The organism is Bradyrhizobium sp. 1 (assembly GCF_023073315.1).
Lineage (GTDB): Bacteria > Pseudomonadota > Alphaproteobacteria > Rhizobiales > Xanthobacteraceae > Bradyrhizobium.
Genome location: NZ_JADPJH010000028.1, coordinates 305,296 through 360,039, shown reverse-complemented (window position 1 = coordinate 360,039; position 54,744 = coordinate 305,296). Strand labels below are relative to the sequence as shown.

The following is a 54,744-nucleotide window of genomic DNA, read 5'->3' as shown; positions in this document are numbered from 1 at the left end:
TGCCCTCGGCACCGAAGAATACGGCAATGGACTCATACCAAGCGAGCCGCTGCACGGCGGCTGGCGGTGTGGTCGCGCCGCGCTGTTGCACGACATGGGCGAGCTCGTGTGCGAGAATGTGCCGGCCGCGTGGCGTTTCCGGAGTGTAGGCACCGTGGCCGAACACGATATGCGCGCCGGCTGTGTAGGCGGTCGCCTGGATCGCTCGGGCCGAGGCCGCCGCCGGCGCGTCGGGATGGATACGGACGTGGCTGAAGTCGGATCGAAACTGCCGCTCCATCGTCCGTCGGGTCGCGCCGCCAAGCGGCAGGCCGGACGATCCGACGGCCTCCGACACTTCGGCCGGCGCAGCTCGGCCCTCCCGGTGGGAGGTGCGTGACAATGGCGACAGCGTAGGGGGCCGATCGCCGGATCTCAGCACGTCCCCGGCCGCGTGCTCGGCTTCGGTCTCGAAGCGGTCGCGGTTCGGGCGAAGCTCGAGTGAAGGCGCGCGCGGGGGCGCGAACTGTTTCGGGAGCGCCTTAGGTGCAGCATGCATGGTCATGGTCGGCCTCGCGAATTATCCGCGCGAGGGGTTGCAGTCAGCTCTGTCGCGATCCGATTGGCGACCACGCGCGGCGCATCGGCATATGCAGGTGCGGCCTCGTTGGCGGGCCCGGAGAGCCTGTGTTGCAGGGCATCGCTGATTGCGTCAGCTAGCCCTGCAGCTTCCGAGCGCCGTGACGCATCGACGACGAGACGTCCGATCCGGACCTCGATGCCGGCATGTTTCATGGCGCGGCTCCAGGCAGTGGCCGTTCGAGCTTGGAGAATTCGGCGCGTACCGCGGCATTGATCGCATCCTGCCCGATCGGTCCGCCCCCGGCCGCGGCGTGGAAGGCGGCGTTGAGCGCAATGGCGCGGATGTTGCCCCCGGTCAGTTGCAGCCTGGCGAGGCCCGAGAAATCGACCTCGCCGAGCGGCGCATCGGCGGGGAATTGCATCCGCCACAGTTTTTCGCGCGCTGCGACGTCGGGGTAGGGGAACTGGATCACGTAGCGGATGCGGCGCAGGAAGGCGCGGTCGAGCGCGCTCTTCATGTTGGTGGTGAGGATGACGAGCCCGCGATAGGTCTCGATCCGCTGCAACAGATAGGCGATCTCGATATTGGCGAAGCGGTCATGGCTGTCGCGCACCTCGCTGCGCTTGCCGAACAGCGCGTCGGCCTCGTCGAACAGCAGGATCGCGCCGCTGGTCTCGGCGGCCTCGAACAACCGGCTCAGATTCTTCTCGGTCTCGCCGATATATTTGCTGACGACGCTGGCAAGATCGACGCGGTAGAGATCGAGCGCTGCGGCGCCGGCGATCGCCTCGGCGGCGTAGGTCTTGCCGGTGCCGGATTCGCCCGCGAACAGCGCGGCCGTTCCGAGCCCGCGGCCGTTATGCGCGGCAAAGCCCCAGTCGCCATGGACGCGCGACCGGTGCTGCAATTCGCCCGCGATGGCGCGGAGCTGCGCGATCACGACGGGCGGTGCGACCAGATCGTCGAAGGCGACGCGACTGTCGATCCGCTGCGCGAGAGCGTCCAGCCCGCCGCGGACCGCTGCGCGGCAGAGCTGCCATACCGCGGGTTCCAGCAGGGTCGGCTCACCTCGTGTCTCGGCCAGCGCCTCGGTGACCACCAGGCGCAACTCGGCGGCGGGGACGTTGAACTGCCGCAGTGCCGGACGCAACGCGGCTGTGAGCGTGGCGGCTTGCTCGCGCGGAAGCCCGCGCAAGGCTGCGACCTGACGCGCGGCCGCAGGGGCATCAGCGACCTGGAGCCGCAGCATGCGCCGCTGCCGCAGTCGCGACAGGCGAGCCGGCTCCGGCGCGTTGAGCACGATCGCGGGTCCCATCAGGTGGGCGAGCATCGTCACGGCATGCGTTTCGGCATCGGTGGCGTCAGAAGAACGGTCGAGCTCAAGTACGATGACGGCGTCAGACAGCGCGGCCTCGCGGTCGAGCAGGCAGGCCATCTCGGCGATCTCGCGCGGATCGTGCGGCAGGTCGCAGGCGTGCAGCCACAGGCCGTTCGCACCGAAGCCGACGAGCGCGGCGCGCGCGAGGTCGCGCTGCGGCTCGATCTCGCCGCGGGCATGATTCAGCGCGACCAGTGCCGCCGCGCCGGAGCCGAGAGCGTGTGCGATGGTGATTGCGAGTGGCGCATCGAGATCGCACGGTCCGGCGGCCTCGCAGCGGGCGAGCCGGATCAGGCGGGCATCCATGGCGGCGACGCCGGTCAGATAATGTAGTACGCGCTCGTCGATCTGGATCGACCGGCGCGGCGGTGCGTCGCGGCCATCGCACGCGATCAGGCACCAGCGCCGCAAAGGTCGCAGCGGCGACAGCGCATCCCAATGCGGCCCGACCAGGACCTGCATGGCGAAATTGAGTGTCGGCCGCATGCTCGGGACAGCGTCGGGCGTTTGTGCCATCGCCTCACTGACGAGGCGGCGCAGTGCGCTGTCGAGCTCGACACCGGCCGCAAGCAGAACGACCTCGCGTTCGAATGGCGACAGGCCGAACAGCTTTGTCAGTGTATCGAGCGCGGGCTCGAAATCATCGTCGCAGTCCGGCAGAGCCGGATCGGCGTTTGCTGACGTCTCACCCAATTGCCGCGCGAGGCGCAGGCGCAGCATCGAAAGCTGTGCCGCCAGCCATTGCTGGTTGCGGCTCGCCCAATCGAGCTCGGTTCGCGCTTGCGGTCTGTCGTGCATGTTCATGGCGGCACGACCAGGGTCTGCGAGGCGTCGAAGGCCGGTGCGTCGCCGCTGAGATCGAGCAGCAGGCTGTCGACGCCGTCGACACGCAGCCGCGCCGGATAGGCGCCGGCGGGGAGGGTCGGGGCGAAGTCGAATACCAGCGGATCCGTGGCAGCAGTGCGCGGATTGGCGGCGGCTTCGACCGTGCCGAGCACAAGTCTGGCGCGCTGCCGCGGCTGCACTCGCGGACGCGAGAACAGGGTGGCCGTGACGCGCAGCGGCGCAGTCTTGCGCAGCACGGTCGCCGCAGGCAGCGAAAGCGGAGCATCGGCGGCAATGACCAGGGCGGGCGCGATGATCAGCGCCACCGCATTGGTCTCGCGTTCGTTGGCTTCGCCCGCCGGCAGCAAGCGCAGCGTGAGGCTCCATTGTCCCGGTGTGAGCGTGGCCTGCGCGGCGGCATCGTTCGGCAGCGTCACGGTGAGCTCGGTGCCGTCGTCATTGGGTAGGCCCGGCACCAGCTCAAAAGGAACCGGAAACAGCGGGTGTGCGAGCCGCACATGAAAATTGCCGCCGCTGAGGCGGATGCCGGTGAGAACCACGGGCTCGCCGAGCCGTGCGCCCGCCTGGTTCTTCTGCGGGGTTGCCGCAAACAGCGTCGGCAGCGGCGGCAGCAGATCCGGATTGACGACGACGCCGCGGTCGCGCTTGGTCACGGGATCGACGATCCCGCGCGACAGCACCGGCAGCGGCGAGACCGCGGGCCTGGTGGCCTCGATCAGCACCACCGACACGACATAGGCAGCTGACGGTCGATAATGCGACTGGATCGCCGCCCACAGTTTTGACATCTCCTCCGGCCCCATCACGGCCGGCGTGATCTTGATCAGCTCGGCCTGGTCGGCGAGGTCGGCGGCGGCGAGCGCCTGGAACGCCGGCGGCAGCATCGCGATGTCGAGCGGATTTGGATTGAGCGCGCGCTGCACGGCAGCGCGGTCGAGCACCGGGCGCTCGTGCAACAGATGCATGCCGTAGCCGAGCAGGATCTCGGCCTGGCAATCGACCCGGGCATAGGCCGTGAGCAGATAGTGCAAGTCGAGTGCGAGCGGTGCATTGGTCAGGCGCTCGCCGCTGCTCGAGGATCGCGACGGCAAGGCTTGGTTGCGCCAGCCCGCGTTGGGCGTCACCTGATGCAGGAACAGATTGAGCCGTGGCAGTTCCTCGGCGCTGGTGAGGTCGATCGTGTCGGGCGCAACGGCGCTGACATTGACCGTACCGCCGACTGCGGGCCCGGCCTCGATCAGCCCGTTGTCGAGCAGGTTGCGCAGTACCGCGCTGACCGCGCCGATCGCAAGCGGTGAGCTCATGCGCGGCCTCCCGGTCCCGGGCGGCGGAGATAGTCGGACAGCGATACCGACGGCTTTGGAGCAGGTCTTGTGGTGCGGGCGGCACGCGGCGGCTCCGATGAGCGAATGTCGATGCGGTCGATCGTCACCTTGATCACGGGTGGCATCTCGTGCCGACGCTGCGCCTGGCTGGCGAGCACGGCCTGGCTGAGCGGGGGCGCGGGCGATATTGCGGCCCCGTTTCTCGACTGCGGTGCATCTTGCACGGCCATATTGAGCGGATTCGTCATGCGCTGCGGATCGCGCGAAGCGACGGGCGGAGCGGCATCGCCAAGCGATATCGACGACGTGTCGTTCGGTTGACGGGGCAGAGCAGCGGCAATTTTCGCCGTAAGGCGTAGGGGAGCCTTCTCTTGACCAGGCTCGGCCCGTTTGGGCTGCGGCGCTTGTGCCTCCGTGACGGGATCATCGGCATTGGTCGCGTCCGGCATCGCCGCTTGCGGTGACGCCGCCGGCTGCCCTTCATCCGGCCATGTCTCGCGCGCCGGCGCATCGTCCGTCCGGGGCGGACCAGCAAAACGCGGCGGCAGCGCAACGCGTGCCGCGCCTGCGATCGCTTCGCCGCGACCGAGGCGCGCGAGCTTTTGCAGGAGGCCCGTCATGACGCGCCCGCGAGTTGCAGATAGGCGGCGCGGCGGACATGCGGCAGCGCCAGCACCTCGGCTTCGCTCCAGCCATATTCGCGCGCGAGCGCGTCGACTTCGAGCAGGCTGCGCTCGGCCGCCGCCTGCACTTCGGCCCAGAGCGCCGGCGCGATATCGATCACGGCCTGCCAGGCGTGACCGCAATCGGGGCAGTCTAGCGTGAAGGCGAGGACCGCGCCGGGATCACAACGTTCGAGCTCGGACTCGATCTTGTTGAGTGTGTCCTGATCAAGCGGTATCGCCGACGAATCGCCGAGGCAGCGCGCGAGCAATAACCGGGCCGCAGCCGCGGAGTCGGAAGCCGCGGCGAGGCCGGCGAGATCGGACAGAACCGGCAGACGCAGCATCAGCTCGCGGCCACCGATCGCGATGCGGCACGGTGCGCCATCAGTCGGTGGTGCAAGTCCGTCCGCGAGCACTGCGCTGTCGGCCATGAACTCGCAGTCGGTGTGGCAGATGGGACAGGCGGCGCGCAGCCGCCAGGGCGCGCCGAACAAACGCGTGCGCAAGGAAAGGAGCGCTGCATTGCCGGCGCCGATCGAGTCCGTCGCCGCCGCGCCGGCCGCCGCAAGCAAGGCATCGTCGCGCTGGCGCCGCGCGCGACCGGCGGCCCGGTCCCACAGCGCCAAAATATCCTGTTCGCGTCGTGCTGCGGCGGAGTGCATGCGCTGCCTCAGGCCGGATCGCTGAAGGCAGGCTCCGACGGCTCGGCGACGGCCTCGTCGCGCTCCCAGCCCTCGTTCTCCAGCTTGATGTGCTGGATCGCCACCGCATTGGCGTTGGCGTCGAGATCGGGCAGCGACTGGTACTCCGAGACCCAGCAGCGGAAGATCTTATAGGCGAGCGCGACTTGCCCGGCTTCGTTGTAGACCTCGAGAATGATGTCCTTGCGGAAATCCTTCAGTGAGACCTCGACGCCGAGGCCCGCACCGAAATGCCAGACCTTATTGGCCCATTTCTCGAATTCGGTGTCGTGAGTGACGCCGCGGTCCAGCGTGATTGCCTCGAACTTGCTGCGGCCGGGTGATTTGCGCCCCGTGGAGGGATCGCCGCCCTCGCGGTGCTCGACCACTTCGGTGGTGCGCTTCAATGCCGACACCTTGCTGATGCCGGCGACGTAGCGGCCGTCCCATTTCACCCGGAACTTGAAGTTCTTGTAGGGATCGAAGCGCTGCGGATTGACCGAGAATTGTGCCATTTGCTTGCCTCAAGTGTTCTTTGCCTCAGGTTGGGATGTCGCCGGCGATCTGCTGGATCTTGATGACGACGAACTCGGCGGGCTTCAGCGGCGCGAAGCCGACGATGATGTTGACGATGCCGAGATTGATGTCGGCCTGTGTCGTGCTCTCGCGGTCGCACTTGACGAAATAGGCCTCGCGCGGCGAACGGCCCTGGAACGCGCCCTGCCGGAATAACCCCTGCATGAAGGCGCCGATGTTGAGCCTGATCTGCGCCCAGAGCGGCTCGTCATTGGGCTCGAACACCACCCATTGCGTACCGCGGTAGAGGCTCTCCTCCAGGAACAGCGCCATACGCCGCACCGGCACGTATTTCCATTCCGAGCCGCGGTCGTTCTGGCCGTGCAGCGTGCGCGCGCCCCAGACCACGTTGCCGTAGACCGGCAGTGTGCGCAGGCAATTGACGCCGATCGGATTGAGCTGGCCGTTCTCGGCATCGCTCAGGGTTAGCGCGAAGGCGACACCGCCATTGACGCCGGCATCGGTGCCGGCCGGCGCTTTCCAGACCCCGCGCGTGGCGTCGGTCCGGGCGTAGACGCCGGCGACGAAGCCGCAAGGTGGAAAGTCGCGCACGACGCCGGATTGCAGCGGGTCGGGTTGCATCACCCAGGGGTAGTACAGGGCGGAGAAATTGCCGTCTGGGCCGGTCAGGCCGGCCTCGCCCGCGCTGCCGCTCATGTTGGCGACTGTCTCGTTCTGGAGGCTGTCGACGATCAGGAAGGCGCGCCGGGCGTGGCAACGCTTTTGCAACTGGGCCAGCGCGGCTTGGTTTGCCGCGATGTTGGTGAGACCGGGGACGCAGACGAGGTTGAACAGGTCGATGCGATCGACGGTTCCGCCGGTCGCAAACAGCGGATCGATCGCGTTGACGAAGGAGCCGTCATTGGCGAGAAGGACCGTGCCGTCGAGGCCGCCCGTAAACGGCTTCGTCGCTGGGCCCGGTACGTTGGTCGATGCCGTGGTCAGCTTGTCCATGAAGGCGGAGCGGCCGTTGACGACATTCGGCGCCCAGCGTGGATCGGCCTTGTTCATCGACAGATCCTGGAACGTCTCCACGATGTTGGTGCTGGGCGACGGGCCGATCACGTCGAGCCGGAAGCGGGTGTTGTCGTCGGCGCGCAGCGTCAGCGTGACGCTGTAGGAATTGGCCCACAGGCCCGGCGAATTGGCCTGGATGCCGAGATCGTTGATCGCGCAGCTCGCGACCTTCGCGTCGTTGGCGGGCGTTCCCGAATTGAACAGCGCAATCCGCACGATGTAGGCGTCGCTGCCGCCATTGTCGAAGAACTGGCGCACGGCGTAACCGAGATGGGCACGGCGGTCGAGCCCGCCATAGGCGCGCTCATAGTCGGCGAAGCTCGATATGCGTACGGCGCGGTCGGTGGGGCCGCGCGGCGCCCAGCCGATGAACAGCGCGATCGACGTTGCCACGCCCGAGATCGAACGCACGCCGCTGGGGGTCTCCTCGATATAGACGCCGGGTTGCAGAAGGGCTGAGGGCATGTCGGCTCCTGTGATTTGGCGGTCTGTCTCGCTCGGTCAGATCGCAACGTTGGTCTTGCCTGGCCTTCGCGCGCGCCGTTGGCGCGGCTTGCGCCTGGGTCCGGGCGGATCGCGGATCGCCTCCGACAGCGATTGCGTCGTGATCTCGGTGATGGCAGTGCGATGCGGGCGTAGTTCGTAGAGCGTACCGCTGTCGCCGCTCGCGACGATGGTCACGACCTTCATCCGCGGCCGGCTGCGCAAAAGACTTGCCAGGCTGTCGCGCTCGTCCGGGGCCTTCTGTGCCACCACGATGACGTCGGCGCGGGTGCGACGGGCTTCCGTTGTCAAATTGGCGCCGTCGCTCATGCCGACCACGGACAATGCCGGATCTTTCGCGACAACATGCTCCAGAATATCGGTCATCAGCCTCGGAAATCCTGCAATGAGGATGCGTCTCTGTCGCAATGGCCACCTTTGTGACGAGCCTTGCACAGGACGCGGCGGCGCGATTGAGCCAAAGGGTTCAGCGAGGATGCAGGTGATGGTCCGGACCAGGTGCGCGGCGCGGCAATGAGAATGTCGCGAACGGCGACGCGGCGTGTCGCAGCGATCCGCAGTGGTGCGGGATGCCGGCCCGCGCCGGACCAGAGGATCTAGGCCGAAGGGTCTAGCGAGGCTGGGCCCGCGACGATGCGGGCGCCGGCGCGCCGGCCGCGTGCAGATGCTTGCTGATCTCGCCGCGGCGGCGGATCTGCAATTTGCTGAGCACGTTGTGCATGTGGTTCTTGACGGTCGAATTGCGGATCCGCAGGGCTCGCGCAATCTCCTTGTTCGACAGGCCCTCACCGACGAAGCGGATGATTTCGTGCTCGCGCGGCGTCAGCGTGTCGACGCCGGCGGCGGGTTCTCGCGCGACCGTCTGGGCGGAGAGCAATGCGAGCCGGCCGAACAGGGCGGCAGCGACCTTGGGCGAGCATACCAGCTCGTCGCGCATCGCATTGTGGATGGCGGCGACGACATCATTGATCGAGCCGTCGCGCAGCACGAAGCCGGATACCCCGGCCTCTGCGCAGGCGAGGATGTCCTGCTCGACCTCGGCGACCGCGATGGCGACGACCTTCAGAGCCGGCGACAGCGCGCGGCAGGCTACCGATTGCTGCAAGCCGCGCGACGTCGCGATATCGACCAGCAGCACCTTTGCACCGCTGTCAACGATCTGCTCCGGCGGGGTCGCGAGATCGCCGTGGCCGGTGATGCGTAAGCATTCCTGCCGTGCCAGACACGAGTTCAGGCCTTCGCAGAGCAGCCGCACGTCGCTGAGGATAAACAGGTGGATCGGCACGACACCACCGCTATCCGGCACCGTGGGCGTTCGTGCTTCATGTGCAATGGCAAGGTGGAAACGCGGCGGAGCGAGCTGCCCTGCCGGGAACGACGTATTGGACGACATGCCTGCCTCCGATTGCCAACTTACAACCGTGTTTGCCGCCGCGCCCAGTTGAAAGTCACCAAGATCAAAAAGTTGTATCTTTAGTATCTTTCCCCTTGAAATTGAGTATCGCGCTTTTTGATGCCCCTGACAAGCATCCACATCACAGGCGGTGTTGTCGGGGCATTTCGACGCATGTGAAGCGGTCGAGTTGACAGAGATGAGTACAACTGTCCGGCGATATGCTCAGGGCTGCTCGCCTCAGGCGACCACCTTGGCGGCAGGCGTCGCGGCGCCGCCGAGGCGCAGGCGTTCTTTTGCGAGATAGCCCCCAATCGCGTCGCCCGGCATGGGCTTTGCGAAATAATAGCCCTGGATGTAGTCGCAACCGAGCCGGCGAAGGCTGTCGAGCTGGGCGCGGGTCTCGACGCCCTCGACGACGCAGGCGATCTCCATGTCGTCGCACAGGCCGGTGAGCGATTTGATGATCTTGTGGCTGACCGGATTGTCGTTGATGTCCGCGACGAAGCTGCGGTCGATCTTGAGCTTGTCGAGCGGCAGCCGGTGCACGTGGCTCAGCGAGGAATAGCCGGTACCGAAATCGTCCAGCGAGATGCCGCAGCCCATCGCCTTCAACGCGGCGATCGACTGCTGTGCGCGCACGAAATCGAACGTGACGGCGGTCTCGGTGATCTCGAAATCGATCCGGTGCGGCGGCAGCCCGCTCTTCTCGACGATGGTGATCAGCGGCAGGATGCCCTCCGCCGAGCAGACGTCGTGTGCGGAGAGGTTGAACGACAGGCGGATGTGGTCGGGCCAGGTCTTCGCCGTCGCGAGCGCGCGAACCAGCAGCGCCTGCGTCAGCGGCCGGATCAGGCCGATGCGCTCGGCGGCCGGGATGAAGTCCGCCGGGGACACCAGGCCGAGTCGGGAGCTGTGCCAGCGCGCCAGAACCTCGAAGCCGGCGGTATGCTCGCTCATGGCGTCCACGATCGGCTGGAACACCAGGTCCATCTCGGTGCTGAAATCGGCGATGCGCAGCAGGTTCTCGATGACGCCGCGGCTGCGGATCTCGGCCTCGAGTTCGGTCGAGAAGATCACGGTGCGGCCGCGCAGATGGCGCTTGGCGTGGTAGAGCGAATAGTCGGCGCATTCATAGAGTGCTTCCGCCGTCGTTGCCGATTGCGGGAATAATGCGAAGCCGGTCGAGCAGGACAGCCCGGTGTGAGCCGTGTCGACCTGGTAGGAAAGCTTGACCTGGTCGCCGATGCGCTCGCCGAGCCGGAGCAGATCCGTGTCGTCGGGATCGCCGCAGACGACGAGGCCGAACTCGTCGCCGCCGAGCCGAGCGAACTCGACCCGCTGCGGGCCAAAGCCCTCGCAGACTTCGCGGATGCGCCGGCCCGCCTCGATCAGGACACGGTCGCCGACCGAGTGACCGTAATTGTCGTTGATCGGCTTGAAGCCGTCGAGGTCGATGATGCCGACCGCGACGCGAACGCTCCTGCGCTCGGCATCGGCGAAGGCGCTCGACAGTTCGGCGAAGAAGCGGCGGCGGTTCGGCAGCTCGGTGAGGGAATCGAGATTGGCGAGGCGGAAGTTCTCGTCCGAAAGCGCCTGGGTAGCCGCCTGCTGCGCCAGCAGCGATTTGCGACTGGCGACGAGGTCGGCGAAGTCGCGATAATAGATGAACAGCACCGTCACCATCGCGCCCGAGACCAGCAGATTGTTGACCGCGATCGCCTTCAACGTCGGCTCGCCGGTGGCCCAGAAGAACAGCACATAGGGCACATCGACGACCAGCGTCACGATCAGCGCCGCCGAGCGCAGATGCATCAGCGAGAAGATGCATCCGATCACGGTCACGGCCATGTAGAAAGCGACCTGGCTCTTGGCGAAGGGATCGCCGTAAGGGTAGAGCGCGAACGACCAGGCGGTGAAGCCTGCGCCGATCGGCAACGTCATCCAGTTGGTGGCGCGCAGATTGCGCAGGATATCGGCGTCGCTACGCACGAGATGACGCTGGCGCAGCCACCAGAAGGTCCGAAGCGCTGCAGCCACGGTCAGCACGCTCGGCACGATCATCGTCAGCCAGTCCGGCGCCACGTTCACATAGGTATAGGCGACGGCGATCGTGTTGCTCATCAGAATGAAGTAGAGCAGCGGGATCTGCTTGGAGAAGGCGTCGAACTGCGCGCGCGTCAGATCCGGATCTGTCGGCACGCGGAACAGCCGCATCGCGGTGGCGAGGTGAGACTTCAAATTCGCGACAGGCATTGCAATACGCGCCCCGGATCCCTTCAAGAACGGGGGCGATCTTGCACGGCGGGGGTAAAGGGCGCGTTAGACGCGTTCCGCGCGGAAAGGCCAGCGCAGGTTGCACGCTACCGCGCGATTTTCCGGCCGCGTGCATTGGTGAGGTCCCGTTAAGGATGTCCGGCGGCAGCAGCGTGCACCTCAGGCACGAACGGCCCGTAATCACCGCAGCTACGTTCTGCTAACCATGCGCATTGGCGCAGCCGATTGCCGCACCACCGCTCCCTGCCGGGGAGCGGTGGTGCGCAGCATCTGATCGCCGCTATTTCTTCTCGAGTGCGGCGGTCTGCTTGGCGAGCTGCTTGTCGAAATCCTCCGACAGGCTGGCTGCGTAGGTCGCGAGTTCGCCCGGCTTGACGAACGGGTTCGGCGCGCCGTCCTTCATCTCTGCGCGCTTGGCCTGCATGCCATAGACTTCGGGGTGCGGTCCGAGCAGCACGTCGATCTTCATGGCCTTCACCTTGGCATAGGTCGCGCGATAGTCGTCGACGATGCCGGCATGCGTCGGCTGGCCGACGAGCCGGTTCAGGGCCACCGTGCCGCTACAGAAAAACAGCACCTCGCGATCCTGGCTACCGTCCTTGACGGTCATTTCCCAACTGGTGCAGCCCGGCGAGTGGCCGGGCGTGGCGTGCGCCGTCAGCGTGGTGTCGCCGAGCGTGACCTTGTCGCCTTCCTTCACGGCGCGATCGACCTTCACTGCGGGGAAGGCAAGATCCTCGTTCTTTTCGTCGCCGGGATAGTAGCCGCCTTCCAACAGTGGCTTGTCGCGCTCGCCCGCTATGAGCTGCGCGCCGGTCTCCTTCTTGATCTCGGCGAAGCCGCCGGTGTGGTCGAAATGCGCATGCGTGTTGAGGATGTATTTGATATCGGCGACCTTGAATCCGAGCTTTGTGATGTTGTCCTTGATCATGCCGGTCGACTCTGGAAGCGCCGTATCCATCAGGATCAGGCCCTGCGAGGTCTTGATGATGTAGACGGCGATGCCGTCCGTGCCGACATAATAGATGTTGCCGATGAGCTGGAACGGTTCGAACGGCGTGGTCCATTTCTTGGTGACCGCCGCCAGGAAGTCCTTGACGGTCTGCGCCTGCGCAGCCGTTCCGAACAGCATCAACGCGCACAGCGCGGCCGTGAATTTTCTCATTGTTTGCCTCCCCAATTGTTCTTGTCGTTTTGACCGGGCGCGACTTTCGCGCGGCGCAAGCTACGTCGTGCAAGGTCCGGCAGCAACGGCCTGATGCGCTCAAAGTTTTGCGGCATGCGCGGAATAACGGCCCCTGTCCGGTTTGAGCATGGCGGCTATCGCAGCAAAGCAGCCGGTGGGCGTTTGACCGCGCGCAGGCGGCCCGCCATACTTTGCGTCAAGGCGGGCCGGAAAGACTCGCCAGCACCGGGAGCTGAAATGACCAATTCATTGTCCGTCCTTGCGGGGACGCTGATTTCCGTCGTCTCCTTCACTTCAGTCGCGCTGTCGCAGCCGGCCTGCGTGACCCAGAACATGGCCGTTCCGCCCGGCGCCAACACGGCCGACAAGGCCGCGCCGTTCTTCATCGACACGACGGGCCTCGACTTCAAGACGGCGCCGCCGACGCGTGATCCCTCCAATCCGAACTATCCGCGCGCGACTGAGCTGCCTGATGGAACGTTGCCGCCGCTGGGTGCGGAAGGCAATTTCATCATCGGTCCCACCCACAATCCGGCGCCGGAGACCATTGCGAAGGAAGGCGTGCCGCGCGGGACGACGAAGTCCTTCACGCTATCGTCGAAGGACAGCACGATCTACAATCCCGGCCTGATCCGCGACGACGTCGCCGGCTGCACCAACTCCTCGATCATGACGACCGTGACTGCGCCGGACGACAAGTCGAACATGATCGTCACCACCAGCCATCCCGGCATCTGGTCCCGCACCATCGACGTCTACGTGCCTGCGCAATATGTAGCCGGCACCGAGGCGCCGTTCATCGTGGTCGGTGACGGCGGTTCGGCCGCCTACAAGGATCTCCCAGCCACGCTCGACAATCTGATCGCGCAGCGCCGCGTGCCGCCGATGATTGCGATCCAGATCGGCAATGGCGGTCAGGATGCGCAGGGCGCTCAGCGCGGGCGCGAATATGATGCCGTGTCAGGTATCTACGCGCAGTTCGTCGAGCGCGAGGTACTGCCGCTGGTCGAGCAGAATGCGGGCGTCAGGCTCACAAAAAATCCCGACGGGCGCGCGACCATGGGGCTGAGCTCGAGCGGCGCGGCAGCTTTCACCATGGCGTGGTTCTATCCCGATCTCTATCACCGCGTGCTGGCGTTCTCACCGACCATGGTCAACCAGCAATGGCCGCACGATCCGTCACTGCGCGGTGGCGCGTGGGAATATCACAGTGCCTGGACGGGGCCGGCCACGCCCAATCTCATTTCGAAGGCAGGCGTGCTGACACCGGCCGAGCCGCCCGGCGTGCCGCTGATCGTCGCCGCGCCGGTGAAGCCGATCCGCTTCTGGTTCTTCGGTGGCGACCAGGATCTGTTCTATCCGAACCCCACCATTCCCGACGGCATGCACGACTGGACCTTGTCGAATGCGCTAATGGCAAAGGTGCTGGCGGAGAAGGGCTACCACTACCAGTTCCTGTTCGTGCGCAACGCCAAGCATGTCGACCGTCCGACGATCGCGCAGACGCTGCCGTCGGCGCTGGAGTGGGTCTGGAAGGGGTATCCAATTCCGTGAGCGCAAGTGCAGGAGGCAACTAGCGCCCGATCGTCACACCGGCGGTTGAGCGCATGGCGTCCCGCAGGCTGGTCGCGTTCATGTCGTCGAGGACTTGCCGCGTCAGCACGGTGGTCTGGCCGGGTGTGTTGAGGATCGTCTCGCCGCGCGAGGATGAGAGCCGATCAGCCTTGTAGGGCGCGGCCGGATCGGTGGCGGGCGCCGTCGCGGGCGTATGGTGCGGCCGCTTCTTGGACGCCGCAATGGCGCCTTGCGAGACGCAGAGGGCGGCGATCACGACCAGTCGCAATGATATTGCGGACATGCGGTCTCCCACATCCAGGACATCAGCCTAGCATATGGGACGCGTTGCCGCAGACAAAAGGGTCAGGCGAGCGCGGCCTGGCGTTCCCGCACCGGTTCGCGCACCCGGTCGGGGTTGCGCGGCTCGGCGAGCCGGGTGAAGCTGCGTTGGCCCGCAGACGCGGGCGCCTCGACGATGACGCCTTCGCAGACGATCTGCCCGCCGAGCATCTTGAATTCGAGCTTGTCGTAACGCGGCATCGTCTCGCCGGGCTCGGGCGGCAGCAGCTCGATGCGTCCCTGGATGTTCAGCGTGGCATCGCCGGTGCCGTGAAGCCGCGGATTCCACATCCGGATCCCGGTCTCCGTCCAGCGCTGCCGGATCAGCGTGGCGCGATCGGCAGGTTCCACGATTTTTGCACGAACCTTGGGCGCGCTGGGGACCTTCGGAGCGGGAGATTCGATGACCGGCTCCGGCGCGATAGCCGCGACGACGCTCGGTGCGTCGGCGGAGGAATCCTCCACGGCGATCCCCGCGGCCGGGGCGGGATCGTTGGCGGGGACCGGCTCGATTTCTATCGCGACGCAGGAATCGTCCACAACGGCTGCTTCAACATCCAGGACGATGATGGAGGAGGGATCGTCGTCGACGACGAGAACGGGGGCATCAACCGGAGCGATTTCGATATCGACCGGTGCGGCCGGCATCTCCTCCGCGACGGCGGGCTCTTCGCTCGTCGAGAGTTCCGCAGACGGATCGTTGCTGACGGACTCCGTGGTATCGACAGGCTCGTTCTCGACCTCGACCGGCGCGACAGCAATCTCTTCCGCGACGACCGGCTCGATCTCTACCGGCGTCTCCCGGCATGGAGCTTCGCTGAAGCTGATATCGGTTGGCGCGGCCGATGGGCTCTCCGCGACGACAGAGATCGTGGCGTCATCCTCGGCGAGGGGAGTTGCGATCGCGGTGTCAGCGACGATTGCATCTGAATCGTCTGCCGCGCGCACAGCGTCGTCGATGCCGCCGCCGTGCGGCAGGGGCCGAAGCCGGGTGAACGCCCATTTCACCGCAGGAATGCGGCGCAGCAACGATATCAGTCTCGAAAGCACTGGGAGTTGTCCAAGAGGTACTCGGCGTGGGGCTATCGCTGATTCGCCAGCAATATGAAAAACTGCCCCGGCCGTCACACCGCTGTCAATCTAGGTGGGACCAATTGCAGAACATCCGCACACCATCGTGCGCGCGCCCAACGTCGGGCTTCCCAGCGTCGTCCTTCCTGGACTAATTTGAATCATTCGGGGAGTGAGGACAATACATGAAGAAGATCGCGGCCATTGCAGCGGTTCTGTTCTGGTCGACATGCGCATACGCGCAAGACCGCACCATCACCGTGGCCTCGACGACGTCGACGGAGCAGTCGGGCCTGTTCGGTTACCTCTTGCCGCTGTTCTCGAAGGCGGAAGGCATCGAGGTGAAGGTCGTTGCCGTCGGCACCGGCCAGGCGCTCGACATCGGACGGCGCGGCGATGCCGATGTGGTGTTCGTGCATGACAGGCCGGCCGAAGACAAGTTCATGTCCGAGGGGCAGGGCGTGAAACGCTTCGACGTCATGTACAACGACTTCATCATCGTTGGTCCCAAAGGCGATCCCGCCAAGATCGCCGGCGGCAAGGACGTCGCGGAGGCGCTGCGCAAGATCGCGGCGGCAAAAGCGCCGTTCATCTCGCGCGGCGACAAGTCCGGCACGCACGCGGCCGAGCTGAGATTGTGGAAGGAGGCGGGCATCGATATCGCTGCCGGCAAGGAGGGCTGGTATCGCGAGATCGGCCAGGGTATGGGACCTGCACTGAACATGGCCTCGTCGTCGAACGCCTACCTTCTGTCCGACCGCGGCACCTGGCTGTCGTTCAGGAACCGCGGTGAGCTCGCCATCCTGACCGAGGGCGACAAAAGGCTGTTCAACCAGTACGGCGTGATGCTGGTGAACCCGGCCACGCATCCAAATATAAAGGCGAAGGACGGGCAGGCCTTCATCGACTGGCTGGTCTCGCCGAAGGGTCAGGATGCGATCGCCGGCTACAAGGTCGGCGGCGAGCAGCTATTTTTCCCCAACGCGTCCCACTAGCAGGAAGGCGACGGTCGACACCGCGACGCTGAGCGCGAGCAGGATCAGCCCGAGCCCGAGCGCCAGCGGCAGGTCGCCCTTGCTGGTTTCAAGCGCGATTGCCGTCGTCATCGTGCGCGTAAAGCCGCGGATGTTGCCGCCGACGATGATGATGGCGCCGACCTCGGCGATGGCGCGCCCGAACGCGGCCAGAAAGGCCGTCAGCAGCGAGGTTCGTCCCAGCGCGAACAGCAGCGCCATGCTGCGCAGGGCCGACAATCCGTCGATCCGCGCGAGGTCGCCATACTCCGCCCACAGCAGGCTCGCCGGCCGGTGCACCAAAGCGACCACGATGGGCGTGGCGAGCAGCGTCTGAGCGATCACCATGGCCGTCGGCGTGAACAACAGGCCGGCCGCGCCGAGCGGACCAGATCGCGACAGCAGCAGATAAAGCGCAAGCCCGACCACGACCGGCGGAAGGCCGAGCAGCGCATTGGTCAGCACGATGACGACCTGCCGCCCCCGGAAGCGGGTGATCGCGAGCAGCACCCCGATTGGCGCACCGATCAGCAGCGCGACGATGCTTGCGGTCAGGCTGACACCAACCGACAGTGCCACGATGCCGAGCAGCTCGGCATCGGCCCCGCCGATCAGCGTGAAAGCGGCGCCGAAGGAGCGCGCAAAATCGTTCATCCAGGACGCTGCTGTGTCGGGCAGAACGCCTCGGGATAGTCGAGGTCGAGGCTATGCAATCGCTTCACGGACCGGTCTCTGGGGGCTCGTTTGACACGTACAGAATACCCGGAGCAACCGATTTGGAAATGCGTTTCATCCTTAAAAATGAGCGCCAATGCCGTGTTATACAGGCTCCCCGGACGTGATCTGCGCGGCCATTTGCTTTTCCATGGTCTCACCCCAAAGCCAGCGCGCCAGCAGAACTGCAAGAATGGCTCCGATGAATTGGGCGGCAATGAAGGCCGGGATGTCGCGCGGAGCGATGCCCGAGAACGTATTGGACAGAGAGCGGGCGAGGGTGACCGCGGGATTGGCGAACGATGTGGACGACGTGAACCAGTAAGCTGACGTAATGTAGAGGCCGACGGCGTAAGGAACGGCGGCAGGCGTCTGATGCCGGACACCAAGGATCGTCGACAGCAAGCCGAAGGTGGCGACGATCTCGGCGAGCCATTGTCCAGCTCCGGTACGTTCCGTGAGCGAAAGCTGGAGGACTGGAAGCTCGAACATCAAATGCGCGATCCCTGCACCTGCGATCGCGCCGGCGATCTGAGCAACAAGGTAGATCGCGGCATCCGTCCACGCGGTTTCGCCGCGCAGGGCGAATGCCAGCGTCACGGCCGGATTGAAATGCGCCCCCGATATCGGGGCAAGCATCAGGATCAGCACGACGAGAATAGCGCCGGTGGCGATCGTGTTGCACAGCAGCGCCAGCGCGATGTTTCCGCCGGAGAGCCTCTGCGCCATGATCCCCGACCCGACGACGGCAGCAAGCAGGAATGCTGTCCCCAGCCACTCCGCGAAGGCGCGCTGCGCAAGGCGCGGCATCAGGCGCCCCGACCCAGCCGCACGCGCTCGCCGTCCTCCTTGACGAATTCGCCCTGCTGCATCGGCAGCAGATCGAGCACGAGCTCGGAGGGGCGGCAGAGTTTGACGCCTTTCGGTGTGACCACGATCGGCCGGTTGATCAGGATCGGATAGGCCATCATCGTGTCGAGCAGCTGATCGTCGGTCAGATCAGGGTTGTCGAGTCCGAGCTCCGCGTAGGGCGCCGCCGTTTCACGCACCGCATCGCGCACCGAAATCCCCATGCGCGCGATCAACTGCTGCAGCAGCGCCCGCGACGGTGGCGTCTTCAGATATTCGATCACGTGTGGCTCGATGCCGGCATTCCGGATCATCGCAAGCGTGTTGCGCGACGTGCCGCAATCGGGATTGTGGTAGATGATCGTGTCCATAGTCCGGGTGCTCAGCAACAGGCCCGCGAGGCGGTTGTCGCCGCTTGCGGCGCGCAGCAGGCCGATTGGGTCTCTTGCTTATCGTGCGCGACACGCGCCCCGTTCTCGCCGCTGCCGTCGCCGTAGTCCGTGCTCTCGCCCGTGGTGTAAAAAGTTTCCCAGGCGATGCCGGCGGGATCGTCGATCCAGGATTTTTCCGACTTCGCATAGCAGCAGCTGGTCTGCCCTTGCTCGATGACATTGCCGCCGGCCTGGCGCAGCCGCGCATAAACCTGTTGCAGCTCCTCGCCGGTCTCGACCTGAATGCCGAGATGGTCGAGGCCGGCTGCGCGTCCGCGCGTCGAGATGGCAAAATTCACGCGCGGGTCTTCGAGCATCCATTTGGCATAGTCGAATTTCACGACCGAAGGCTCGCTCGCAAACAAGGCGGAATAGAACCCGATCGAGTGGGAGAGATCCTCGACGGACACGTGAACGTGCAGGCGCTTCATGGTCTGTCCTTTCAGGCTGGCACTTTGCTGCGCTTGCGCGCGGGTTTCGAGGGCGTCGCAGGAGCGCACGACGTTCCGCCACAGCAATTCTCGGTCAGGAAACCGACGAGCGCGTTCATCGTCTCGAACCGCGCGGCATAGATCATCGAGCGCCCCTCGCGCCGGACGGTGGCGAGCCCGGCCATCCGCAGCCGGTCGAAGTGGAACGTCAGCGTGTTGGGCGCGAGATCCAGCGCCTCCGCGACCGCGCCGGCGGCCATGCCCTCGGGGCCGGCCTGCACCAGCAGGCGGAAAACGTCGAGACGGTTGTCCTGGGCCAGCGCGGCGAGCGCCGTGACGGCTTCTATCTTTTCCATATTTCAACGATTATGGAAATATTAGCCCGCTGTCAATCGAGATTGGGGGCTCCCCCAATCTCGATATGACGGTCGCTCTTGGCCAGGTCAGCGCTTGACGCTCGCCGATGCCGCGACCGTTGGCGCCGCCTCGATGCTCTGCTGCCAGTAGCGTTCGATCTGGTCGACCAGGGCGGCCGGCAGCGGCACGTAGTTGAGCGTTTCGGCCTGCGGCTTTCCGCTCTCCAGCGACCAGCGCACGAAGTCGATGGCGGCGGCCGATCGTTCCTGAGATTTCGGCGTCTTCGGCATCAGCACGAAGGTCGTGGCCGTGATCGGGTAGGCGTCTTCGCCGGGTGCATTGGTGAGCACGAGATGAAAATCCTTCTCGGCCTTCCAGTCCGCGCTCGCGGCCGCTGCCTGGAACGAGGCGGCATCGGGGACGACGAAATTGCCGGCGCTGTTCTGCACCACGCCAAACGAGATTCGATCCAGCCGTTGCAGCGCGTAGGTGTATTCGAGATAGCCGATCGAGCCGGGAACGAGACTGACGAGCGAGGCGACGCCATCATTGCCCTTGCCGCCGAGACCAAGCGGCCACTCGACCGAGGTGCCTTCGCCGACGCTCGTCTTCCATTGCGGGCTGACCTTCGCGAGGTAGTTCGACCAGTTGAATGTCGTGCCGGAGCCGTCGATGCGGTGAACCACGGTGATGGGCGTGTTCGGCAGCTTGATGTCGGGGTTGATCGCGCGAATGGCCGGATCGTTCCAGGATTTCAGCTTGCCGAGATAGATGTCGGCGAGCATGGGCCCGGTGAAGCGAATTTGGCCGGGCCTGACGCCGTCGATATTGACCACGGGCACGACGCCACCGATCACGATCGGGAATTGCATCATGCCGAGCCTGTCCAGCTCCTTGGGATCGAGCGGCATGTCGCTTGCGCCGAAGTCGACCGCTTCCTTCTTGATCAGGCCGACGCCGATGCTCGAGCCGACGGCTTGGTAGCTGACGACGTTTCCGGTCTTCGTCTTGTAGGCGTCGATCCATTTCGCCATCACGGGCGAAACGAAGGTTGAGCCGGCTCCTTTGGTCTCGGCCGCCAGGCTTGGCGTGGCGACGAGCAGAGCGGTGAGGATGATTGGGAGCGCAATATGTTTGTTCATGTGCACGACGCTAACAGCTGGGGCATGAAGCCGATGTGGTCTATGTCACAATAGCCTCGCGAAGCATTCGCACTGGCCATTGCGCATCAATTTGACCACGCCGTGACGAGTACGGCATCGTCTGTTTGGTGGAGATCGAGGGGCCGAAGGCACCCGTATCAGCCGCTCTTCCGTCGCCAGGCAGCGGGGCAGGAGCAGGCGCATATTCGGGGGGAAGCCGCCTGCCAAGCCGCCGAATCGTCCCGTTTCGCGACCGAATGGCGGCTTTATTCCCGCCTTGGATGCTTTATGGAAGGAGCAGGATCAGGTCGCACCGACCCTTGGGCGGTGCTAGACCCTGATGCAGGAACAATGGGGCGGGGCCGGTATGGCACGCCCGCAAGGATGAAGGATACGAGGCAATGATCCAGACCGTTGGCATCATCGGGGCAGGGACCATGGGGAACGGCATCGCGCAGATCTGTGCGGCGGCCGGGCTTTCGGTCGTGATGGTCGACATCTCCGATGCGGCCGTGAGCCGCGGTGTCGCCACCGTTGGCGGCAGCCTCGAGCGTCTGGTCAAGAAAGAGAAGATGTCGGCGGCCGATCGCGATGCTACGCTCAAGCGCATCACCGGCACGACCGACCGCGCGAAGCTCGTCGACTGCGACCTCGTCATCGAGGCCGCCACCGAGAACGAGGAGCTGAAGGTCAGGATCCTGAAGGATCTCTGCGCGACGCTGTCGCCGCGCACACTGCTCGCGACCAACACCTCGTCGATCTCGATCACCAAGCTTGCCGCTGCAACCGATCGCCCCGATCGTTTCATCGGCATGCACTTCTTCAACCCGGTGCCGGTGATGGCGCTGCTCGAGCTCATTCGCGGCTTGCAGACCTCCGACGACACCCATGCCAAGGCACTCGATTTCGCCCAGCGCATCGGCAAGGTGGCGATCACCGCCAAGAACAGTCCGGGCTTCGCCGTCAACCGTATCCTCTGCCCGATGATCAACGAGGCGATCTTCGCGCTCCAGGAAGGCATCGCGACGGCGGAAGAGATCGATGCCGGCATGAAGCTCGGCTGCAACCATCCGATCGGGCCGCTGGCGCTGGCCGACCTCGTCGGCCTCGACACCATGCTGTCGGTGATGGAGGTCTTCTACAAGGGCTTCAACGACCCTAAATACCGTCCGGCCCCCTTGCTCAGGGAAATGGTCGATGCCGGCCACCTTGGCCGCAAAACCGGGCAGGGATTTTACGCTTACGGCGCCTGATCATGGCGTTGGCGGCGGATGCTCAGCTTCCGCCGCTCGATCCCGCAATTTGCGCTGCGACAAAGACGCCGCGCGCAATTGGCCCGACAATGTCGAACGGGCGGCCCCCGCGGGAACAATTGAACGGAAAACGAAGGATATGTCGGATCGACTGAAGGCCGAGCGGGAAGCTGCGGTCGCGCGGCGGAACCTGCTGACCGAGGATGCCATCGCGCGCACCGGGATCACCGAAGAGATGATCGGGGAACTCGTCACGCGCTTCTATGGACGCGTGCGCGAGGACGCGCTGCTCGGTCCGGTGTTCGCGGTCGTGCAGAATTGGGACGAGCATCTCGCCAAGCTCACGGATTTCTGGTCGTCGGTCGTCCTGATGAGCGGCCGCTATCACGGCTCACCGATGCGCGCACATGTGCCGCTGAGCCTCGTGGGCGATCATTTCGACCGCTGGCTTGATTTGTTCGAGCAGACCGCGCGCGAAGTCTGTCCGCCGGCGGCGGCCGCGCTCTTCATCGACAAGGCGCGTCGCATCGCCGACAGTTTTGAGATGGCATCGGCGACTGTTGCAGGCCGGATCGCTTCACCGCGTCACGTGCTCAGGTCGTGACATACAAGATGCCTGCTTACAAAATGCCTGTCTGAGAAACGTGCAAGCTCCTCGCGTGATAGCGCGTTGCACCAATTCCAGCATCATCGGTCTGATCTGCAAAATCATCATGCCGTTCGCGCGGTTCGACGTAGATTTCGCGAAAACGCGCTTGAATGCGTTCATTCCCGTTCAATCAAAGCGAGCAAAGACATATTGATGCGCTGCGGCGCCAATTCTCCGCCTTGTTTTCGGCAGAGTTCCAGCGCCTGCTAGCGGCATGTCGCGCGCACCCTTCAATATCAATTCATCCTTATCGTCCGAGAGTATTGCGGCGCCTGAAGTTGACGCGGGCATGGAGCAGACGCGGCGAACGCTGCTGCTCGGTGCGCTCGCCACCACGGCCTGTCTCGGTTGTTCCACACAGGCGCGCGCCGGCGAGGATCCGCCCGGTTCCGACGAGCGACCGCAGAAGGGCGATCTGCTCGTCTTCTCCGAAGGCGAGCAGGAAGGAAAGCTCATCACGTCTGCGGATATCCCGAGCGGTGGACCGCCGGTGCATGCCTGGCCGAAAGATCCCAAGACATCGGTTGTGCGCAGCGCCTCGCGGCTCAACGAGATCCTGATCATCCGCCTCGACCCCGCCGAGCTCGACGAACAAACCAAAGCTCGCGCCGTTGATGGCATCCTCGCTTATTCGGCGATCTGCTCGCATGCCGGCTGTCCGGTCACCGCCTGGGTGAAGAGCGATGTCGGCGACAAGGAGGTGTTCAAGTGCATGTGCCACAACTCCGAATACGATCCCCGCGCGGGCGCGCAGGTCGTGTTCGGGCCGGCGCCGCGGCGGCTCGCTGCGCTGCCGCTTGTGCTCGCTGACACCTCGCTCAGCGTCGCCGGCAACTTCATTGGAAAGGTAGGTGGCGTGCAGCCGGGATGATGGACGGTGCGGGATGTGCCCGCGTCACGAGAGGCCGCATCCGCCGAGGGGCGGACGACGGGACGAACGACAAGAATTCACAACAAGAATTCAAACGGATGAAAAAGGGGAACGTCCATGAAAACGTCCAAGAAGACGTCCATGACCAGGAAGCAATGGTACCTGTCCGGCTTCGTCGCCTTCACCTGTCTTGCCGCGACCGCAGCGATCGCCGGCCCGATCGAGAACTACGCGCCCGTCACCCAGCAACGCCTGGAGAATCCGGAACCCGGCAACTGGATGCTCTACCGGCGCACCTATGACGGGCAGGGCTATAGCCCGCTCGACCAGATTACCGCTGCCAACGTCAAGAATCTCACGCCGGTCTGGACCTTCGCCACCGGCGTCGTCGAGGGCCACGAGGCTCCGCCGATCGTCAACAACGGCGTGATGTTCGTAGCGACCCCGATGGGGCAGGTGATCGCGATCAACGCGAAAACCGGCGATGAATACTGGCGCTACAAGCGGCAGCTCCCGGACGATCTATTCCAGTTGCATCCGACCAGCCGCGGCGTCGGCCTCTGGGAGGACAAGCTCTATCTCGCCACCACCGACGATCATGTCGTCGCGCTCGACGCCAAAACCGGCAAGGTGGTGTGGGACACCAAGGTGCAAGACTACAAGAAGGGTCAGTACATGACCCTGATGCCGCTGATCGTCGAGGGCAAGGTCATCGTCGGCGGTTCGGGCGGCGAGTTCGGCGTACGTGGCTATGTCGCTGCCTATGACGCCAAGGACGGCAAGGAGCTATGGCGGACCTACACCATTCCCGGCGAAGGCGAGCCCGGCCATGACACCTGGCAGGGTGACGACTGGAAGAACGGCGGCGGCTCGGCCTGGATGACCGGCAATTACGACAAGGACACCAAGACCGTCTATTGGGGCGTCGGCAATGCCGCACCATGGCCTGGCGAGATGCATCCCGGCGACAATCTCTACACCTCATCGGTGCTCGCGCTTGATCCCAGCAACGGCAAGATCAAGACCTATCACCAGTACCACCAGAACGATTCCTGGGATTGGGACGAGGTCGAGGCGCCGATGCTGATCGACCTGCAGCGCGACGGGCGCAGCATCAAGAGCCTGGTCCATCCCGGGCGCGACGCGATCTTCTGGGTGCTCGAGCGCACGCCGACCAAGATCAACTACGTCGCCGGCTGGCCGTTCGTTGCCACCGACGTCTGGAAGGGCATCGATGCCGAGAGCGGCAGGCCGATCGTCGATCCCGATCACAAGCCGGTCGTCGGCAAGCGCGTCGAGTTCTGTCCGTCGCTGTGGGGCGGCAAGGACTGGCCGTCGGCGGCCTACAGCCAGAAGACCGGCCTCGTCTATGTGCCCGCCAACGAAAACTTCTGCGGCGGATTCACCGGCGAGAAGGTTCCGCTCAAGCCCGGCGAGCTCTGGCTCGGCACCAAGCCGGAAGACATCGGCCTGAAGACGAAGCCCGGCGCGGATCATTTCGGCGAGCTCCAGGCCTGGGATCCCGCCACCGGCAAGAAGGTGTGGCAGCACAACTTCCCGAAATCGCAGCTGTTCGGCTCGGTGACGGCGACTGCGGGCGACCTCATCTTCGCCGGCGGCACCAACGACCGCAACTTCCGCGCCTTCGACGCCAAGAACGGCGAGCTGTTGTGGGAGCAGAAGACCAACTCCGGCATCATGGGCATGCCGGTGTCCTATGAGGTCGACGGCACCCAGTACATCGCGATCCAGTCGGGCTGGGGCGTGGATGCGCAACGCATCCAGGATGCTCTCGTCACCAACAATATCGGCATCGAGGCCAACGTGCCGCAGGGCGGCGTCGTCTGGGTGTTCGCGCTGAAGAAATAAGCTCCGCGGGCGGATCGAAAGTAGCGGAGCGAGAGGGGGCAAATGCGGCGGACGGCAACGTCCGCCGCATTTTGCGCGCCTCTTGCCTTCTCCCCCTGTGGGAGAAGGTGGCGCGAAGCGCCGGATGAGGGGTTCTATCCGCAAACAACAATGCGAGAGTCTCGTGGAGACAGACCCTCACCCAAGCGAGTTCGTGTCATGCAGCGGTGCTGCCCTCTCCCACAAGGGGAGAGGGCACATCAATGCGCAAACGCCAAGGCACTACTTTCCTTCGCGCTCGACCTTGTCCTTTTCCTTCTGGTTCATCTCACGAATCTTGGGATCGGGATTGTGCTGCCCTGTCGTCTGGCTGGTGGAGGGGGGAGGGGCGTTGGCATTGGGCAGGGAGTTCTGATCCGGCGTGCTGGGGCGCGTCGCGGTGGTCGGCGGTGTCGTGCTGCTCTGGGCGAACGCGCAGGTGGTCGTCAAAAGAAAGGCGCCCGACAGCGAACCTGCGAGCGCCTTTGAAATATGGGTCATCGATCTGCTCCTGTCAGATCGATGCAAACGGCGCGAGGCCGTCTTCTGTTCCGCGCTACGCCTCCAATTGCTTGCCGAGCGGCAGGTTGCGGATGCGTTTTCCTGTCGCAGCAAAGATCGCATTCATCAGCGCCGGCGCGAACGGCGGAACGCCGGGCTCGCCGACACCGCTCGGCGGCGTGTCGGGTGCGGGGGGCACGATGTAGACGTTTGTGATCCCAGGCGATTCATCCATCCTGATGACCTGGAAGTCGTCAAAGTTCTTCTGCTCCACCTTGCCGTCCTTGAAGGTAACCGCGCCATATTTGGCGAGGCTCAGCCCCATGATCGCCGCGCCCTCGATCTGCGAGGCGATGCGTTCGGGGTTGACATAGGTGCCGCAGTCGATGGCGGTGTCGACCCGCGGCACCGTCAGCTTGCCCTTGTCGTCGACGGCGACCTCGACGATGGTCGCGATGTAGCTGACGAAGCTGCGGTGCACGGCGATGCCGAGACCGTGGCCTTTGGCGACCGTCCGGCCCCATTCGCCCTTCTCGGCGACCAGCTCGACCACCTTGCGCAGGCGCGCGGTATCGATTGGGTAGCTGTCGAAGGGCTCGCCGTAGTTCCACATGTCCTTCACGGCGGGCTTGACGATCCGCGGGCTGCCGATCAGCGCGAGCAGCGTCTCCTTCTGGTCGCGGCCGGTCGCAGCTGCGATCTCGCCGACCATGGACTGCACTGCGAAGGCGCGAGGGATGTTCGAGACCGAACGGAACCAGCCGATGCGGGTGAATGCCGCAGCTTCCGGGTTCTCGCAGGAGATGTTGGCGATCTCGAACGGCATGTCGACGAGGCCCATGCCGAGCTCGAACGGTGCCGCATGCTTTGCGCCGGCGGCGAAGGTTGAGGCGATCGTCGGTGCCACGCTACGGTGGCGCCAGGCGATCACCTTGCCGCTCTTGTCGAGCCCCGCCTCGATGCGTTCCACCGAGACGGTGTGCAGGAAGTCGTGGTGGAGGTCGTCCTCCCGCGTCCATTGCACCTTGACGGGCGCGCCGAGCTCCTTCGACAGCAGCGCGGCCTCGAGCGCAAAATCGCATTTCGACTTGCGGCCAAAGCCACCGCCGAGCAGCGTCACGTTGACGGTGACATTGCCCTCGGGAATGCCGAGCGTCTTGGCGACGTCCTCGCGGGTGCCGCCGGGGCTCTGCACCGGCGCCCAGATTTCCGCCTTGTCGCCCTTGACGTCGGCGACCGCCACCGGCGGCTCCATGCTGACATGGGCAAGGTGCGGCAGGTAGTATTCGCCGACGATGACCTTGTCGGCAGTCTTGAGCGCGGCGTCCGCATCGCCCTCCTGACGCACGACGAGGCCCGGCTTGCGCGAGGCTTCCTCGAGCTCCTTGCGATAGGCGACGGAGTCGTATTTGCCGTTGGCGCCGTCGTCCCAGGTCAGCTTCAGCGCGTCGCGGCCCTTGATCGCCGCGCCGGTGTTGCGCGCGATCACCGCGACGCCGCCGAGCGGCTGGAATTTCGACGGCCACGGCCAGCCGCGCACCTGCATCACCTTCTCGACGCCGGGAATCTTCAGTGCCGCGTCCGGGTCGAACTTGACCAGCTTGCCGCCGGTCACAGGCGGCCGCGCGATCACAGCGTACTTCATGCCGGGCAGACGCACATCGGCGCCGTAACGCGCCTTGCCGGTGGTGATGTCGTGGAGATCGACGATGCTGACCTGGCCCTTGGTCAGATAGCGGAAGTCCTTGGGGTCCTTCAGCTTGAGGCCTTCAACGCTCGGCACCGATTCCTTGGCGGCATCGGCCGCGAGCTCGCCGAAGCCGAGCTTGCGTCCGCTGGCGCTGTGAACGACCTCGTGATTGACGGCCTTCACTTCAGTCGCCGGTACGCCCCAGCGCTTGGCTGCGGCCTGCTCCAGCATGGCGCGGGCGGAGGCGCCGATCTGGCGCATCGGGATCAGATAATGTCGCGTGCTGCGCGAGCCGTCGGTGTCCTGATTGCCGAACTTGACCTCGTCGCCATGGGCCTGTTGCACCTTGACCCTGGACCAATCGGCTTCCATTTCCTCGGCGACGATCAGCGGCAGGCTGGTGCGCACGCCGGTGCCCATCTCGGCGCGGTGGGCGAGGATGGTGACGGTGCCGTCGGGCGCGACCGCGACGAACACGCGCGGATCGACCACGACGCCATGCGGCATCTTGCCGGCGCCGGTCTCATAGGCAAACGCCTGGCGCGACATCACGGGTGCGGCGAGCACGAATCCGCCGGTCACGCCGAGCCCCTTCAGGATGCTGCGGCGCGAGACCTTCTCGACTCGGATGCTCTTTTCGAAGCCACGAAGCTTTGCAGGCTTGTCGATGAAATTCATGTCACACTCCCGTCGATGCGAGATGGACTGCGTTCTCGATGCGCTGGTAGCAGCCGCAGCGGCAGATGTTGCCGGCCATCGCCTCGCGGATCTGGTCGTGTGACGGCTTTGGATTCTCCATCAGCAGCGCTGCGGCCTGCATGATCTGGCCGGCCTGGCAGAAGCCGCATTGGGGGACGTTGACCTGGCGCCAGGCCTTCTGCACCGGGTGATCGCCGTTCGGATGCAGTCCCTCGATGGTGGTGACCTCGCGGCCGGCGACGTCGTTGATCGACGTGATGCAGGAGCGCACCGCTTCCTTGTCGACGATGACGGTGCAGGCGCCGCACAGGGCCTGGCCGCAACCGAACTTGGTGCCGGTGAGCCCGGCCTCGTCACGCAGGAACCAGAGTAGCGGGAGATCCGGGTCGCCGTCCCAGCTCTGTTCCTGGCCGTTGATCTTCACCTTGATCATGATCGTCCCTCGCTCTTCATAAGCATCTGGATTCAAGTTCGCCGACAGGGTCGGCGGTGGCTCGTGCGTCGTTCCGCCACGTCCTGCCGTCATCCCGCGCGGGCAGATCCCGGTGGGAGACAGGAACGCCAATGGCGATGTCTGGATGTGCTCGATACCTCCCCGTGTTGTTCTTGCTTGATTGAACTTCGCGCGGCATCGTGACGGCGCGATGCTAGCAGAGATCGCAGCGGTTCGACGTTCACAGCCGAGTGTTCTCGACGGGAAAACATTGCAACCAAGGTTTGTCAAAAGCAGGGCGCGGCATCAAAGCCGCGCCTGCGAACTGGCATAACGAAAAAAGCTTCGTCCGGCAGAATGACTGCGCGGACGAAGCAGGATGCCTCAGTCGAGGGAGGGAGAAACGCAGAAGCGCGGACTTCGAACGGGAAGTGAGCGGCACTGCGCAGTCATTCAGAGACCAGGACTGAGGAGCCAATGGCCCTCGTACGCGGAAGTGCGGAGACGCGGCGGCGCCGCGATCATCTGGGGCCGGACCCGTCCGGCTCGCTGGCGATGGTTGGGCCAGCGAGCGGACGGGGCACGGCGAACGTCTGGCGGCCTTGTCAGGCAGCCTTGATCAGGCGGCTTTGGCTTTCGCCACATGGGTCGCGATCGCGTCCATCAGCGCCGGCGACAGGCAGTCATAGGGCTCGAGCCCGATTTCCTTCAGTCGCGACCGGATGCCGGCCATCTGCTCCGGCTTGACACCGGACTCGATCACCGAGGAGACGAAGGCGGCGAATTGCGGCGCCTGCGAGCCCTGCTCCTGGAACAGCTCAGGATGGATGAAGTCGAGGCCATAGAACGGATGGTTCTTGTTCTCGATGCGGCCGTACATGTGCGTGCCGCAGGCCTTGCAGGCGTGGCGCTGGATCACCGCCGACGCGTCGACGATCTGGAGCTTGTCGCCGTTCTCGAGCACGGTGACGTTCTGGCGCGGCACCACCGCGACGACCGAGAAGTTCGCGCCCTGCGGCTTCCAGCACTTGGTGCAGCCGCAGGCGTGGTTGTGGGCGACGTCGCCCTTGATGCCGACCTTCACCTGATGGTCGTTGCATTTGCAGGCGAGCGTACCGCCGGCAAAATGGCCAGTGCCTTGTTTGAGGCCGTTGTCGATCGAGGGATGGAGTGCAGTCATGGGTCGATCCTCCTTGGGGGTGACGCTTTCGAACTAGAACACGACGACTGAACGGATGGATTTGCCCTCGTGCATGAGGTCAAATCCCTTGTTGATCTCTTCGAGCTTGAGCACGTGGGTGATCATCGGATCGATCTGGATCTTTCCGTTCATGTACCAGTCGACGATCTTGGGCACGTCGGTACGGCCGCGCGCGCCGCCGAAGGCCGTGCCGCGCCAGTTACGGCCGGTGACGAGCTGGAACGGGCGGGTGGCGATCTCCTTGCCGGATTCGGCAACGCCGATGATGATCGAGGTGCCCCAGCCGCGATGGCAGGCTTCCAGCGCCTGGCGCATCACGGTGGTGTTGCCGGTGCAGTCGAAGGTGTAGTCGGCGCCGCCGTCGGTCAGGTTGACCAGATGCGGGACGATGTCGCCGGTGATCTTCTTGGGGTTGACGAAGTCTGTCATGCCGAACCGGCGGCCCCAATCCTCCTTGGAGTCGTTGATGTCGACACCGATGATCTTGTCGGCGCCGGCCATCTTGGCGCCCTGAATCACGTTGAGGCCGATACCGCCGAGGCCGAACACGACCACGTTGGAGCCCGGCTCGACCTTGGCAGTGTTGACGACCGCGCCGACGCCCGTGGTGACGCCGCAGCCGATGTAGCAGCTCTTGTCGAACGGCGCGTCCTCGCGGATCTTGGCGACCGCGATCTCCGGCAGCACGGTGAAGTTCGAGAAGGTCGAGCAGCCCATGTAGTGGTAGACCGGCTTGCCCTTGTAGGAGAAGCGGCTGGTGCCGTCGGGCATGACGCCCTTGCCCTGCGTCGCGCGGATCGCGGTGCAGAGATTGGTCTTCTGGCTGAGGCAGCTTTTGCACTGCCGGCATTCCGGCGTGTAGAGCGGGATGACGTGGTCGCCCGGCTTCACCGAGCTCACGCCAGGGCCGATCTCACGGATGATGCCGGCGCCCTCATGGCCCAGGACCGACGGGAAGATTCCCTCGCTGTCGAAGCCGTCGAGCGTGTAGGCATCGGTATGGCAGATGCCCGTCGCCTTGATCTCGACCAGGACTTCGCCGGCCTTCGGTCCTTCCAGATCGAGCTCGACGATCTCGAGTGGCTTCTTGGCTTCGAAAGCGACGGCGGCACGTGTCTTCATCGGTAACTCCTCAAATTCTCATAGGACGCCCAGAACTGAGTCTCAGCAGTCCTCGTAACGTTCATTTATGGCCCATGCAGGCGTCTTCCGCCTTGGTGTAGACCTCATTCTTCTCGTCCTTCTTGGCGGGACGCTGCCGGCCCCACGCTTCGTCGGAGCGGGCACGGAGATAGACGTAGAGGTCGTCCATGTAGCAGGCGACGTTCGGGTTGTCGCCGAAGGCCGGCATCACGTTCTCCTGCGCAGTCGAGATGTTCTTGCGACCAGAGGCGACCACGCCGAGGAAGTCGCCATAGCTCATGCTCTTGACCGAGTCCTTCAGCGCCGGTGCGTAGGTCGATCCCATGCCGTCCGGGCCATGGCAGACGTGGCACTCGGAGTGATAGCGGCGATAACCGGAGTAGGTGAACCAGTCCACGGTGCCGTCGGCCGAAATCTTGTAGGTCGGGTTACCTTCCTTATCGAGCCATTTGCCGTCGTCTTCCTTCTTGACGGCGGTCGGGTCGCCCGGACCTTCCGCAACGGCAATTCCCCCCGAGGCAACGAAGATCATCGCAGCAATGACAGAGCAGATTTTACGCAAGAGTTTGTCCTCGTAGGCATCAGGTGGAGACGAGCCGGCGCGTGGAGTTGATCCACGCGCCGGAGCGACACTGAGGTGAGGCTAGTTCGCCGGCAGCGAGAACACGGTCAGCGTACCGCCGAGTGCCGTGTAGTTGCTGAGCGCTGCGTAGCCACCGACTGCGCCGAGACCGGCGGTCGGATCGGTCAGGCCTGCGGCGAGACCGATGCCGGCCCAGCCACCGACGCCCGAGAGCACTGCGATGTACTGCTTGCCGCCGTTCTCATAGGTCGTGACGTTGCCGATGATGCCGGAGGGAGTCTTGAACTTGTAGAGCTCCTTGCCGGTCTTGGCGTCGACTGCCTTCAGGTAGCCTTCGAGCGTGCCGTAGAACACCACGTTGCCGGCCGTTGCGAGCGCACCCGACCAGACCGAGAACTGCTCCTTGTTCGACCAGACGATCTTGCCGGTCTTGCCGTCCCAGGCGATGAAATTGCCCATGTGGCTTTCACCCGCCGGCGGATACATCGAGAGCGTCGCACCCACATAGGGCTGGCCCGCGGTGTAGCTCACCTTGAACGGCTCGTAGTCCATGCAGACGTGGTTGGTCGGAACGTAGAACAGCTGCGTGTCCGGCGAGTAGGCTGCCGGCTGCTCGTCCTTGGTGCCGAGCGCGGCCGGGCAGATGCCCTTCACGTTGTGGTCTTCACCGGCCTTGTCGGTCGAAGCTGCGTCGAGCACCTTCGGACGGCCATAGGTCGGGGAGTTCTTGTCCATGTCGACGCCGGAGGTCCAGTTCACCTTCGGATCGTACTTTTCGGCGACCAGCAATTCGCCGGTGGCGCGATCGAGCGTATAGCCGAGGCCGTTACGATCGAAATGGGTCAGCAGCTTGCGCGGCTGGCCGTTGATCGACTGGTCCGAGAGGATCATCTCGTTGACGCCGTCATAGTCCCACTCGTCATGGGGCGTCATCTGATAGACCCATTTGGCAACGCCGGTGTCCGGGTTACGCGCCCAGATCGTCATCGACCATTTGTTGTCGCCGGGACGCTGCTTCGGATTCCAGGTCGAGGGATTGCCCGACCCGTAATAGACGAGATTCAGCTCGGGATCGTAGGAGATCCAGCCCCAGGTGGCGCCGCCGCCGATCTTCCACTGATCGCCTTGCCAGGTCTTGAGGCTCGAATCCTTGCCGACCGGCTTGCCGAGTGCGGTGGTCTTGTCGTCGACCAGGATCTGGTCATCCGGCCCTTCCGAGAACCCGCGCCAGGCCACCTTGCCGGTCTTGATGTCGTAGGCGGTCATATGGGCTTGAACGCCGAACTCGCCGCCGGAGATGCCGACCAGCACCTTGTCCTTGACGACCATCGGCGCCGAAGTGCCGGTCTCGCCCTTGCTGGGATCGCCATTCTTGGCGGTCCATGCAACCTGACCGGTCTTGGCGTCGAGCGCGACGAGGGTCGTGTCGGCCTGATGCAGGAAGATCTTGCCGTCACCGAAAGACAGGCCGCGGTTAACCGTGTCGCAGCACATCACCGGGATGACGTTCGGATCCTGCTTCGGCTCGTACTTCCACACGATCTTGTTCTCGTTCGAAAGGTCAATGGCGTAGACCTTGTTCGGGAACGGCGTGTGGACGTACATCATGTTGCCGATGATCAGCGGGCCGCCTTCGTGGCCGCGCAGCACGCCGGTCGAGAAGGTCCAGGCGACCTGAAGCTTGCCCACGTTTTGTGCGTTGATCTGATTCAGCTTGGAGTAGCGGGTATTGGCGTAGTCGCCGGTCGGCATCACCCAGTCTTTCGGGTTCTGCGCCATCTTGTTCAGCTCGTCATTGGCTGAAGCACCTCCGACGGCAAGAGCCGCCGCGGAGCCAAGAAAGGTCGCCAGTAGTACCTTGCGCATAGTCATTCCTCCGTTGGTATCGTTTATTGTTTCCGAAGCATTGCTCAATCACCGGGCTTCTCGTCCGGCGTCTGCTCGTGCAGGGCGGTCGCGATTGGGACCAGAAACGATGCTGTGGTGGTTCCTCCTCCGGATGAGAGCTACGGGTCCACGTGCAGGAGCGGCCCGTTCTTGTTGTTCCTGCCGCAATCCCTAACGACTTCGCCATCGGGAAACTTGCCCAAGAGAGAAGCTGCTTTGCTTGACAGCGCACGGACGTGAAGATTTTGATTTTGCAGTAGCGAATTCAGCGGCTTCGCACTGCTTCGCAGCCGCGTTCAACGCTCAGGTTCCCCTTGACGGCGCTGCAACTAAGGCGGAGGATTAACTTTCAAGGGTGGCAATGAAACGATGGCGCTCGTTTCAAAAGACCGCTCAAATTCGAGGTAAACGTCACGCAATCACGGCTGAGGGCTCCGGCAGCGCTGGTCGCGATTCGCATCGAATCTCCGGATCAAACCAGTGGCTGGATTAATGTCCGACACAATACACACGCTCTCGACGACGGGTATGACGCCGAAGCGGCAGATCCAGAGCTGGATCGACGGGCTGACGAGCCTGTGTGGGCATTTTGACGTCGATCCGCTGGAGGCGTCCTCCCTCGAAGGCCGCATCGACTACACCAGCGTTTCGCGCCTGAAGCTCTGTCAGATCGAGGTCAGCCAGCATCGCATCGCGCACACGCTGGCGCGTGCCAAAGCCAATGAGCACCCGTACATCAAGATTCACTTCCAGACCTATGGCGTGTCCTATTTCGAGCAGGAAGGCCGTCACATCGAGATCAATCCCGGCGACATCATCGCCTATGACGTCTCCTGCCCGCATTCGATCATCAGCCCTGCCTTCACGCGCCACGACGTGGTGATCGTGCCGAAGGCACTGCTGCGCGACCGCGGGTTCCCGTCGCAGCGGATGCCGGCCTGCAAGCTGTCGGCGAAGACGGGCACCGGCCGCATCGCCCATGATTTCGTCCATGCGACCTTCGACGAGGCGGCCAAGCTGTCGGCGAACAGCGCGGTCGGCGTTGCCGATTCGCTGATCGATCTGTTGCTGCTGCCGCTGCGCGAAGCCGACACGATGTTCGACCGTGTCGGACCCGAAGCGATGTATGTGCGCGCGCAGTTCTTCATCCGCGAGCATCTGCGCGATCCGGATCTGTGCATCGACCAGATCTCCGCCGAGCTCGGCTGCTCCAAGCGCTACCTTCACATGCTCTTCAGCGAGCGCGGCACCACGGTCAGCGATTACATCTGGCAGGCCCGCTTGCAGAACTGCCGCCAGGAGCTCGAGGCCCACGCCGGCAAGACCATCACCGACGTCGCGTTCTCCTGGGGCTTCTCCAGCTCATCGCATTTCAGCCGGGTATTCCGCAAATACTTCGGCGTGGTGCCGTCCTCGATTCACAAGGCGCAGCAGGGTGCTGCGGCTGCGGGCGAGCATTAGTCAGGCGAGTCGTCGCAATCGCGAAGTCCCTCACGGCTTTGTTCGGATGCCGGGCCGCGATGCGGCAGCCGCCGCCCTACGCCATGCCTCAGGCCGGCTCGAGGCCGAGCGACTGTGCGCTCTCGATCCAGATCGGCAGTTCGCGCTGGTACAGCGCATTGGTCTCCTTGAAGCCGATCGCGGGTTCGAGCACGAAGGTTGCGAGAACCTCCTTCACCTTCGGATCGCTGTTGGCAGCGACGCAGAGTTCGGCCAGGCGGTCGACCACCGGCTGCGGCGTTGCCTTCGGCACGGCCCAGCCGGTAAAACCGCTCACGGTGAAAAGTTTTGACGTCGCGCCCTGCTCGGGCAGGGTCTTGACGGTGGGGATCGCATCGACCTTCTTCGAATGCACCGCGAACACATTGCCTCGGTCGCTTTGCAGGACCGATTGCGCCGCCGTGTAGCTGCCCATCGCCGCATCGAGCGTGCCCTCCAGCATGCCCGTCCACATCGGCGCTTCTCCGCGATAGTGGATCGGCTCGATGTTGAGACCGTATTGCTTGTTGAGCTCGTGGATCGTCATGTGCGGCGACGAGCCCGCGCTGTAGGTGCCGAAATTCACCTTGCCGCTCTTGCGCGCGAAGGCGACGAAATCCGCCAGCGTCTTGACGCCGGTTTTCGGGTTCGCCACCAGCAGCAGGCCGGCGCCCGGAATGACGCTGACGAGCGTCAGGTCCTTGTCCATGTCGTAGCCGGGAGTCTTCATCACCACCCGGTTCATGATGTAGGTGGTCGAGATCGAGCACAGCATGGTGTGGCCGTCGGGCTCGGCGCGGGCGACCTCCGCCGTGCCGATCGCGCCGGAGGCGCCGGGCTTGTTCTCGACGACGACGGTCTTGCCGACCTGCTTGGAGATGAATTCGCCATAGGCGCGCGCGAGCAGGTCGGTCTGTCCGCCGGCGGGATAGCTGCAGATCATGCGGATCTGCCGCGACGGCCAAGTACCTTGAGATGCAGCTTGCGCCGGTGCGCTGGGTGCGACGAACGGCATTGCGAGTGCGCTGGTACCGGCGGCAATGAAGTGGCGGCGATCGAATTTTACGGACATGATTCCCTCCTGATTTTAGCCGAACCTACTGCATCACGTCGTCTCTGCCATGGCCGGCAGACGAGACAGATTGGCGCATTCGGGCGACGGCGCGGTGCTCAATTGCGGGTCATCCGGGCGATCGGGGTCTCTGCAGGACCCGCAGCCAGACGATCTCGGTCAGGGCCACCGCAATCAGGCCGAAGGTGCCGCCGATCAGCACGTTGACGATACGCTCCTCGGCGATCCCGCCGGCGCCGCCGGCGAAGGAGGCCGCGAGCGCGATGAAGAAGCAGCGCAGGCCGAAGCCGAGGACATAGCGGGAGAACGAGATCAGCGTGAGGGTGGCCGCGAGCACCGCGAGCGCATAGCCGACCCGGCTCTGCGGCAGCACCATGCCGGCGAGGAAGCCCAGCGGCACCCCGACGAAGGCGCCGATCGCGCGCTGCTTCAGCTTGTCGGTAGAGGCCGTGAGATCGCCGACCACGACGCTCGCGGCCGACCACATCACCCATTGCCCTTGTGCGAGGTCGAAGATTTCGACCAGCGCAGCCGCCGCGAAGACCGCCATGGCGGTTGCCAGCGCGGGCAGGAACCACGCGGCCGCAGGCGCTCCGAACGAGGTCGCGGCATCGCCTTGCCGTCGCTGGTCGTAAATCCGGATCGCGCAGACCAGCGCCAGCGCGATCGGCGAGGAGGCGATGATCACGAGGGCATGACGCAGCGCTTCGGAGGCGCTGACGCCCTCCCGCACCTCGCAGGCGAGATAGACGGCGGGGATGAACACCCAATTGCCGAGCGTGCGGAAATGTTCGCCATGACGTGTCGCCGCCACGGCAAGGAAGCCGGCAAGTGCTGTCAGCACTGCGAATAGCGGCTTGATCGGGGCGGCGAGGAAGAGCGCGGCAAAAGTCACGAGGATCGCGAGGTAATGCCACGCGATGACCTTCGGCGGCAGTCGCAGCCGTAGCGCTGGAATCAGCAGCGAGACCGCGACGAGGCCGAGATTGAGCAGCGCCGTCTCACGCGCGATGAAATAGGCCGCGACCATCGGCCCGACCACGACCAGCGCGCGCAGCAGCTCGGCGCTCTTGATCTCCCGGGAGAGCAGGTCGCGCAGGCTGGTGGCGGTGGGTGCGGTAGGGGAATTCACGGGGCACCGAGGGATCGAGTTTAAAACGCGGGCATCATACGGTTCCCGGTGGGACCATGCGAGTCGATGCCGTTGCGTGCCGCCCCCAACCACACCCTCCGTCATTCCGGGATGAGTGCGTAGCACGCAGGCCCGGAATCCATCGGGCTACATACTTCGCGGCGGAATGGATTCCAGGCTCGCCCTGCGGGCGCCCCGGAATGACGAGCCTTACCGCTGAATGATCTTCATCCAGACATCGCCGAGGATCGCGGGCTCACGCGGCGGCAGATATGTCAGGCCGGCCTGCTTGCCGAACTCCGCGATCTTGCCTTCCGCGGCAAGTGCCGTCAGCGCCTTGTTGACCGCGTCGATCAGCGTGCCGTCGCCGGTGAGCCCGACATAGCCGCGATTGGCGCCGATCGGATAATAATAGCCGGACGCAGTGATCGCCGTATCGGGATGGGCCGCGCGATGGGCGTCGAAGCGGGCGAGGTCGATCAGCGTCGCGTCATAGTCGCCACGCTGGAGCGCGCCGAGGAGATCGTCACGGCCGGGGACCAGGTGCGTGATGCTGTCGATCAGGCGGCCCTTGTCGAAGGTCATCAGGATGGCATCGCCCAGCGATCCGCTCTCGATCGCAAGGCGAAGGCCTGCGAGATCGCCGATATCGTTGATCTTTCGGCCCCGCGCCTTCGGCCCCAGCACGACCGTCATCGGAGAGTAGACGTAAGGCTGGCTCGGCGCGAGCACGCCGAGCGCGACGCGGCGGCGCCGGTCGTCGCGCGTGGCGCCGGCAAAGTCCGGCAGGCGTGCCGTCTTCATGCCCGGCTTGACGAGAGAGTCCGTCGTCAGCGCGTAGCCGCCGACGAGCGCGCAGCGTCCGTCCGAGAGAAGAGCATTGGCTTCGAGCTGCGGGCTGGAATCCTCGTCCAGCTTGCTCTCGAACCACTGGATCTTCAGCGGCCGTCCCATCCGCTCAGCGATCGCCTGCGCCAGCAGCACGTCGAAGCCGGAGTCAGTAGTGCCCTTGTGGTGCACCGAGAGCGGTGGCCGGTCCTCGTCGAGACAGATCTTTAGCGGATCATCAGCCGCGCGTGCGGCCGTGGCCGCCATCGCGAGGACCGCGGCAACGAACCACGAGGTCAGCCGGTGCCTCATGGCTTCCTCCGGCTCGAGATGAAAGCCCAGAGGTTGCCGATCTCGTCGTCGTTGAGGATATCGCCCCAAGGCGGCATCTTGTTGTTCTTGCCGTTCTTCACGGTGGTGACGAAGCGCGCTCTGTCGTCGGGGAAGGCGCGCAAATCCGGCGTGATGGTGCCGGAGTTCATCAGGTTGGGGCCGTGGCAGTGCGAGCATTTCGAGGCATAGGTCGACTTGCCATGGTCGATCTGCATTTGCGCGGGATTGCCATTTGCGTCGTCCGCGGCACCAACGGTCGCCGCAAGCGCGACCGTCAATACCGCGACGGTGGCGAGGATCGCCACCGTCCTGTGAGATATCTCTCTCAGCATCGTGCCGTGGCTATTGCTTCACCGCAAAGACCCACAGCGAGCCGCCGGGCGGCACTTTTGCAAGCCGCTCGTCGCCGGAGAACAGCGAGTAGACGCCGCCATAGCCGCTCGTCACGGCGATGTATTGCACGCCGTCCTGCTGCCAGGTCACCGGCTGTCCCTCGATGCCGGAGCCGGTCTGGAACTGCCAAAGCTTCTTGCCGGTGTCGGCATCGAACGCCTCGAACTCGCCGGTCAGCGCGCCCGTGAACACGACGCCGCCCGCGGTCGAGAGCACGCCCGAGAAGCGCGGAATGTCGGCCGGCGCCTCCCACTTCGCTTTGCCGGTCATCGGATCGATCGCCTTCAGATGGCCGCGTGCGCCGTCACCGAACTCCCAGGGATCGGTCAGGTCCATGCCGAGATACCATTCACCCTGCTTGAAGGTGACGGGCTCCGACTTGTACTTGCCGCCGAAGGCGAGCGTGTTGGCGTAGGCGAGGCCGGTCTGCGGATTGAACGACATCGGCTCCCAGTTCTTGCCGCCGAGGATCGACGGATAGACCGTGACCTTCTTGCCCTCGCGCGCGCCGGTCGCGACGTCGGTCTCGATCGGCCGCCCCGTCTTCATGTCGATGCCGGTCGCCCAATTCACCTTCACGTAAGGATTGGCCGCGAGCAGCTTTCCGGTGGTGCGGTCGAGCACGTAGAAGAAGCCGTTGCGGTTGGCATCCATCAGCACCTTGGTCGGCTTGCCCTCGACGTTCATGTCGGCGAGGACCATCTCGGCCACCGAATCATAGTCGAACGGATTGTTCGGCGAGAACTGGTAATGCCACTTGATCTTGCCGGTCTTGGGATCCATCGCCAGCACGGAGCAGGTGTAGAGATTGTCGCCGGGCCGCACCGCGGAGTTGAACGGGCCGGGATTGCCGATGCCCCAATAGACGGTGTTCAGCTCGGGATCATAGGACCCCGTGATCCAGGTCGAGCCGCCGCCGAGCTTCCAGGTGTCGCCCTTCCAGGTGTCGCCGCCGGGCTCGTCCGGCGAGGGGATCGAATGGGTGCGCCACAGATGCTTGCCCGTCGCCGGATCCCAGCCGTCGATGAAGCCGCGGGTGCCGAACTCGGCGCCGGAGATGCCGGTGATGACGACACCATCGGCGACCAGTGGCGCCACGGTCATCGAATAGCCTTCCTTGATGTCGGCCACCTTCTGGCGCCACAGCTCCTTGCCGTCCTTGGCATCGAGCGCGATGACGTTGGCGTCGAGTGTGGTGCGGATCACCTTGCCGTCGTAGAGCGCGGCGCCGCGATTGATGATGCCGCAGCAGACGATGCGCGGCGTCTCGGCGGGATATTCGACCTTGGATTTCCAGATCTGCTTGCCGGTCTTGGCATCGACCGCCATCGTGGCGTTGTGGGAGGTGACGTAGATGACGCCCTGGTAGACCAGCGGCTGCGATTCCTCGCTGCGATCGTCGTTGAACGAATAGTTCCAGACCGGGACGAGGTTCTTGACGGTGTCCTTGTTGATCTGGTTCAGCGTCGAGAAGCGCTGGAGATTGTAGCCCATCCCATAGTTGAGAACGTTCGACGTGTCGGTCGCGCCCTTGACCAGCTGCTCGGTGGTTTGGGCGTTTGCATAGCTCGATGCAAGCATGACGAGGCTCGCGGCCATCGCAAGGCGTTTCATCCGTTCCTCCCAATATGCGCGTCTTTTGACGCTGCGATTGCAACACTCCGCCCGAATGCAAAACCCGTCAACACGAAAGTCGAATGCGGCTTGCCGATATGTTGGACGCCAGATGCCGGGCTTGCCGCGGTCATCCTCGATGAATTTTGCGCGTCTTGCGCGAATGCGCTGCATCAATTTCCACCGTGCGAAGATTAGCGCAGCCGGGTTCCACGCTTGTCCGGTCGGCGCGTTTGCAAGTCGGGGCTTGAACCGTGGGCTCGCTTGCGGACTTATGTTGTCTCGATTCCGATCGAATCGGGGCGCTTGGTCAGGGAGGTCTCAATGATATCGCGTCGCTCTGTTGCGCTTGCGCTCACGGTTGCAATGCTGTCCGGCCCGGCGTGGGCTGCATCCGGCAGCGCCGTGAAAATGTTCGATACCGACAACGACGGCACGCTCGACCTTGCCGAAGTGAAGAAGGCCGCCGCCGCATTGTTCGCCAAGCTCGATCCCGATCACGACGGCACGCTGGACGCGCGCGAATTGCGCGGACGGTTAACGGCGAAAGAACTCGCCGCCGCCGATCCCGATCATGATGGGACCCTCACGCTCGATGAATATCTGTCCGTGGTCGAGCAGCGCTTCAATGCTGCGAATCCCGACAAGGACGGAACGCTCGACGCCAAGGAGCTGAACTCGCGTGCCGGACGCGCGCTGCTGCGCTTGTTGCGATGAGACTCTCGCAGTTTGACTGAGAGCGAAGGCGCTTTGCCCGAGAGGGAAATGCGCGCGCGTAAAGCACTGCATCGCTGTATCAGCCGTACGATTCCATGCTTGCGCTGTGCCTGACGCAGCCCTAGGTTTTGCCCCGCGCGATGTCGCGCTCATCCCTTGGGAGACCCCCGAATGGCTTGGAAAGCTCCGAAGATCGTGGAAGTGCCGGTCGGCATGGAAATCAACATGTACGCCTGCGCTTCGCGCAAGTAAGACCACCTGACGACCTGCCGCGGCTTCGATGGCAAACGCCGTCGAAGCCGTGGTAGTGTCAGGGATGCGCGCGAGAGCCCAAACATTCCGGATCATAGCTGCCTGCGCAGTCGCGGTTGCGCCGGCCTGCGTCAGCGCCGAAGAGGGCTTTGATACCGAGCACATTTTCGGCTTCATGATCGGCACCGACGTCGGCAATCCCGGCGAGCGCGAACTCCAGAGCCAGACGACGGGGCGCTTCGGCAAGGGCAATGGGACCTATCGCGCGCTCTCGCAGGAGGTCGAGATCGAGGTGGTACCGCTGCCGAACTTCCGCATCGAACTCGGCGGCAACGCGACCTTGCACGACATCACCGGCGTCCCTGATATCGACGACCGCCGCCAGTTCAATTTCCAGGGCGCCTCGCTTGATCTGCGTTATCGCTTGCTTGATCGCGAGCGCGCGCCGTTCGGGTTGACCGTCGCCGCCGAGCTCCATGGCAACCGCATCGACGAGACCAGCGGCGCGAAGGGACGGATGTATGGCACCGACTTCGCGCTCGCCTTCGACCGCGAGCTCGTTCCCAATTTCGTCATCGGCGCGCTCAATTTGATCTATCAGCCGGAATGGGCCCGCTTCGAGGTGGCGGGGCTATCCGAGAAGAGTTCGACCATTGGCGCGGCCTTTGCCGGCCTCCTGCGCGTGCGCCCCGATGTGCTGCTTGGCGGTGAGATGCGCTACTTCCGGCAGTACGAGGGCATCGGCCTCGGCGAATTTTCGGGCCAGGCGCTGTTCGTTGGTCCCACCGCCTATTTCCAGCTCTCCGAGAAATCGCGGCTGACGCTGAGCTGGAGCATGCAGGCCTGGGGCCGTCCGGCCGGATCGGCCGCCAATCTCGACCTCGTCAATTTCGAGCGGCACCAGGCGAGGCTGGTATTCGGGGTCAACTTCTAGCGGTTCCCCCCCCATTGCCGGTCCGTTTGAAACTTCCTGCTCCGTCAAACGTATCCTTTTGTGCTAATCTCCATCGCCCCATGCGAGAGGATCCCGGCATGAACCCGATCGACCTTGTGGTGACTGTGTGTGCGTTGCTCTCGCCTGCGAACTGCGAGGAGCAGCATATCGTTTTCAACTATGCGGGGTCGCCGACGCAGTGCGCGATGGCGGCGCCGCCCTATATCGCGCAATGGATCGGTGACCATCCGAAGTGGCAGGCGGTGCGCTGGCGCTGCGAATATCCGCACCCGAACGACAAGGCATAAGCGGCGCGCGCTACTTCGTGCAGTCCTTCAGATCCTTGTCGGCGATCGAGAACACGGCGTCCGCCTTGATCTCGATGTCGCGGACCACGCACTGCCGCGCATTGGGATAGCTGACCTTGGCGTCGTAGCGGCCTGGCTCGACGCCGGTGATGCGCAGCCGCTCGTCGTGGTCGACTTCCTTGTCCTTGTCGTTCAGGCACTGGTTCGGGCCCCAGTCGGTCTTGCCGGCCGGCGAGAGCTGGAAGCCGGAGATCGTCTCCGTCGTCAGATTCCAGAGCCTTATGCCTTTGCCCTTGGCCTGCGCGAGCGCTGCGCCCGGCATCGCAACCAACAGGATGCCGACCGCAATCAGCGTACGCCGCATGGTGAACCTCCCTAGACACTCTCGTCGGGTCGAGTTGACCACGAGTTCTCATTTCGATTCAAGCTGCACCGCCGCGAGCTCCGCCTTGATCCTGCCAAGCTCCGTCTCGGTGCGCTCGGCGCGCGGAACGGCAATCGGCACCTCCTGCACGATGCGCGCCGGGCGCGCCGACAGAAAAAACAAGCGGTCGCCGAGGCGGATCGCATCGTCGATACTATGGGTGACGAGCAGCGTCATCACGGAGCTGCTTGCGACCAGCGTTGCAATCTCGTCGCGCAGACGGCCGGCGAGTGCGTCGTCGAGCGAGGCGAGGGGTTCGTCGAGCACGAGCAGATCGGGCTCGACCGCGAAGGCGCGGGCGAGCGCGACGCGCCTGGCGAGGCCCAGCGACAATTCGCCGGGAAAATGGCTGCGATGCGCGTCAAGTTCCAAGATCCTGAACAGCTCTGACAGTTTTGCGTCGGAGACGCCAGGCGCAGCCAGCCGCACATTCTGTTCGACCGAACGCCACGGCAGCAGCCGCGGCTCCTGGAACACCATGCCGACCCTCGCTTCCGGCGGGCGGAGGATGCGGCCTGCAAAGTCGTGGTCCAATCCGAGGATGATGCGCAGCATCGTGCTCTTGCCGCAGCCGGACGGGCCGATCAGCACGCCGACCTCGCCGGATTGAAGCGCAAATTTGAGCGGCGCCAGCACCTCGTGGGTTTCGCCCGCGGTACGCCTGAACGTCTTGCCTGTGATCTCGACCTCAAGCCGCACGGGGGCGCCACCGGGTTGCGCGGGCTTCGAACGGCTGCACCAGCAAGGTTTCGATCACGAGCACGACGGCGGCGAAGGTCAGCGAATAGGCCAGCAGCCGCGGCGTGTCGAACAGCTGGAAGGCGACACCGATCTCGAAGCCGACGCCGTTCGGTCGTCCCAGGAGTTCAGCGACCAGCACGATCTTCCACACCAGCGAAAGTCCGGAGCGGGCCGAAGCTGCGATATAGGGCGCCAGCTGCGGCAGCACGACATGTCGGAACGCACGCCAGCGCGGCATCGCGAACACGGTCGCCATCTCGTCCAGCGAACGGTCGAGCGCGCGCGTGCCCTCGCGCAAGGTGACGATCGCGGTCGGCAGCTTGTTGATGGCGATTGCGGCGATCGCGGCCGCTTCAGTGAGGCCGGCCCAGATATAGGCCAGCACGATCACGACCAGCGCCGGCAGGTTGAGCAGCAGGATCAGCCAGGGATCGCCGAGCCGGTCGGCGAGCCTCACCCGTCCCATCAGATAGCCAATGGCACTGCCGAGCGACATCGCCAGCACGAAGGAGAGCGCGACGCGGGCGAGCGTGGCGCCGAGATGCAGGAACAGTGTGCCGCTCGATGCATCGGCGACGATGACGTTGAGCACGGCAGGCGGGGAGGGCAGCTTTGGGCCGCCGACGAACAGTGCCGCAATCCACCAGACCGCGAGAAACAGGACAAAAGAGAGCAGACGCAGCACCTCAGTCTCCGGGGACTGCGTGATAGAAGGTGCCGGGGTCGAGCTCGGTCGCCGGCCCGACCAGGTCGCGGCCGCCGATCTCGGCGAGCACGCGATAGAGCACGCGCGCATCGGCCTCCTCGTCGACGATGCTCCGGCGCGGAATGCCGTCGCGGTAGCGCTCGCGATAGGTCTTGAGCATGGCTGGATCGGTCGCGCCGGTGAGCGGGGCGATCTTGTCCCAGGCCGCATCGGACGTCACCAGCAACTGCTTGGCCTTGCGGGTCATCGCGATGAAGCCCGCCACGGCGTCTTTATGGTCCGCCGCCCAGCTCTCGTCGAAGACGTAGCCGACGGCGGAGACCGCGCCCTTGGCGCCGAGCTTCGGCAAGATATCCTCGATGCCGGCGAGGCGGCGAAAACCCTTGGCCTCGAGCTGGGCGCAGAAATTCCAGAAATTGAGGCTCGCATCCATCTCGCCGTCAAGCGACTTGGCAGCGATGAGGGGCGGGGCGCCATAGACGATGGTCGCCTCCGACTTCAGGTCGATGCCGTCCTGCTTCATCCGGGCCTGAAGCAGCAGCCAGCTCTTGTCGATGGGACCACCGCCGACGGCGAGCTTGCGGCCCTTCAGATCGGCGAGCGTCTTGATCGGCGAGGCCGCGGGCACCATCACCGCGCCGAGCGCGCTGGAATAGGGGTAGAAGGTCAGCTTGGCGCCGAGTGCGCGCTCGCGCGACACCCACAGCCAGTCCGACAGCATGATGTCGGCATTGCCGGCGCGCAGCGCGATCTTGCCGGCCTCGGGGCTCGCGAGCTCGGTGACCTCCAGCGACAAATCGGCCTCCTTGTCGAGACCGGCGCTGCGGATCGTCGCCAGCTCCCAGGAGAATGTTCCGGTCTTCTGCACTGCAAGGCGGATAGTATCCGCGGCGCGGCCGGGTGCGGCCAGCGTCAGCGCCAAAATCGTGGTGAGCGCAAAAGTTCGTCCAGGAAATCTCATCGCCTTGTGAGCCGTTTCCGCTGATAGAGTGCTTTTCAGGACATTACGCATAGCATAGCTTTCGTCGCAACCAGCGGGAGGACGCTCATGAATATGGCGGGACAGCTACGACCGATTGTCGCCGCATTGGCAGTGCTGGTGGCGACCGTGTACGCCGCGCGCGCCGAGGAGGCCAATGATTATCCGACCGCAGCACGCGCCGAATACGTCTATGGCTGCATGAAGGCCAATGGCGAAAGCCGGCAGTCGATCGAGCAATGCTCGTGCTCGATCGACGTGGTGGCCTCGATCGTGTCCTACGACCGCTACGTCACCGCGGAAACGGCGCTCAGCATGTCCCAGGTGCGCGGCAATCTCGGGGTTCAGTTCCGCACATCGGAGCAGGCGAACTCGGCGGTGAATGATCTGCGTCGCGCGCAGGCCGAGGCCGAGGTGAGGTGCTTTTGACGCGTTCTTCCTCCTCCCCTTGTGGGAGAAGGTGGCGCGAAGCGCCGGATGAGGGGTATGTCTCCGCGAATACTATCGCAAGAGAGTAGCTCGCGGAGACAAACCCCTCACCCAAGCGAATTTTTGTCTGTCAGCGGTGCTGCCCTCTCCCACAAGGGGCGAGGGCACAGCCATCCGCACCGCGTTTGACTTAGAAAGGAGAGAGAAGGCGTCGCGCCTCACGTCCCCGGCTTCTCCACGTCCCACTCATTGCGGAACACATGTCCGTCGGTGTCCTTGGCTTCCGCACGAAAACGCTTGGCGCCGTTGGAGACGTAGGTGAAGCGCAGATTGGGATCTTCCGAGATCGAGATGCCGCCTTCCATCGACAGCACCGGGCTGTCGTCCTGCGTCAGCTTGAGCTGGTTGACGAAGAAGGCGGGAATATAGAGTTGCGTGACCTGGTCCATCTGCAGGCCGGAATTGTTGGGATGGCCGATCATGATCTGCGCCTCGCGGATGCGGCTCGCGGGCGCCTGCTCGCGCGCGAACTGCCGGTAGCGCATCTGGCCGAGACGGTTGCTGGCTTCCTCGGCATTCTTGCCAGCCGGTGCGGAGCAGCCGCCTGAGGCCTTCACATAGACTTTCGAGACGTAGAGCTGGCCGTCGCTGAGCTCGGCGACCGCATGGACGTCGGTATAGTTGTTGATGCGCACGCGCGTGGAGATCTCGGTGACATTGGCATCCGCGCCAAGCTCGAACTTCGCCGCCATCGGCGCGGGGTTGCGGTCGATGACCAGCGTGATCGAACGGATGCGGCGGGCGTCGCCCGGCGACAGCTTGCTGCGCAGGGTGACCGGCACGATGGCCGCGTCCTCGGCGCGATAGGGCATCTCGATGGCGATGACGTTGCCGCCGTCGTTGATCTGACGGTTATTGAAGATGTCCTGTACCAGGCCAGGCCAGGGGTCGTAGGCCTCCTCGGCGCCCGCTGGCACAGCGAAGGCGATGCCGAGCAGTGCGGCGATCAGGGGCAGGCGGCGTGTACATCCCATCATGGTCGTGGTCTCCGGAGTCAGCGAAGCTGATCTCCCGTCACCTAGCGTAGCGCGTCTGCTACTCCCATTCAATTTCCGAAAATGCTGCGGTTGCGTTGCGGGCGTTGTAGTCGTCGAACAGCTCCCAGTGCTGCCGTTCCGAGGCGCCCGCCTTGTCCGCCGCAATCCGGATCGATTCGCCCTTCTTGTTCGACGCCCGGACGTCCGCCAGCAGCGTCGTGAGATAACGCCGTTCGTCCGCCAGCGCGGCAGGCCATTCGCTCACAGGCCCGTGACCGGGGACGACGCGGACCGCTGGAATCTTTTCCAGTTCCCCGAGCGTGCCGAGCCAGCCGCGGATGCTTCCGTCCATCACAGGAATATGGCGGAGGAAGACGAGGTCGCCCGCGAACAGCGTCTTGGTGGTTTCGTCGTACACAGTCAGATCATTGTCGCTGTGCCCGGCTGGCCAGGCTCGCAGGGTGAGCCGGCGCGATCCGAGATCGAGCGTCATGGTGTCCGGAACGAGCACGGTCGGCGGCACGATCTTCACGGGCGAGATCAATTCATCGCCCATGATGCGTCTAAAATTGTCCAGATAATACGGCCCGCGCGCCGCCAGGGCCTGCGCGAGCTTGCTGTGTCCGACAAAGCTGGTCCCTTCCGCGACAAAAGCAGCATTGCCGAAGACATGGTCGGGATGGCCGTGGGTGTTGATGACGTAGCGGACCGGCTTGCTGGTCCGCGCCCGCACGGCCTTCAGCAGCGCCTCGCCTTCGCGAAGACTGCCGCCGGTGTCGATCACGGCGACCGCATCCTCGCCGACGATGAAGCCGACATTGGCGATGCCGCCCTCGTTCTCGCGCGTCATCAGCGCGATGGTCCCCGAGTGCACGAAGATTCCCGGCGCGACTTCGCTCACAGGCAATTCGGCCTGCCCGGCGCGTGCTAGCGTTGACAGTCCCAGCAGGGACAAGGCTGCGATCACGAGAGCGATGCGAGACACTTTTCCGCCTCAGTTCAAAGGATTGGCCTCATTGCACTGCAGCAAACAAAAGCCAGCGCAAAGTTGGCGAAACATGGTGCGTCCATGCGTTGCATGGATAGCATTCGGATGAAACGAGGAGGAAGCGCGATGACGGAGGCCGGGCGACATCGTCGCTGGTTGTTTTCACTTTGGGTTCTGGTTGCGTCCTGCGCGTTCGGCGATGCCGCCATCGCGCAGACCAACGAGACCGGCGATCTCTCGTTCGAGCTGGTCGATCCAAAGGTGCTGCGCGTCTGCGCCGATCCGCGCAATCTGCCGTTCTCCAACGAGAAGGGGGAGGGGATCGAGAACAAGCTCGCCGAGTTGTTCGCGGACAAGCTCCAGAAGAAGCTCGACTACACGTTCTTTCCGCAGGCGACCGGTTTCGTGCGGATGACCTTGGGTGCGCATCGTTGCGACGTCATCATGGGCTTTCCGCAGGGCGACGATCTCGTGCAGGGCACCAATCCCTATTACCGCACGTCCTACGCGCTGGTCTCGAAAGCGGGCGGCGGGCTCGAAGACGTCGACACGCTCGAAGACGAAAGGCTCAAGGGCAAGCATGTCGGCATCGTCGCCGGCACGCCGCCGGCCACCAACATGGCGCTCGCGGGCCTAATGGGGAACGCAAAGCCTTACCCGCTGATGATCGACACCCGCTACGACAATTCGGCGCAGGCGATGATCGACGATCTCGCCAACGGCAAGATCGACGCCGGCGTGCTGTGGGGGCCGATGGCGGGCTTCTATGCCAAGAAGGCCGGTTCGATGCATGTCACGCCGCTGGTGAAGGAACCCACCGGACCAAAACTGGTCTATCGCATCGGTATGGGCGTCAGGCCCGCCGACCAGAACTGGAAGCGGCAGCTCAACAAGCTCATTCAGGAGAACCAGGGCGAGATCAACAAGATCCTGCTCGACTTCGGCGTTCCCCTGCTCGACGAGAACGACCGGCCGCTCGGTGCGGAGACGGCCAAGAAGGCACCGTGAAGCGGCGCATGGCCGCTGCGCTTGTCGCCGCCACGCTGGCGGCGCCGGCGTTGGCGCAGCAGCTGGAGCCGTTCGAGCCCGAGGTCTATCGTACCGAAAATTACCGTGCGCCGGTGCCGGCGACGCTGGCGCGCGCGCGCGTGCTCACGACTGGGGAAGCCGAGGCGATCTGGCGCGCGAAGAACGGCGCGTTCGTCGACGTGCTGCCGCGCGCGCCGAAGCCGAAGAACTTGCCTGAGGGCACGGTGTGGCGCGACATGCCGCGGAAAAACATTCCAGGCAGCCTTTGGCTGCCGGATACCGGCTACGGCACGTTGCCGCCGGCCATGGATGATTATTTCCAGCGCGGCCTCGTGCAGGCATCCCGCGGCGACAAGGCCGCGCTGCTGGTGATCTATTGCCTGGCGGATTGCTGGATGTCGTGGAACGCCGCCAAGCGCGCGCTGGCCTACGGCTATTCCAACGTCGCCTGGTACCCTGACGGCACCGACGGCTGGGAGCGCGCAAAGCTTCCGACCGAAAAGGCCCAGCCGCAGCCGCGGCCGGAGCAGTAGGCGGTCTACTCCCTCGCCCCGTTCTTACGGGGAGAGGGTTGGGGTGAGGGGCTGCTTCCGCATTCATGGTGACAGACGGATTCGCGGAGGCTCCCTCACCCGAAGACTACACCTACTGCTTCTGCAACTTCGTCAGCGTGCCCGTGCCATCCGCGCTGGTCGCCGAGTACGTCACCCGGTCACCCGCATGCACGGCGTCGAGCATCGCGGCGTCCTTGGCCTTGTACTGCTGGAGCGCGCCGGCGCCGCCTGCGCCGCCGCCGACCGTGCCTTTCTGCGTCTGCTGGATCGAGATCGTGCTGTTGAGCCGATCGATCCGCGTGACCATTCCGGTCATGTCGTCAGCAAAAGCGCTGGTTGCGAGGATGCTGAGGGCCGCGGCGCCTGTGTAGATGAATCTTGCTGTTCCCATCGAGGCCTCCAGGTGTCTAGCATCGACAAGCCATCCTAGATCGATTTGGTTCCGGCAGATAGCGTGGCAAAGGTTAACGATCGCGTTGATATCGCCGGAACTTTTGGAAAGCCGTCAGCAAGGCTGACGCTATTCCATTTCCTGCTGGATCACGCGCCCGAGCGCGAACAGGCGCTGGTCGATCGCGGTCGGAACCTCGCAGACGAACCGCACCACCTTGTTACGGTCCTCGAAGATGCGGGTCTTCCAGATCAGCTCGTTGCTGAGCGCCTCGAGCTTGGTGTCGTCATGCGGCGTCGCGCCCTGGAGCGCCTGGAGCTGGATCGTTTCCTCGCGGATCTTGTCGGCGGCCTCGCGCTGCTTGCGGCTGACCCGTTCGAGACCGTTCATGACCTGGGAGCGCTGCGCATTGAGCGTGTCGAACAGGCCGGCGAACAGGAGTTTTGCGTTGGCGGTCTTGTCAGTGGCGGAGCCGGCCAGAAACTCCTTCACGGACTTCTCGGCCTCGTCCATCGGCGTCTTGCGCGCGGACAGCTTCGAGACCAGCGCACTGATCTTGGCATCGTCCTTCCACTTGGTCTCGGCGTCGCCGAGTTCCGGGCCGGCCCAGACGGCGGCGAGCGAAATCTCCGGCACCTTGGCCTGCGCGCAGGGCCAGTTAGGATAACGCGGATCGGCCGCACGCGCGGCCGTGCTCGCGACTGCGAGTGCCACACCAGCGATGGCCAGAACCCGAACGATCATCCTTCGCCTCCCGCAGGGCCCCGTCGCGCCAGCCCGCGCGAGGGATCATAGGCATAGATCGCGCCGATCATGAAGACGATTGTGCAGCCGGCCACGACCGCCAGCGAGATCCAGTTGATCTGCCCATACAGCGCAAACCGTATCAGTTCGACCGCGTGGGTGAACGGATTGGCCTGGCATACATAATAGAGATAGGGGCTGCCCTCCTGCACCCGCCAGAGCGGGTAGAGCGCCGATGATGCGAAGAACATCGGGAAGATGACAAAATTCATCACGCCGGCAAAGCTTTCAAGCTGCTTGATGCCGGAGGAGATCAGCATGCCGAGCGAGCCCAGCATCAGTCCCGACAGGATCAGCGCCGGCAGCACCGTGAGATAGCCTATCGGCGGCGGGGTAATGTCCCAAAACCAGGCGATCAAGAGGAACGCATAGACCTGGAGCAGCGACACCGCGGTGCCCGCGAGCAGCTTGCAGAACAGCAGGAAGCCGCGCGGCAGCGGGCTTACCAGCAGCGTACGCATGTTGCCCATCTCGCGGTCATAGACCATCGAGAGCGAGGACTGCATGCCGTTGAAGAGCTGGATCATCGCCATCAGCCCGGGCGCGATGAAGACCTCGTAGAGGATATAGGTTTCGTAGGGAGGGATGATGGAGATGCCGAGCACCTGGCGGAAGCCGGCGGCGAAAATGAACAGCCACACCAGCGGCCGCACCAGCGCCGAGACGAAGCGCTCGCGCTGATGCAGGAAGCGCAGCCCCTCGCGCCAGACGATGCCGGTGAGGCAGGTCATGTACTCACTGGCCGAGAAGCCGGGTGGCGCGTCGCGCGTCGTGATGCTGCTCATGCGCCGCCTCCCGGCATGGTTTGCGCACCGGTCAGGCGCATGAAGGCGGTGTTGACGTCCTGCGCGCCGGCCTCCGCGATGACGCGGCTCATCGGCCCCTGCGCCAGCACCTTGCCCTGGTGCAGCACCACGAGGTCGTCACCGGCCATGATCTCGTCGAACAGATGCGTGGCCCAGAGCACGCCGATGCCTTGCTCGGTGACGAGCTGGCGGACATGGCTGATGATGTCGGCGCGCGCCTTGACATCCAAGCCGACGGTCGGCTCGTCCAGCAGCAACAGGCGCGGCCGGTGCAATAGCGCCCGCGCGATCTCCAGCCGCCGCATCTGGCCGCCGGAGAGATCACGCACCTTGCTGCCGGCGCGATCCGCAAGCCCGATCCGGTCGAGCAGCTCGGCGGCTCGTGCGCGGGCGTCGCGGCGGCTGATGCCGTGAAGGGCGGCGTGATAGAGCAGGTTCTGCTTCAGCGACAGATCGAGATCGAGCGTGCGTGGCTGAAACACGACGCCGAGCAGCCGCAGCGCCTCGCCGGGGTTTTGGCCGATATCGTTGCCGAAGATGCCGACATGGCCGGTCTGGATGCCGAACAGCCGCGTGATCAGCGAGAACAGCGTGCTCTTGCCCGCGCCGTTGAGCCCGAGCAGCGCGGTGAAGCTAGCAGGCTGCACGTTGAAGGAGACGTCGATCAGCGCCCGACGCGGGCCGTAGGAGTGGCTGACGCCGTCGATCGACAGCGCCGGCACCGTGGCCGGATCAGGGCTCGGCATCTCCTGTGGTTCGGCGATGGGGGCAGGGCTGGTCATGGCGCGATCGTGATACCCCAGGGCAGTTCGCCCACCTGAATGGTCTTGATCACCTTTTGCGCGGCGACGTCGATGACGGAGACGTCGTTGGAGACGCCGTTGGTCGTGAGCAGATACTTTTCATCGGGCGTGAACGCCATGTGCCAGACGCGTTGTCCGACCAGCAGGTACTTCGTCACCTTGCGCGTGGCGACATCGACCACGGCGATACGGTTCGCGGGGCCGAGCGCGACGAAGGCGGTCTTGTCGTCTTTGGTCATGCCGATGCCGACCGGCTGGATCGCCTCCTTCCGCAGGCCCGGAATCTCGAAATTGACCTTGCCGATCACCTCGTGCTTTCCGGGATCGATCACCGAGACGGTGCCGCCGATCTCCGAGGAGACCCACAGCTCCGAACTGTCGTGCTTGAACTCGGCAAAGCGCGGCCGCGCGTCGACCAGCACATTGGCGACGATCTGACGCGAATGGGTGTCGATGAAATGCGCCATGTTGGTCGTCTCGGACGTGTTGATCAGAATCTTGCCGTCCGGGCTGATGGTCATGCCCTCCGGCTCGACGCCGACCTGGATGTCGCCGAGGCGGGCGCGTTTCTCGAGATCGATCACGGTTACCGTGTTGTCGTTCTCGTTGGCGACGTAGAGGATTTTTCCGGCGGCATCCTGCGCGAACAGTTCGGGGTCGGGGCCGGAGGGCAGGCTGTCCACCACGGCTTGCGTCTTGGCGTCGATCATTTGGATGGTGTCGTCGTCGCCGACCGCGACCATGACGAACTTGCCGTCGCGCGTGAAATCGATGCCGCGCGGGCGCTGGCCGACCTTGATGGTCTTGGTCACCGTCCAGCTCTCGGTGTCGATCACCGAGACCGTGTTGCTCTTCTCATTCGAGACATAGGCGACGAACGCGTGCGCGGGCGCTGCCGTCAGCGCCAATCCGGAGAGAAGCCCAACACGCCACATGCGCGACATCCAAGTCCTCACTTTAATGTCCCTCATTTCAGCTTGCATTTGCTCTCCGGGCGATCGTAGCCGAGCGTGTCGAGCTCGGAGACCTGGTGCAGAAAACCTTCCTGCGGCGACACCGACACCACCATGCGGCCGTCGACCAGCAGGATCGGCTGGCGCAATTGGAGATTCCAGTCGCGCAGCGTCAGCTTTGTGCCCTTGAAGGCGGCGACGGAGAAATCCGGGCCCTTGATGAAATCCGTCACCTTCTTTGCGTCGCCGGAATTTGTGCGCGAAGTGGCCTCGCCGATCATGCGCACCGCGGTCCAGACTTGCATGTCGAGCGGCGTCATCCGCCGCGAATTCAGCTTGACGAAGCGGTTCTGCATCTGGATCGCGCCCCACTGGTCCTGCGAAGCATCCCAGCTGCGCGGCACGAGGCCGGCCGAGCCCGCGACGGGGCGGGGATCCCAGGTGCGATAGGGCAGGTAGGCGCCGAACACCTCGCTCTCGTCGGCGGCGACCAGCACGTCGTAAGCCGGTGCGCCTTGCGTGAACACCGGCATCTGGCGCTGGATCAGCGTCACGCCGCTGTCGGTGCGCCGCGCGCCGCCTTTGTCCTCAAAAATCTTTTCCTGCACGATCTTGGCGCCGAACCGTGTGGCAGTGCGCCGGAGCGCGTCCGCAAACAGCTTGTCCTCGTCATGCGAGCCGACCACGAGTAGCCAGCGCTTCCACTGCTTCCACACCAGGTACTGGCCGAGCGCATCCGCCAGCATCGCGCGCGTCGGTGCGGTGTGGATGACATTGGCGCGGCAATCGGCTTCGCGCAGCCGCTCGTCGATCGCGCCTGCATTGAACAGCAGCGTGCCGCGGTCGCGCAGGGCGTCCGAGACCTTCAGCAGCGCATCGGCCGGCAGGTCGGCGATGATGAAGCCGTTTTTTTCGGCAAGCTCGGTTGCGGCCTGAACCACGTCCTCGCCTTCCCGAATGCGGCGCTCCTCCAGCGTAAAGCGCTGGTTGAGGAATTTTCCGGTGGTGTTGTTGTCCTCGATGGCAAGGCGCGCGCCGGCGAGGCCGTCATTCTCCGCGGGCTGCTCGACCAGCGACAGCGTCGATCGGGTGCCGGCGAGGCCGAGATAACCGACGCCGATCATGACGGGGTCGGCCGCGAGCACTTGCGTCGCGAGCAGACTCCAGCCGATCAGGCCGGCCAACCATCGGATCATGTTTCCTCCGTAAGCTCCTCGGCTTGACCGCCGGTGGAGAATTGTTTCTGCTGAAGCATGACCGATTTGTCAGGGCATGCAACCCCGCATTTCGTCCGCACGAGGATTGGAATCACGATCATGCGAGCGCTGATTTGTTTCGCGGCTTTGCTGGTGACGGGCTCAGCCGCGCTCGCCGATCCGCCGAAGCTCGTGGTGTTCGATTTAGAGCTGATCGACACCAGCCTGCCCGGTGAGTTCTATGGCTCCAAGCCGGAAGAGGCGCGGCTCCTGCGCATCAGCGAGCAGCTGCGCAAGGAACTGGCTGAGTCAGGCCGGTTCCAGCTGCTCGACATCGCACCGGTCAGGAATGCCGCCAGTCACGCGAACTTACAGGCCTGCGGCGGCTGCGACCTCAAGCTTGCCGGGGAGTTGGGTGCCGAGCTCGAGATCACCGGCATGGTGCAGAAGGTCTCGAATCTGATCATCAACCTGAACATCTATCTGCGCGACGTGAAGACCGGCACCATGATCGCCGCAGCCAGCGCCGACATGCGCGGCAACACGGACGAGTCGTGGTCGCGCACGATGAGCTACCTGATCCGCAACCGGTTGCTCGCGCCGAATTACGGTAAGCGGGAGTAGTTTTTCCCTCTCCCCTTGCGCCGCTGCACCCTCGCCCCTTGCGGGAGAGGGTGGATTCGCGAAGCGAAGCCGGGTGAGGGGTATCTATCCTCACGAACAGCCGTGCGA

58 protein-coding genes (1 of these 58 only partly in view) are annotated in these 54,744 nt (G+C 64.4%); 15 read left to right on the top strand and 43 right to left on the bottom strand.

The features are described 5' to 3' along the window. The 11 genes from IVB29_RS24160 to blaBJP all read right to left on the bottom strand — a co-directional run. Positions 1-544 carry the 5' end (the start) of a DUF4157 domain-containing protein gene (locus IVB29_RS24160; protein WP_247505898.1) on the bottom strand. 1,814 nt of this gene lie to the left of the window's left edge, so only the first 544 of its 2,358 coding nucleotides appear in the window; it begins with the start codon at positions 542-544; the stop codon falls past the left edge of the window. Between the two features lie 226 nt (positions 545-770). After that, on the bottom strand, positions 771-2,744 hold the full coding sequence (locus IVB29_RS24155; protein ID WP_247505897.1) for an ATP-binding protein: 1,974 nt from the start codon (positions 2,742-2,744) through the stop codon (positions 771-773). Then, positions 2,741-4,090 carry a DUF4255 domain-containing protein gene (locus tag IVB29_RS24150; RefSeq protein WP_247505896.1) on the bottom strand — a complete coding sequence of 450 codons (1,350 nt, stop codon included), beginning with the start codon at positions 4,088-4,090 and terminating at the stop codon, positions 2,741-2,743. Before IVB29_RS24150 ends, IVB29_RS24155 begins: the two co-directional genes overlap by 4 nt. Beyond that, positions 4,087-4,731 (bottom strand): hypothetical protein, encoded by a 645-nt coding sequence (locus IVB29_RS24145; RefSeq protein ID WP_247505895.1) that lies wholly within the window; start codon positions 4,729-4,731, stop codon positions 4,087-4,089. The genes IVB29_RS24150 and IVB29_RS24145 overlap by 4 nt, the downstream gene beginning before the upstream one ends. After that, positions 4,728-5,438: a hypothetical protein gene (locus IVB29_RS24140; RefSeq protein WP_247505894.1), complete on the bottom strand. Its 711-nt coding sequence runs from the start codon at positions 5,436-5,438 to the stop codon at positions 4,728-4,730. The genes IVB29_RS24145 and IVB29_RS24140 overlap by 4 nt, the downstream gene beginning before the upstream one ends. An 8-nt stretch (positions 5,439-5,446) precedes the next feature. Then, a complete protein-coding gene (locus IVB29_RS24135; protein ID WP_247505893.1) occupies positions 5,447-5,971 on the bottom strand; it encodes a phage tail protein in 525 nt (174 codons plus the stop codon). 25 nt (positions 5,972-5,996) lie between these two features. Then, the gene (locus tag IVB29_RS24130) at positions 5,997-7,514 is read right to left on the bottom strand and encodes a phage tail sheath subtilisin-like domain-containing protein (protein WP_247505892.1); all 1,518 of its coding nucleotides are present in this window, start codon (positions 7,512-7,514) and stop codon (positions 5,997-5,999) included. Between the two features lie 36 nt (positions 7,515-7,550). Beyond that, positions 7,551-7,919, bottom strand: coding sequence for a hypothetical protein (locus IVB29_RS24125; protein WP_247505891.1), 369 nt, complete (start codon positions 7,917-7,919; stop codon positions 7,551-7,553). 244 nt (positions 7,920-8,163) lie between these two features. Beyond that, complete coding sequence (locus IVB29_RS24120) at positions 8,164-8,946, bottom strand: response regulator transcription factor (RefSeq protein ID WP_247505890.1); 783 nt, start codon at positions 8,944-8,946, stop codon at positions 8,164-8,166. 240 nt (positions 8,947-9,186) lie between these two features. Further along, positions 9,187-11,202, bottom strand: a complete 2,016-nt coding sequence (locus IVB29_RS24115) for an EAL domain-containing protein (protein ID WP_247505889.1) — start codon at positions 11,200-11,202, stop codon at positions 9,187-9,189. 301 nt (positions 11,203-11,503) lie between these two features. Next, positions 11,504-12,388, bottom strand: coding sequence for a BJP family subclass B3 metallo-beta-lactamase (gene blaBJP, locus IVB29_RS24110; protein WP_247505888.1), 885 nt, complete (start codon positions 12,386-12,388; stop codon positions 11,504-11,506). Between the two features lie 258 nt (positions 12,389-12,646). Between blaBJP and IVB29_RS24105 the strand changes: the two genes are divergently transcribed. Next, positions 12,647-13,963 carry an alpha/beta hydrolase-fold protein gene (locus IVB29_RS24105; RefSeq protein ID WP_247505887.1) on the top strand — a complete coding sequence of 439 codons (1,317 nt, stop codon included), beginning with the start codon at positions 12,647-12,649 and terminating at the stop codon, positions 13,961-13,963. A 19-nt stretch (positions 13,964-13,982) separates the two neighbouring features. On the opposite strand, the gene IVB29_RS24100 is transcribed toward IVB29_RS24105, so the two are convergent. After that, positions 13,983-14,267 (bottom strand): TonB-dependent receptor plug domain-containing protein, encoded by a 285-nt coding sequence (locus tag IVB29_RS24100; RefSeq protein ID WP_247505886.1) that lies wholly within the window; start codon positions 14,265-14,267, stop codon positions 13,983-13,985. Positions 14,268-14,329: 62 nt separating this feature from the next. Next, positions 14,330-15,334, bottom strand: coding sequence for a hypothetical protein (locus IVB29_RS24095; protein ID WP_247505942.1), 1,005 nt, complete (start codon positions 15,332-15,334; stop codon positions 14,330-14,332). A gap of 227 nt (positions 15,335-15,561) precedes the next feature. On the opposite strand from IVB29_RS24095, the gene IVB29_RS24090 reads away from it, so the two are divergent. Then, positions 15,562-16,371: a substrate-binding domain-containing protein gene (locus IVB29_RS24090; protein WP_247505885.1), complete on the top strand. Its 810-nt coding sequence runs from the start codon at positions 15,562-15,564 to the stop codon at positions 16,369-16,371. Here the strand turns inward: IVB29_RS24090 and IVB29_RS24085 are convergent. The 6 genes from IVB29_RS24085 to pstS form a co-directional block, all read right to left on the bottom strand. Continuing rightward, positions 16,345-17,043 carry an ABC transporter permease gene (locus IVB29_RS24085; protein ID WP_247505884.1) on the bottom strand — a complete coding sequence of 233 codons (699 nt, stop codon included), beginning with the start codon at positions 17,041-17,043 and terminating at the stop codon, positions 16,345-16,347. The genes IVB29_RS24090 and IVB29_RS24085 overlap by 27 nt on opposite strands. A gap of 165 nt (positions 17,044-17,208) precedes the next feature. Then, a complete protein-coding gene (locus tag IVB29_RS24080) occupies positions 17,209-17,913 on the bottom strand; it encodes an MIP/aquaporin family protein (protein ID WP_247505883.1) in 705 nt (234 codons plus the stop codon). Then, positions 17,913-18,323: an arsenate reductase (glutaredoxin) gene (arsC, locus tag IVB29_RS24075; protein ID WP_247505882.1), complete on the bottom strand. Its 411-nt coding sequence runs from the start codon at positions 18,321-18,323 to the stop codon at positions 17,913-17,915. The genes IVB29_RS24080 and arsC overlap by 1 nt, the downstream gene beginning before the upstream one ends. Positions 18,324-18,334: 11 nt before the next feature. Beyond that, the gene (locus tag IVB29_RS24070; protein WP_247505881.1) at positions 18,335-18,814 is read right to left on the bottom strand and encodes an ArsI/CadI family heavy metal resistance metalloenzyme; all 480 of its coding nucleotides are present in this window, start codon (positions 18,812-18,814) and stop codon (positions 18,335-18,337) included. An 11-nt stretch (positions 18,815-18,825) separates the two neighbouring features. Continuing rightward, positions 18,826-19,170, bottom strand: a complete 345-nt coding sequence (locus IVB29_RS24065) for a metalloregulator ArsR/SmtB family transcription factor (protein ID WP_247505880.1) — start codon at positions 19,168-19,170, stop codon at positions 18,826-18,828. 87 nt (positions 19,171-19,257) lie between these two features. Continuing rightward, positions 19,258-20,313 carry a phosphate ABC transporter substrate-binding protein PstS gene (gene pstS / locus IVB29_RS24060; protein WP_247505879.1) on the bottom strand — a complete coding sequence of 352 codons (1,056 nt, stop codon included), beginning with the start codon at positions 20,311-20,313 and terminating at the stop codon, positions 19,258-19,260. 401 nt (positions 20,314-20,714) lie between these two features. Between pstS and IVB29_RS24055 the strand changes: the two genes are divergently transcribed. From IVB29_RS24055 to IVB29_RS24040, 4 genes are all read left to right on the top strand, one after another. After that, positions 20,715-21,566, top strand: a complete 852-nt coding sequence (locus tag IVB29_RS24055) for a 3-hydroxybutyryl-CoA dehydrogenase (RefSeq protein WP_247505878.1) — start codon at positions 20,715-20,717, stop codon at positions 21,564-21,566. A gap of 139 nt (positions 21,567-21,705) precedes the next feature. Beyond that, positions 21,706-22,170 (top strand): group III truncated hemoglobin, encoded by a 465-nt coding sequence (locus IVB29_RS24050; protein ID WP_247505877.1) that lies wholly within the window; start codon positions 21,706-21,708, stop codon positions 22,168-22,170. A 259-nt stretch (positions 22,171-22,429) separates the two neighbouring features. Beyond that, entirely contained in the window at positions 22,430-23,086 is a 657-nt protein-coding gene (locus tag IVB29_RS24045; RefSeq protein WP_247505876.1) for a Rieske (2Fe-2S) protein, read from the top strand. A gap of 141 nt (positions 23,087-23,227) precedes the next feature. Further along, a complete protein-coding gene (locus tag IVB29_RS24040) occupies positions 23,228-24,955 on the top strand; it encodes a methanol/ethanol family PQQ-dependent dehydrogenase (RefSeq protein WP_247505941.1) in 1,728 nt (575 codons plus the stop codon). 261 nt (positions 24,956-25,216) lie between these two features. Here the strand turns inward: IVB29_RS24040 and IVB29_RS24035 are convergent, their stop codons facing one another. The 7 genes from IVB29_RS24035 to xoxF5 form a co-directional block, all read right to left on the bottom strand. Next, on the bottom strand, positions 25,217-25,474 hold the full coding sequence (locus IVB29_RS24035; RefSeq protein WP_247505875.1) for a hypothetical protein: 258 nt from the start codon (positions 25,472-25,474) through the stop codon (positions 25,217-25,219). 55 nt (positions 25,475-25,529) lie between these two features. Further along, positions 25,530-27,842: a molybdopterin cofactor-binding domain-containing protein gene (locus IVB29_RS24030; RefSeq protein WP_247505874.1), complete on the bottom strand. Its 2,313-nt coding sequence runs from the start codon at positions 27,840-27,842 to the stop codon at positions 25,530-25,532. A gap of 1 nt (position 27,843) precedes the next feature. Further along, positions 27,844-28,296 carry a (2Fe-2S)-binding protein gene (locus IVB29_RS24025; RefSeq protein ID WP_014493612.1) on the bottom strand — a complete coding sequence of 151 codons (453 nt, stop codon included), beginning with the start codon at positions 28,294-28,296 and terminating at the stop codon, positions 27,844-27,846. Between the two features lie 619 nt (positions 28,297-28,915). Further along, positions 28,916-29,476, bottom strand: a complete 561-nt coding sequence (gene gfa / locus IVB29_RS24020) for an S-(hydroxymethyl)glutathione synthase (RefSeq protein WP_247505873.1) — start codon at positions 29,474-29,476, stop codon at positions 28,916-28,918. A 33-nt stretch (positions 29,477-29,509) separates the two neighbouring features. Continuing rightward, positions 29,510-30,619: an S-(hydroxymethyl)glutathione dehydrogenase/class III alcohol dehydrogenase gene (locus tag IVB29_RS24015; RefSeq protein WP_247505872.1), complete on the bottom strand. Its 1,110-nt coding sequence runs from the start codon at positions 30,617-30,619 to the stop codon at positions 29,510-29,512. A 61-nt stretch (positions 30,620-30,680) separates the two neighbouring features. After that, a complete protein-coding gene (locus tag IVB29_RS24010) occupies positions 30,681-31,172 on the bottom strand; it encodes a c-type cytochrome, methanol metabolism-related (RefSeq protein WP_247505940.1) in 492 nt (163 codons plus the stop codon). A 111-nt stretch (positions 31,173-31,283) separates the two neighbouring features. Further along, positions 31,284-33,089, bottom strand: a complete 1,806-nt coding sequence (xoxF5, locus tag IVB29_RS24005) for a lanthanide-dependent methanol dehydrogenase XoxF5 (RefSeq protein WP_247505871.1) — start codon at positions 33,087-33,089, stop codon at positions 31,284-31,286. Between the two features lie 513 nt (positions 33,090-33,602). Here xoxF5 and IVB29_RS24000 point away from each other — a divergent pair. Continuing rightward, entirely contained in the window at positions 33,603-34,571 is a 969-nt protein-coding gene (locus IVB29_RS24000; protein WP_129274704.1) for a helix-turn-helix domain-containing protein, read from the top strand. Between the two features lie 88 nt (positions 34,572-34,659). Here IVB29_RS24000 and IVB29_RS23995 read toward each other — a convergent pair whose 3' ends face one another. From IVB29_RS23995 to IVB29_RS23975, 5 genes are all read right to left on the bottom strand, one after another. Then, positions 34,660-35,661 carry a tripartite tricarboxylate transporter substrate binding protein gene (locus IVB29_RS23995; RefSeq protein WP_247505870.1) on the bottom strand — a complete coding sequence of 334 codons (1,002 nt, stop codon included), beginning with the start codon at positions 35,659-35,661 and terminating at the stop codon, positions 34,660-34,662. A gap of 109 nt (positions 35,662-35,770) precedes the next feature. Beyond that, entirely contained in the window at positions 35,771-36,793 is a 1,023-nt protein-coding gene (locus IVB29_RS23990) for an FUSC family protein (protein ID WP_247505869.1), read from the bottom strand. Between the two features lie 210 nt (positions 36,794-37,003). After that, complete coding sequence (locus tag IVB29_RS23985) at positions 37,004-37,933, bottom strand: transporter substrate-binding domain-containing protein (RefSeq protein ID WP_247505868.1); 930 nt, start codon at positions 37,931-37,933, stop codon at positions 37,004-37,006. Further along, entirely contained in the window at positions 37,930-38,286 is a 357-nt protein-coding gene (locus IVB29_RS23980; RefSeq protein ID WP_247505867.1) for a cytochrome c, read from the bottom strand. The genes IVB29_RS23985 and IVB29_RS23980 overlap by 4 nt, the downstream gene beginning before the upstream one ends. 10 nt (positions 38,287-38,296) lie before the next feature. Further along, complete coding sequence (locus IVB29_RS23975) at positions 38,297-39,961, bottom strand: methanol/ethanol family PQQ-dependent dehydrogenase (RefSeq protein WP_247505866.1); 1,665 nt, start codon at positions 39,959-39,961, stop codon at positions 38,297-38,299. A 324-nt stretch (positions 39,962-40,285) separates the two neighbouring features. Between IVB29_RS23975 and IVB29_RS23970 the strand changes: the two genes are divergently transcribed. The 4 genes from IVB29_RS23970 (at position 40,286) to IVB29_RS23955 (ending at position 42,172) form a co-directional block, all read left to right on the top strand. Continuing rightward, positions 40,286-40,678 carry an EF-hand domain-containing protein gene (locus IVB29_RS23970; RefSeq protein WP_247505865.1) on the top strand — a complete coding sequence of 131 codons (393 nt, stop codon included), beginning with the start codon at positions 40,286-40,288 and terminating at the stop codon, positions 40,676-40,678. A 171-nt stretch (positions 40,679-40,849) separates the two neighbouring features. Beyond that, the gene (gene pqqA / locus IVB29_RS23965) at positions 40,850-40,930 is read left to right on the top strand and encodes a pyrroloquinoline quinone precursor peptide PqqA (RefSeq protein WP_008562446.1); all 81 of its coding nucleotides are present in this window, start codon (positions 40,850-40,852) and stop codon (positions 40,928-40,930) included. Between the two features lie 28 nt (positions 40,931-40,958). After that, complete coding sequence (locus tag IVB29_RS23960; RefSeq protein WP_247505864.1) at positions 40,959-41,864, top strand: hypothetical protein; 906 nt, start codon at positions 40,959-40,961, stop codon at positions 41,862-41,864. A 98-nt stretch (positions 41,865-41,962) separates the two neighbouring features. After that, positions 41,963-42,172, top strand: coding sequence for a hypothetical protein (locus IVB29_RS23955; protein WP_247505863.1), 210 nt, complete (start codon positions 41,963-41,965; stop codon positions 42,170-42,172). A 10-nt stretch (positions 42,173-42,182) separates the two neighbouring features. Here the strand turns inward: IVB29_RS23955 and IVB29_RS23950 are convergent, their stop codons facing one another. Genes IVB29_RS23950 through IVB29_RS23935 form a run of 4 tightly spaced genes read right to left on the bottom strand, consistent with a single transcriptional unit; the run spans position 42,183 to position 45,004 of the window. Beyond that, positions 42,183-42,536 carry a hypothetical protein gene (locus IVB29_RS23950; protein WP_247505862.1) on the bottom strand — a complete coding sequence of 118 codons (354 nt, stop codon included), beginning with the start codon at positions 42,534-42,536 and terminating at the stop codon, positions 42,183-42,185. Between the two features lie 48 nt (positions 42,537-42,584). After that, positions 42,585-43,295 carry an ATP-binding cassette domain-containing protein gene (locus tag IVB29_RS23945; protein ID WP_247505861.1) on the bottom strand — a complete coding sequence of 237 codons (711 nt, stop codon included), beginning with the start codon at positions 43,293-43,295 and terminating at the stop codon, positions 42,585-42,587. Next, a complete protein-coding gene (locus IVB29_RS23940) occupies positions 43,285-44,022 on the bottom strand; it encodes an ABC transporter permease (RefSeq protein ID WP_247505860.1) in 738 nt (245 codons plus the stop codon). The genes IVB29_RS23945 and IVB29_RS23940 overlap by 11 nt, the downstream gene beginning before the upstream one ends. A 1-nt stretch (position 44,023) precedes the next feature. After that, positions 44,024-45,004: an ABC transporter substrate-binding protein gene (locus tag IVB29_RS23935; protein WP_247505859.1), complete on the bottom strand. Its 981-nt coding sequence runs from the start codon at positions 45,002-45,004 to the stop codon at positions 44,024-44,026. Between the two features lie 87 nt (positions 45,005-45,091). Here IVB29_RS23935 and IVB29_RS23930 point away from each other — a divergent pair, with 87 nt between their 5' ends. Then, positions 45,092-45,451, top strand: coding sequence for a hypothetical protein (locus IVB29_RS23930; protein ID WP_247505858.1), 360 nt, complete (start codon positions 45,092-45,094; stop codon positions 45,449-45,451). A 218-nt stretch (positions 45,452-45,669) separates the two neighbouring features. On the opposite strand, the gene IVB29_RS23925 is transcribed toward IVB29_RS23930, so the two are convergent. Beyond that, positions 45,670-46,488, bottom strand: coding sequence for a quinoprotein dehydrogenase-associated SoxYZ-like carrier (locus IVB29_RS23925; RefSeq protein ID WP_247505857.1), 819 nt, complete (start codon positions 46,486-46,488; stop codon positions 45,670-45,672). Positions 46,489-46,546: 58 nt separating this feature from the next. Beyond that, positions 46,547-47,473, bottom strand: a complete 927-nt coding sequence (locus IVB29_RS23920; RefSeq protein WP_247505856.1) for a quinoprotein relay system zinc metallohydrolase 2 — start codon at positions 47,471-47,473, stop codon at positions 46,547-46,549. Between the two features lie 129 nt (positions 47,474-47,602). Here IVB29_RS23920 and IVB29_RS23915 point away from each other — a divergent pair, with 129 nt between their 5' ends. Next, positions 47,603-48,484: a substrate-binding domain-containing protein gene (locus IVB29_RS23915; RefSeq protein WP_247505855.1), complete on the top strand. Its 882-nt coding sequence runs from the start codon at positions 47,603-47,605 to the stop codon at positions 48,482-48,484. Further along, entirely contained in the window at positions 48,481-49,038 is a 558-nt protein-coding gene (locus IVB29_RS23910; RefSeq protein ID WP_247505854.1) for a PQQ-dependent catabolism-associated CXXCW motif protein, read from the top strand. The genes IVB29_RS23915 and IVB29_RS23910 overlap by 4 nt, the downstream gene beginning before the upstream one ends. Before the next feature lie 112 nt (positions 49,039-49,150). Here the strand turns inward: IVB29_RS23910 and IVB29_RS23905 are convergent, their stop codons facing one another. The 6 genes from IVB29_RS23905 to IVB29_RS23880 all read right to left on the bottom strand — a co-directional run bounded on the left by IVB29_RS23905 (position 49,151) and on the right by IVB29_RS23880 (position 54,012). Beyond that, positions 49,151-49,450, bottom strand: a complete 300-nt coding sequence (locus IVB29_RS23905; RefSeq protein ID WP_247505853.1) for a copper-binding protein — start codon at positions 49,448-49,450, stop codon at positions 49,151-49,153. 129 nt (positions 49,451-49,579) lie between these two features. Continuing rightward, complete coding sequence (locus IVB29_RS23900) at positions 49,580-50,194, bottom strand: hypothetical protein (RefSeq protein ID WP_247505852.1); 615 nt, start codon at positions 50,192-50,194, stop codon at positions 49,580-49,582. Next, the gene (locus IVB29_RS23895; protein ID WP_247505851.1) at positions 50,191-51,039 is read right to left on the bottom strand and encodes an ABC transporter permease; all 849 of its coding nucleotides are present in this window, start codon (positions 51,037-51,039) and stop codon (positions 50,191-50,193) included. Before IVB29_RS23895 ends, IVB29_RS23900 begins: the two co-directional genes overlap by 4 nt. Continuing rightward, the gene (locus IVB29_RS23890; RefSeq protein WP_247505850.1) at positions 51,036-51,842 is read right to left on the bottom strand and encodes an ABC transporter ATP-binding protein; all 807 of its coding nucleotides are present in this window, start codon (positions 51,840-51,842) and stop codon (positions 51,036-51,038) included. Before IVB29_RS23890 ends, IVB29_RS23895 begins: the two co-directional genes overlap by 4 nt. After that, the gene (locus IVB29_RS23885) at positions 51,839-52,807 is read right to left on the bottom strand and encodes a YVTN family beta-propeller repeat protein (protein ID WP_247505849.1); all 969 of its coding nucleotides are present in this window, start codon (positions 52,805-52,807) and stop codon (positions 51,839-51,841) included. The genes IVB29_RS23890 and IVB29_RS23885 overlap by 4 nt, the downstream gene beginning before the upstream one ends. 23 nt (positions 52,808-52,830) lie before the next feature. Next, positions 52,831-54,012, bottom strand: coding sequence for an ABC transporter substrate-binding protein (locus IVB29_RS23880; RefSeq protein ID WP_247505848.1), 1,182 nt, complete (start codon positions 54,010-54,012; stop codon positions 52,831-52,833). Positions 54,013-54,069: 57 nt separating this feature from the next. Between IVB29_RS23880 and IVB29_RS23875 the strand changes: the two genes are divergently transcribed. Further along, positions 54,070-54,636 carry a DUF3280 domain-containing protein gene (locus IVB29_RS23875; protein WP_247505847.1) on the top strand — a complete coding sequence of 189 codons (567 nt, stop codon included), beginning with the start codon at positions 54,070-54,072 and terminating at the stop codon, positions 54,634-54,636. Positions 54,637-54,744 lie beyond the last annotated feature (108 nt).

Coding starts and splice junctions, on each gene's coding strand:
- IVB29_RS24155 (WP_247505897.1), bottom strand. CDS start 2,744: ATGAACATGCACGACAGACCGCAAGCGCGAACCGAGCTCGATTGGGCG.
- IVB29_RS24150 (WP_247505896.1), bottom strand. CDS start 4,090: ATGAGCTCACCGCTTGCGATCGGCGCGGTCAGCGCGGTACTGCGCAAC.
- IVB29_RS24145 (WP_247505895.1), bottom strand. CDS start 4,731: ATGACGGGCCTCCTGCAAAAGCTCGCGCGCCTCGGTCGCGGCGAAGCG.
- IVB29_RS24140 (WP_247505894.1), bottom strand. CDS start 5,438: ATGCACTCCGCCGCAGCACGACGCGAACAGGATATTTTGGCGCTGTGG.
- IVB29_RS24135 (WP_247505893.1), bottom strand. CDS start 5,971: ATGGCACAATTCTCGGTCAATCCGCAGCGCTTCGATCCCTACAAGAAC.
- IVB29_RS24130 (WP_247505892.1), bottom strand. CDS start 7,514: ATGCCCTCAGCCCTTCTGCAACCCGGCGTCTATATCGAGGAGACCCCC.
- IVB29_RS24125 (WP_247505891.1), bottom strand. CDS start 7,919: ATGACCGATATTCTGGAGCATGTTGTCGCGAAAGATCCGGCATTGTCC.
- IVB29_RS24120 (WP_247505890.1), bottom strand. CDS start 8,946: ATGTCGTCCAATACGTCGTTCCCGGCAGGGCAGCTCGCTCCGCCGCGT.
- IVB29_RS24115 (WP_247505889.1), bottom strand. CDS start 11,202: ATGCCTGTCGCGAATTTGAAGTCTCACCTCGCCACCGCGATGCGGCTG.
- blaBJP (WP_247505888.1), bottom strand. CDS start 12,388: ATGAGAAAATTCACGGCCGCGCTGTGCGCGTTGATGCTGTTCGGAACG.
- IVB29_RS24105 (WP_247505887.1), top strand. CDS start 12,647: ATGACCAATTCATTGTCCGTCCTTGCGGGGACGCTGATTTCCGTCGTC.
- IVB29_RS24100 (WP_247505886.1), bottom strand. CDS start 14,267: ATGTCCGCAATATCATTGCGACTGGTCGTGATCGCCGCCCTCTGCGTC.
- IVB29_RS24090 (WP_247505885.1), top strand. CDS start 15,562: ATGAAGAAGATCGCGGCCATTGCAGCGGTTCTGTTCTGGTCGACATGC.
- IVB29_RS24085 (WP_247505884.1), bottom strand. CDS start 17,043: ATGAACGATTTTGCGCGCTCCTTCGGCGCCGCTTTCACGCTGATCGGC.
- IVB29_RS24080 (WP_247505883.1), bottom strand. CDS start 17,913: ATGCCGCGCCTTGCGCAGCGCGCCTTCGCGGAGTGGCTGGGGACAGCA.
- arsC (WP_247505882.1), bottom strand. CDS start 18,323: ATGGACACGATCATCTACCACAATCCCGATTGCGGCACGTCGCGCAAC.
- IVB29_RS24070 (WP_247505881.1), bottom strand. CDS start 18,814: ATGAAGCGCCTGCACGTTCACGTGTCCGTCGAGGATCTCTCCCACTCG.
- IVB29_RS24065 (WP_247505880.1), bottom strand. CDS start 19,170: ATGGAAAAGATAGAAGCCGTCACGGCGCTCGCCGCGCTGGCCCAGGAC.
- pstS (WP_247505879.1), bottom strand. CDS start 20,313: ATGAACAAACATATTGCGCTCCCAATCATCCTCACCGCTCTGCTCGTC.
- IVB29_RS24055 (WP_247505878.1), top strand. CDS start 20,715: ATGATCCAGACCGTTGGCATCATCGGGGCAGGGACCATGGGGAACGGC.
- IVB29_RS24050 (WP_247505877.1), top strand. CDS start 21,706: ATGTCGGATCGACTGAAGGCCGAGCGGGAAGCTGCGGTCGCGCGGCGG.
- IVB29_RS24045 (WP_247505876.1), top strand. CDS start 22,430: ATGTCGCGCGCACCCTTCAATATCAATTCATCCTTATCGTCCGAGAGT.
- IVB29_RS24040 (WP_247505941.1), top strand. CDS start 23,228: ATGACCAGGAAGCAATGGTACCTGTCCGGCTTCGTCGCCTTCACCTGT.
- IVB29_RS24035 (WP_247505875.1), bottom strand. CDS start 25,474: ATGACCCATATTTCAAAGGCGCTCGCAGGTTCGCTGTCGGGCGCCTTT.
- IVB29_RS24030 (WP_247505874.1), bottom strand. CDS start 27,842: ATGAATTTCATCGACAAGCCTGCAAAGCTTCGTGGCTTCGAAAAGAGC.
- IVB29_RS24025 (WP_014493612.1), bottom strand. CDS start 28,296: ATGATCAAGGTGAAGATCAACGGCCAGGAACAGAGCTGGGACGGCGAC.
- gfa (WP_247505873.1), bottom strand. CDS start 29,476: ATGACTGCACTCCATCCCTCGATCGACAACGGCCTCAAACAAGGCACT.
- IVB29_RS24015 (WP_247505872.1), bottom strand. CDS start 30,619: ATGAAGACACGTGCCGCCGTCGCTTTCGAAGCCAAGAAGCCACTCGAG.
- IVB29_RS24010 (WP_247505940.1), bottom strand. CDS start 31,172: ATGATCTTCGTTGCCTCGGGGGGAATTGCCGTTGCGGAAGGTCCGGGC.
- xoxF5 (WP_247505871.1), bottom strand. CDS start 33,089: ATGCGCAAGGTACTACTGGCGACCTTTCTTGGCTCCGCGGCGGCTCTT.
- IVB29_RS24000 (WP_129274704.1), top strand. CDS start 33,603: ATGTCCGACACAATACACACGCTCTCGACGACGGGTATGACGCCGAAG.
- IVB29_RS23995 (WP_247505870.1), bottom strand. CDS start 35,661: ATGTCCGTAAAATTCGATCGCCGCCACTTCATTGCCGCCGGTACCAGC.
- IVB29_RS23985 (WP_247505868.1), bottom strand. CDS start 37,933: ATGAGGCACCGGCTGACCTCGTGGTTCGTTGCCGCGGTCCTCGCGATG.
- IVB29_RS23980 (WP_247505867.1), bottom strand. CDS start 38,286: ATGCTGAGAGAGATATCTCACAGGACGGTGGCGATCCTCGCCACCGTC.
- IVB29_RS23975 (WP_247505866.1), bottom strand. CDS start 39,961: ATGAAACGCCTTGCGATGGCCGCGAGCCTCGTCATGCTTGCATCGAGC.
- IVB29_RS23970 (WP_247505865.1), top strand. CDS start 40,286: ATGATATCGCGTCGCTCTGTTGCGCTTGCGCTCACGGTTGCAATGCTG.
- pqqA (WP_008562446.1), top strand. CDS start 40,850: ATGGCTTGGAAAGCTCCGAAGATCGTGGAAGTGCCGGTCGGCATGGAA.
- IVB29_RS23960 (WP_247505864.1), top strand. CDS start 40,959: ATGGCAAACGCCGTCGAAGCCGTGGTAGTGTCAGGGATGCGCGCGAGA.
- IVB29_RS23955 (WP_247505863.1), top strand. CDS start 41,963: ATGAACCCGATCGACCTTGTGGTGACTGTGTGTGCGTTGCTCTCGCCT.
- IVB29_RS23950 (WP_247505862.1), bottom strand. CDS start 42,536: ATGCGGCGTACGCTGATTGCGGTCGGCATCCTGTTGGTTGCGATGCCG.
- IVB29_RS23935 (WP_247505859.1), bottom strand. CDS start 45,004: ATGAGATTTCCTGGACGAACTTTTGCGCTCACCACGATTTTGGCGCTG.
- IVB29_RS23930 (WP_247505858.1), top strand. CDS start 45,092: ATGAATATGGCGGGACAGCTACGACCGATTGTCGCCGCATTGGCAGTG.
- IVB29_RS23925 (WP_247505857.1), bottom strand. CDS start 46,488: ATGATGGGATGTACACGCCGCCTGCCCCTGATCGCCGCACTGCTCGGC.
- IVB29_RS23915 (WP_247505855.1), top strand. CDS start 47,603: ATGACGGAGGCCGGGCGACATCGTCGCTGGTTGTTTTCACTTTGGGTT.
- IVB29_RS23905 (WP_247505853.1), bottom strand. CDS start 49,450: ATGGGAACAGCAAGATTCATCTACACAGGCGCCGCGGCCCTCAGCATC.
- IVB29_RS23900 (WP_247505852.1), bottom strand. CDS start 50,194: ATGATCGTTCGGGTTCTGGCCATCGCTGGTGTGGCACTCGCAGTCGCG.
- IVB29_RS23895 (WP_247505851.1), bottom strand. CDS start 51,039: ATGAGCAGCATCACGACGCGCGACGCGCCACCCGGCTTCTCGGCCAGT.
- IVB29_RS23890 (WP_247505850.1), bottom strand. CDS start 51,842: ATGACCAGCCCTGCCCCCATCGCCGAACCACAGGAGATGCCGAGCCCT.
- IVB29_RS23885 (WP_247505849.1), bottom strand. CDS start 52,807: ATGTCGCGCATGTGGCGTGTTGGGCTTCTCTCCGGATTGGCGCTGACG.
- IVB29_RS23880 (WP_247505848.1), bottom strand. CDS start 54,012: ATGATCCGATGGTTGGCCGGCCTGATCGGCTGGAGTCTGCTCGCGACG.
- IVB29_RS23875 (WP_247505847.1), top strand. CDS start 54,070: ATGACCGATTTGTCAGGGCATGCAACCCCGCATTTCGTCCGCACGAGG.